The sequence below is a fragment of the Cypionkella sp. genome, from assembly GCF_028290025.1.
Lineage (GTDB): Bacteria > Pseudomonadota > Alphaproteobacteria > Rhodobacterales > Rhodobacteraceae > Cypionkella.
Map to the genome: position 1 here is coordinate 1 of NZ_JAQGKQ010000054.1, position 54,057 is coordinate 54,057.

60 protein-coding genes, 1 tRNA gene and 2 pseudogenes are annotated in these 54,057 nt (G+C 58.9%); 28 read left to right on the top strand and 35 right to left on the bottom strand.

Features of this window, described 5'->3' with window-relative positions; genetic code table 11:
* From JWS10_RS08855 to JWS10_RS08875, 5 genes and pseudogenes are all read left to right on the top strand, one after another.
* Positions 1-642: pseudogene (locus JWS10_RS08855) on the top strand (F0F1 ATP synthase subunit alpha); the annotation flags it as partial.
* 23 nt (positions 643-665) lie between these two features.
* The gene (locus JWS10_RS08860) at positions 666-1,532 is read left to right on the top strand and encodes a F0F1 ATP synthase subunit gamma (RefSeq protein WP_299478277.1); all 867 of its coding nucleotides are present in this window, start codon (positions 666-668) and stop codon (positions 1,530-1,532) included.
* A 17-nt stretch (positions 1,533-1,549) separates the two neighbouring features.
* Complete coding sequence (atpD, locus tag JWS10_RS08865; RefSeq protein WP_299478280.1) at positions 1,550-2,986, top strand: F0F1 ATP synthase subunit beta; 1,437 nt, start codon at positions 1,550-1,552, stop codon at positions 2,984-2,986.
* A gap of 9 nt (positions 2,987-2,995) precedes the next feature.
* The gene (locus JWS10_RS08870) at positions 2,996-3,388 is read left to right on the top strand and encodes a F0F1 ATP synthase subunit epsilon (RefSeq protein WP_299506498.1); all 393 of its coding nucleotides are present in this window, start codon (positions 2,996-2,998) and stop codon (positions 3,386-3,388) included.
* A 169-nt stretch (positions 3,389-3,557) separates the two neighbouring features.
* Positions 3,558-3,908, top strand: a complete 351-nt coding sequence (locus JWS10_RS08875; RefSeq protein ID WP_299506499.1) for an H-type lectin domain-containing protein — start codon at positions 3,558-3,560, stop codon at positions 3,906-3,908.
* Between the two features lie 145 nt (positions 3,909-4,053).
* Here JWS10_RS08875 and JWS10_RS08880 read toward each other — a convergent pair whose 3' ends face one another.
* Positions 4,054-5,073 (bottom strand): ribose-phosphate pyrophosphokinase, encoded by a 1,020-nt coding sequence (locus JWS10_RS08880; protein WP_299478286.1) that lies wholly within the window; start codon positions 5,071-5,073, stop codon positions 4,054-4,056.
* Between the two features lie 92 nt (positions 5,074-5,165).
* On the opposite strand from JWS10_RS08880, the gene JWS10_RS08885 reads away from it, so the two are divergent.
* Positions 5,166-5,759: a 2-hydroxychromene-2-carboxylate isomerase gene (locus tag JWS10_RS08885; RefSeq protein WP_299506501.1), complete on the top strand. Its 594-nt coding sequence runs from the start codon at positions 5,166-5,168 to the stop codon at positions 5,757-5,759.
* Complete coding sequence (locus tag JWS10_RS08890; RefSeq protein WP_299506503.1) at positions 5,760-6,581, top strand: alpha/beta fold hydrolase; 822 nt, start codon at positions 5,760-5,762, stop codon at positions 6,579-6,581.
* Here JWS10_RS08890 and JWS10_RS08895 read toward each other — a convergent pair.
* From JWS10_RS08895 to JWS10_RS08930, 8 genes are all read right to left on the bottom strand, one after another.
* The gene (locus JWS10_RS08895; RefSeq protein ID WP_299506505.1) at positions 6,578-7,606 is read right to left on the bottom strand and encodes a low specificity L-threonine aldolase; all 1,029 of its coding nucleotides are present in this window, start codon (positions 7,604-7,606) and stop codon (positions 6,578-6,580) included. The two genes, JWS10_RS08890 and JWS10_RS08895, sit on opposite strands and share 4 nt — an antisense overlap.
* The gene (locus JWS10_RS08900) at positions 7,606-8,055 is read right to left on the bottom strand and encodes a YcgN family cysteine cluster protein (protein ID WP_299478298.1); all 450 of its coding nucleotides are present in this window, start codon (positions 8,053-8,055) and stop codon (positions 7,606-7,608) included. Before JWS10_RS08900 ends, JWS10_RS08895 begins: the two co-directional genes overlap by 1 nt.
* A gap of 47 nt (positions 8,056-8,102) precedes the next feature.
* Entirely contained in the window at positions 8,103-9,026 is a 924-nt protein-coding gene (locus JWS10_RS08905) for a bifunctional riboflavin kinase/FAD synthetase (protein ID WP_299506508.1), read from the bottom strand.
* 30 nt (positions 9,027-9,056) lie between these two features.
* A complete protein-coding gene (locus JWS10_RS08910) occupies positions 9,057-9,500 on the bottom strand; it encodes a MaoC family dehydratase (protein WP_299478305.1) in 444 nt (147 codons plus the stop codon).
* Between the two features lie 106 nt (positions 9,501-9,606).
* Positions 9,607-10,497, bottom strand: a complete 891-nt coding sequence (locus JWS10_RS08915; protein ID WP_299506510.1) for a TIGR01459 family HAD-type hydrolase — start codon at positions 10,495-10,497, stop codon at positions 9,607-9,609.
* A gap of 136 nt (positions 10,498-10,633) precedes the next feature.
* Entirely contained in the window at positions 10,634-11,554 is a 921-nt protein-coding gene (locus JWS10_RS08920) for a manganese-dependent inorganic pyrophosphatase (protein ID WP_299506512.1), read from the bottom strand.
* A gap of 102 nt (positions 11,555-11,656) precedes the next feature.
* Positions 11,657-11,911 (bottom strand): hypothetical protein, encoded by a 255-nt coding sequence (locus JWS10_RS08925; RefSeq protein WP_299478314.1) that lies wholly within the window; start codon positions 11,909-11,911, stop codon positions 11,657-11,659.
* A 28-nt stretch (positions 11,912-11,939) separates the two neighbouring features.
* Positions 11,940-12,935 carry a TraB/GumN family protein gene (locus JWS10_RS08930; protein WP_299506515.1) on the bottom strand — a complete coding sequence of 332 codons (996 nt, stop codon included), beginning with the start codon at positions 12,933-12,935 and terminating at the stop codon, positions 11,940-11,942.
* A 233-nt stretch (positions 12,936-13,168) separates the two neighbouring features.
* Between JWS10_RS08930 and JWS10_RS08935 the strand changes: the two genes are divergently transcribed.
* Positions 13,169-13,456 carry a co-chaperone GroES gene (locus JWS10_RS08935; protein WP_054006994.1) on the top strand — a complete coding sequence of 96 codons (288 nt, stop codon included), beginning with the start codon at positions 13,169-13,171 and terminating at the stop codon, positions 13,454-13,456.
* 75 nt (positions 13,457-13,531) lie between these two features.
* A complete protein-coding gene (gene groL, locus JWS10_RS08940) occupies positions 13,532-15,184 on the top strand; it encodes a chaperonin GroEL (protein WP_299478321.1) in 1,653 nt (550 codons plus the stop codon).
* 359 nt (positions 15,185-15,543) lie between these two features.
* Here groL and JWS10_RS08945 read toward each other — a convergent pair whose 3' ends face one another.
* Genes JWS10_RS08945 through JWS10_RS08955 form a run of 3 tightly spaced genes read right to left on the bottom strand, consistent with a single transcriptional unit; the run spans position 15,544 to position 16,973 of the window.
* Positions 15,544-16,029, bottom strand: a complete 486-nt coding sequence (locus tag JWS10_RS08945) for a GNAT family N-acetyltransferase (protein WP_299506517.1) — start codon at positions 16,027-16,029, stop codon at positions 15,544-15,546.
* Positions 16,016-16,513, bottom strand: coding sequence for a GreA/GreB family elongation factor (locus JWS10_RS08950; protein ID WP_299506519.1), 498 nt, complete (start codon positions 16,511-16,513; stop codon positions 16,016-16,018). The genes JWS10_RS08945 and JWS10_RS08950 overlap by 14 nt, the downstream gene beginning before the upstream one ends.
* 7 nt (positions 16,514-16,520) lie before the next feature.
* Entirely contained in the window at positions 16,521-16,973 is a 453-nt protein-coding gene (locus JWS10_RS08955; protein ID WP_299506522.1) for an NUDIX domain-containing protein, read from the bottom strand.
* 500 nt (positions 16,974-17,473) lie between these two features.
* Between JWS10_RS08955 and JWS10_RS08960 the strand changes: the two genes are divergently transcribed.
* Together JWS10_RS08960 and JWS10_RS08965 are read left to right on the top strand one after the other, a co-directional pair.
* A complete protein-coding gene (locus JWS10_RS08960; protein ID WP_299473965.1) occupies positions 17,474-17,881 on the top strand; it encodes a low affinity iron permease family protein in 408 nt (135 codons plus the stop codon).
* A 97-nt stretch (positions 17,882-17,978) separates the two neighbouring features.
* On the top strand, positions 17,979-19,286 hold the full coding sequence (locus JWS10_RS08965) for a caspase family protein (protein ID WP_299506524.1): 1,308 nt from the start codon (positions 17,979-17,981) through the stop codon (positions 19,284-19,286).
* 82 nt (positions 19,287-19,368) lie between these two features.
* Here the strand turns inward: JWS10_RS08965 and JWS10_RS08970 are convergent, their stop codons facing one another.
* The 3 genes from JWS10_RS08970 to JWS10_RS08980 form a co-directional block, all read right to left on the bottom strand.
* Positions 19,369-20,439, bottom strand: a complete 1,071-nt coding sequence (locus JWS10_RS08970; RefSeq protein ID WP_299506526.1) for a 5-(carboxyamino)imidazole ribonucleotide synthase — start codon at positions 20,437-20,439, stop codon at positions 19,369-19,371.
* Positions 20,432-20,914 carry a 5-(carboxyamino)imidazole ribonucleotide mutase gene (gene purE / locus JWS10_RS08975; protein ID WP_299473796.1) on the bottom strand — a complete coding sequence of 161 codons (483 nt, stop codon included), beginning with the start codon at positions 20,912-20,914 and terminating at the stop codon, positions 20,432-20,434. The genes JWS10_RS08970 and purE overlap by 8 nt, the downstream gene beginning before the upstream one ends.
* Positions 20,915-21,023: 109 nt before the next feature.
* Positions 21,024-21,242: a DUF465 domain-containing protein gene (locus JWS10_RS08980; protein ID WP_299473793.1), complete on the bottom strand. Its 219-nt coding sequence runs from the start codon at positions 21,240-21,242 to the stop codon at positions 21,024-21,026.
* 202 nt (positions 21,243-21,444) lie between these two features.
* Here JWS10_RS08980 and JWS10_RS08985 point away from each other — a divergent pair, with 202 nt between their 5' ends.
* Positions 21,445-21,858 (top strand): Hsp20 family protein, encoded by a 414-nt coding sequence (locus tag JWS10_RS08985; RefSeq protein WP_299506528.1) that lies wholly within the window; start codon positions 21,445-21,447, stop codon positions 21,856-21,858.
* Positions 21,859-21,870: 12 nt separating this feature from the next.
* On the top strand, positions 21,871-22,098 hold the full coding sequence (locus JWS10_RS08990; protein ID WP_299473787.1) for a DUF1150 family protein: 228 nt from the start codon (positions 21,871-21,873) through the stop codon (positions 22,096-22,098).
* Positions 22,099-22,168: 70 nt separating this feature from the next.
* Here the strand turns inward: JWS10_RS08990 and trxB are convergent, their stop codons facing one another.
* A complete protein-coding gene (trxB, locus tag JWS10_RS08995; RefSeq protein ID WP_299473784.1) occupies positions 22,169-23,137 on the bottom strand; it encodes a thioredoxin-disulfide reductase in 969 nt (322 codons plus the stop codon).
* Positions 23,138-23,322: 185 nt separating this feature from the next.
* On the opposite strand from trxB, the gene JWS10_RS09000 reads away from it, so the two are divergent.
* Positions 23,323-23,823 (top strand): Lrp/AsnC family transcriptional regulator, encoded by a 501-nt coding sequence (locus JWS10_RS09000; protein ID WP_299473781.1) that lies wholly within the window; start codon positions 23,323-23,325, stop codon positions 23,821-23,823.
* 366 nt (positions 23,824-24,189) lie between these two features.
* Here the strand turns inward: JWS10_RS09000 and JWS10_RS09005 are convergent, their stop codons facing one another.
* The 4 genes from JWS10_RS09005 to lgt all read right to left on the bottom strand — a co-directional run bounded on the left by JWS10_RS09005 (position 24,190) and on the right by lgt (position 27,172).
* Positions 24,190-24,336: a hypothetical protein gene (locus JWS10_RS09005; RefSeq protein ID WP_299506530.1), complete on the bottom strand. Its 147-nt coding sequence runs from the start codon at positions 24,334-24,336 to the stop codon at positions 24,190-24,192.
* A 135-nt stretch (positions 24,337-24,471) separates the two neighbouring features.
* Positions 24,472-25,221, bottom strand: a complete 750-nt coding sequence (gene pgeF, locus JWS10_RS09010; RefSeq protein WP_299506532.1) for a peptidoglycan editing factor PgeF — start codon at positions 25,219-25,221, stop codon at positions 24,472-24,474.
* Positions 25,221-26,270, bottom strand: a complete 1,050-nt coding sequence (locus JWS10_RS09015) for an SAM-dependent methyltransferase (RefSeq protein ID WP_299506534.1) — start codon at positions 26,268-26,270, stop codon at positions 25,221-25,223. Before JWS10_RS09015 ends, pgeF begins: the two co-directional genes overlap by 1 nt.
* Entirely contained in the window at positions 26,267-27,172 is a 906-nt protein-coding gene (gene lgt / locus JWS10_RS09020; RefSeq protein WP_299506536.1) for a prolipoprotein diacylglyceryl transferase, read from the bottom strand. The genes JWS10_RS09015 and lgt overlap by 4 nt, the downstream gene beginning before the upstream one ends.
* Positions 27,173-27,304: 132 nt before the next feature.
* Here lgt and JWS10_RS09025 point away from each other — a divergent pair, with 132 nt between their 5' ends.
* The 11 genes from JWS10_RS09025 (at position 27,305) to JWS10_RS09075 (ending at position 36,240) form a co-directional block, all read left to right on the top strand.
* On the top strand, positions 27,305-27,550 hold the full coding sequence (locus JWS10_RS09025; protein ID WP_299473766.1) for an accessory factor UbiK family protein: 246 nt from the start codon (positions 27,305-27,307) through the stop codon (positions 27,548-27,550).
* A 489-nt stretch (positions 27,551-28,039) separates the two neighbouring features.
* A complete protein-coding gene (locus JWS10_RS09030; RefSeq protein WP_299506539.1) occupies positions 28,040-29,296 on the top strand; it encodes a site-specific integrase in 1,257 nt (418 codons plus the stop codon).
* Between the two features lie 248 nt (positions 29,297-29,544).
* Positions 29,545-29,745, top strand: coding sequence for a transcriptional regulator (locus JWS10_RS09035; RefSeq protein WP_299506542.1), 201 nt, complete (start codon positions 29,545-29,547; stop codon positions 29,743-29,745).
* 99 nt (positions 29,746-29,844) lie between these two features.
* On the top strand, positions 29,845-30,492 hold the full coding sequence (locus JWS10_RS09040; RefSeq protein WP_299506545.1) for a hypothetical protein: 648 nt from the start codon (positions 29,845-29,847) through the stop codon (positions 30,490-30,492).
* A gap of 100 nt (positions 30,493-30,592) precedes the next feature.
* Positions 30,593-32,107 carry a terminase TerL endonuclease subunit gene (locus JWS10_RS09045; protein ID WP_299506548.1) on the top strand — a complete coding sequence of 505 codons (1,515 nt, stop codon included), beginning with the start codon at positions 30,593-30,595 and terminating at the stop codon, positions 32,105-32,107.
* Positions 32,098-32,439, top strand: a complete 342-nt coding sequence (locus tag JWS10_RS09050; RefSeq protein WP_299506551.1) for an HNH endonuclease signature motif containing protein — start codon at positions 32,098-32,100, stop codon at positions 32,437-32,439. Before JWS10_RS09045 ends, JWS10_RS09050 begins: the two co-directional genes overlap by 10 nt.
* Entirely contained in the window at positions 32,424-33,689 is a 1,266-nt protein-coding gene (locus tag JWS10_RS09055; protein WP_299506554.1) for a phage major capsid protein, read from the top strand. The genes JWS10_RS09050 and JWS10_RS09055 overlap by 16 nt, the downstream gene beginning before the upstream one ends.
* Position 33,690: 1 nt before the next feature.
* Positions 33,691-34,305 carry an HK97 family phage prohead protease gene (locus JWS10_RS09060; RefSeq protein ID WP_299506557.1) on the top strand — a complete coding sequence of 205 codons (615 nt, stop codon included), beginning with the start codon at positions 33,691-33,693 and terminating at the stop codon, positions 34,303-34,305.
* The gene (locus JWS10_RS09065) at positions 34,305-34,844 is read left to right on the top strand and encodes a hypothetical protein (RefSeq protein ID WP_299506560.1); all 540 of its coding nucleotides are present in this window, start codon (positions 34,305-34,307) and stop codon (positions 34,842-34,844) included. Before JWS10_RS09060 ends, JWS10_RS09065 begins: the two co-directional genes overlap by 1 nt.
* Positions 34,844-35,911: a phage portal protein gene (locus JWS10_RS09070; protein ID WP_299506562.1), complete on the top strand. Its 1,068-nt coding sequence runs from the start codon at positions 34,844-34,846 to the stop codon at positions 35,909-35,911. Before JWS10_RS09065 ends, JWS10_RS09070 begins: the two co-directional genes overlap by 1 nt.
* Positions 35,908-36,240: a hypothetical protein gene (locus JWS10_RS09075; protein WP_299506564.1), complete on the top strand. Its 333-nt coding sequence runs from the start codon at positions 35,908-35,910 to the stop codon at positions 36,238-36,240. Before JWS10_RS09070 ends, JWS10_RS09075 begins: the two co-directional genes overlap by 4 nt.
* Positions 36,241-36,624: 384 nt before the next feature.
* On the opposite strand, the gene JWS10_RS09080 is transcribed toward JWS10_RS09075, so the two are convergent.
* From JWS10_RS09080 to JWS10_RS09090, 3 genes are all read right to left on the bottom strand, one after another.
* On the bottom strand, positions 36,625-37,230 hold the full coding sequence (locus JWS10_RS09080) for a DUF6680 family protein (RefSeq protein ID WP_366943526.1): 606 nt from the start codon (positions 37,228-37,230) through the stop codon (positions 36,625-36,627).
* Positions 37,231-37,393: 163 nt separating this feature from the next.
* Positions 37,394-37,469, bottom strand: a tRNA-Ala gene (locus JWS10_RS09085).
* 143 nt (positions 37,470-37,612) lie between these two features.
* Positions 37,613-37,951, bottom strand: coding sequence for a TIGR02300 family protein (locus tag JWS10_RS09090; protein WP_299473763.1), 339 nt, complete (start codon positions 37,949-37,951; stop codon positions 37,613-37,615).
* A gap of 185 nt (positions 37,952-38,136) precedes the next feature.
* Here JWS10_RS09090 and JWS10_RS09095 point away from each other — a divergent pair, with 185 nt between their 5' ends.
* Positions 38,137-38,844 (top strand): SprT family zinc-dependent metalloprotease, encoded by a 708-nt coding sequence (locus JWS10_RS09095; RefSeq protein WP_299506568.1) that lies wholly within the window; start codon positions 38,137-38,139, stop codon positions 38,842-38,844.
* A gap of 30 nt (positions 38,845-38,874) precedes the next feature.
* Complete coding sequence (locus tag JWS10_RS09100) at positions 38,875-39,540, top strand: GntR family transcriptional regulator (protein WP_299506571.1); 666 nt, start codon at positions 38,875-38,877, stop codon at positions 39,538-39,540.
* A gap of 19 nt (positions 39,541-39,559) precedes the next feature.
* On the opposite strand, the gene lpdA is transcribed toward JWS10_RS09100, so the two are convergent.
* From lpdA to sucC, 9 genes and pseudogenes are all read right to left on the bottom strand, one after another.
* Positions 39,560-40,948: a dihydrolipoyl dehydrogenase gene (gene lpdA, locus JWS10_RS09105; protein ID WP_299506573.1), complete on the bottom strand. Its 1,389-nt coding sequence runs from the start codon at positions 40,946-40,948 to the stop codon at positions 39,560-39,562.
* Positions 40,949-41,051: 103 nt separating this feature from the next.
* Positions 41,052-41,447, bottom strand: a complete 396-nt coding sequence (locus JWS10_RS09110) for an MAPEG family protein (protein WP_299480167.1) — start codon at positions 41,445-41,447, stop codon at positions 41,052-41,054.
* 46 nt (positions 41,448-41,493) lie between these two features.
* Positions 41,494-42,765, bottom strand: a pseudogene (odhB, locus tag JWS10_RS09115) (2-oxoglutarate dehydrogenase complex dihydrolipoyllysine-residue succinyltransferase); the annotation flags it as partial.
* A gap of 27 nt (positions 42,766-42,792) precedes the next feature.
* Positions 42,793-45,744 carry a 2-oxoglutarate dehydrogenase E1 component gene (locus JWS10_RS09120; RefSeq protein ID WP_299506575.1) on the bottom strand — a complete coding sequence of 984 codons (2,952 nt, stop codon included), beginning with the start codon at positions 45,742-45,744 and terminating at the stop codon, positions 42,793-42,795.
* A gap of 50 nt (positions 45,745-45,794) precedes the next feature.
* On the bottom strand, positions 45,795-46,157 hold the full coding sequence (locus JWS10_RS09125) for a hypothetical protein (RefSeq protein ID WP_299506577.1): 363 nt from the start codon (positions 46,155-46,157) through the stop codon (positions 45,795-45,797).
* A gap of 63 nt (positions 46,158-46,220) precedes the next feature.
* Positions 46,221-47,105 carry a succinate--CoA ligase subunit alpha gene (gene sucD, locus JWS10_RS09130; RefSeq protein WP_299506578.1) on the bottom strand — a complete coding sequence of 295 codons (885 nt, stop codon included), beginning with the start codon at positions 47,103-47,105 and terminating at the stop codon, positions 46,221-46,223.
* Between the two features lie 90 nt (positions 47,106-47,195).
* Positions 47,196-47,729, bottom strand: a complete 534-nt coding sequence (locus JWS10_RS09135) for a DUF922 domain-containing protein (protein WP_299506581.1) — start codon at positions 47,727-47,729, stop codon at positions 47,196-47,198.
* 55 nt (positions 47,730-47,784) lie between these two features.
* A complete protein-coding gene (locus JWS10_RS09140) occupies positions 47,785-48,261 on the bottom strand; it encodes a hypothetical protein (protein WP_299506583.1) in 477 nt (158 codons plus the stop codon).
* Complete coding sequence (sucC, locus tag JWS10_RS09145) at positions 48,258-49,451, bottom strand: ADP-forming succinate--CoA ligase subunit beta (protein ID WP_299506585.1); 1,194 nt, start codon at positions 49,449-49,451, stop codon at positions 48,258-48,260. The genes JWS10_RS09140 and sucC overlap by 4 nt, the downstream gene beginning before the upstream one ends.
* A gap of 219 nt (positions 49,452-49,670) precedes the next feature.
* Here sucC and JWS10_RS09150 point away from each other — a divergent pair, with 219 nt between their 5' ends.
* Entirely contained in the window at positions 49,671-50,666 is a 996-nt protein-coding gene (locus JWS10_RS09150) for a glycosyltransferase family 2 protein (RefSeq protein ID WP_299506587.1), read from the top strand.
* Between the two features lie 2 nt (positions 50,667-50,668).
* On the opposite strand, the gene JWS10_RS09155 is transcribed toward JWS10_RS09150, so the two are convergent.
* From JWS10_RS09155 to pepT, 3 genes are all read right to left on the bottom strand, one after another.
* Entirely contained in the window at positions 50,669-51,865 is a 1,197-nt protein-coding gene (locus JWS10_RS09155) for a hypothetical protein (protein ID WP_299506589.1), read from the bottom strand.
* Between the two features lie 114 nt (positions 51,866-51,979).
* Positions 51,980-52,651 (bottom strand): class I SAM-dependent methyltransferase, encoded by a 672-nt coding sequence (locus JWS10_RS09160; protein ID WP_299506592.1) that lies wholly within the window; start codon positions 52,649-52,651, stop codon positions 51,980-51,982.
* Between the two features lie 80 nt (positions 52,652-52,731).
* Complete coding sequence (gene pepT / locus JWS10_RS09165; RefSeq protein ID WP_299506594.1) at positions 52,732-53,985, bottom strand: peptidase T; 1,254 nt, start codon at positions 53,983-53,985, stop codon at positions 52,732-52,734.
* Between the last annotated feature and the right edge of the window lie 72 nt (positions 53,986-54,057).

The following is a 54,057-nucleotide window of genomic DNA, read 5'->3' on the forward strand; positions in this document are numbered from 1 at the left end:
GTCTTCTACCTGCACAGCCGCCTGCTCGAGCGGGCGGCGAAGATGAACGACGACTTCGGCAATTGCTCGTTGACCTCGCTACCGGTCATCGAGACCCAGGCCGGCGACGTCTCGGCCTCTAACCCGACCAACGTGATCTCGATCACCGATGGCCAGATCTTCCTTGAGACCGAATTGTTCTACCAAGGCATCCGCCCTGCTGTGAACACCGGTCTGTCGGTTTCCCGCGTGGGCTCGTCTGCCCAAACCAACGCGATGAAATCGGTGGCTGGTAAGGTCAAGCTGGAGCTTGCGCAGTATCGCGAAATGGCTGCCTTCGCGCAGTTCGGTTCCGACCTTGACGCCTCGACCCAAGCTTTGCTGAACCGTGGTGCGCGTCTGACCGAGTTGATGAAGCAAAACCAATACTCGCCGATGACCAACGCTGAGATTGTTTGCGTGATCTACGCAGGCACTTCCGGCGCTTTGGACAAGGTTGCGGTGAAAGACATTGGCCGCTTTGAAACCGGTTTGCTGAAGCACCTGCGCGGCCCGGGCAAAGCTTTGCTGGATGATATCACCGTGAACGACCGTAAAGTTTCGGGCGATCTGGAGAAATCCATCAAAGCCGAGATCGCAGCTTTCTCGAAAGACTTCGCCTAAGGGCGGGGCAGGGGAGATAACGCATGCCCAGCCTTAAGGACTTAAAGAACAAGATCGCGAGTGTGAAAAACACTCGCAAGATCACCAAGGCGATGCAGATGGTCTCTGCGGCGAAACTACGCCGCGCCCAAGATGCCGCTGAAGCTGCCCGGCCTTATGCCGAGCGGATGACAGCGGTGATGGGGGGCTTGGCTGCCTCGGTTGGACAATCGGCAAGCGCGCCCCGGCTTTTGGCCGGGACGGGCAGCGATCAAGTGCATCTGTTGGTCGTGATGACGTCAGAGCGCGGACTTTGCGGCGGTTTCAACTCCACCATCGTGCGGCTTGCCCGTGCGCGTGCGAATGAGTTGTTGGGCGCAGGCAAGACGGTGAAAATTCTCACCGTTGGCAAAAAAGGTCGCGAGCAGCTGCGCCGGGATTATGCGGCGTATATGATCGGCCATGTCGATATGGGAGACGTCAAGCGCGTCGGCTATATCAACGCGCAAACCATCGCCCGTGATGTGCTGGCCCGGTTTGAAACTGGCGAATGCGACGTGGTCACCATCTTCTACAACCGCTTCCAGTCGGTGATCGCTCAGATCCCGACGGCGTTGCAGGTGATCCCGGCCAAGTTCGAAGCCAGCGGCGTCTCGGCGCTTTATGACTACGAGCCCAGCGAAGAAGGCATCTTGGCCGATCTTCTGCCGCGGAGCATCGCGACGCAAATCTTCACGGCTTTGCTGGAAAATGGTGCGTCTGAACAAGGTGCCCGGATGAGCGCGATGGACAACGCAACGCGCAACGCAGGCGAGATGATCACCAAATACACCACGATCTACAACCGCTCGCGTCAGGCTGCGATCACCAAAGAGCTTATCGAAATCATTTCGGGCGCTGAAGCGCTTTAACGAACCGGAGAAACTTTATGGCACAAGCACCGATAGCAGCTGCAGGCAAGGTGACGCAAATCATCGGCGCCGTGGTTGACGTGCAGTTCGCGGGCGATCTTCCCGCAATTCTGAACGCGCTGATCACTGAAAACAACGGCAAGAAACTGGTCCTTGAAGTGGCCCAGCATCTTGGCGAAAACACCGTGCGCACCATCGCTATGGACGCGACCGAGGGTCTCGTCCGTGGTGCGCCTGTGACGGACACTGGCGCACCGATCCAGGTTCCGGTTGGCGATGCTACGCTGGGCCGCATCCTGAACGTCATCGGCGAGCCGGTTGACGAAAAGGGTCCGGTTAACGCGACCGAATACCGCTCCATCCACCGCGCGGCGCCAACTTTCGCCGAGCAAGCCACCGAATCCAAAGTGCTGGTCACCGGCATCAAGGTGATCGACTTGCTGGCACCTTATGCTAAGGGCGGCAAAATCGGTCTGTTCGGCGGCGCGGGCGTGGGTAAAACCGTTCTGATCATGGAATTGATCAACAACATCGCCAAAGTGCACTCGGGTTTCTCGGTGTTCGCTGGTGTGGGTGAGCGGACCCGTGAAGGCAACGACCTTTACCACGAGATGATCGAGTCCGGGGTTATCAACCTCGAAGACATGACCAAATCGAAAGTGGCACTGGTTTACGGCCAAATGAACGAACCACCGGGAGCACGTCTGCGCGTGGCTCTGTCGGGTCTGACCTTGGCAGAACAGTTCCGCGACCAATCCGGCACGGACGTTTTGTTCTTCGTTGACAACATCTTCCGCTTTACCCAAGCGGGTTCGGAAGTGTCGGCGCTGCTCGGTCGTATCCCGTCCGCCGTGGGCTACCAGCCAACGCTGGCAACCGACATGGGCGCTCTGCAAGAACGCATCACCTCGACCAAAGCCGGTTCGATCACCTCCGTTCAAGCCATCTACGTGCCTGCCGATGACTTGACCGACCCTGCTCCAGCAACCTCGTTCGCCCACTTGGACGCAACGACCGTTCTGTCGCGGGCTATCTCGGAACTCGGCATCTACCCGGCGGTTGACCCGCTTGACTCAACTTCGCGTCTGCTCGACCCGGCTGTTATCGGCGATGAGCACTACATGGTTGCGCGTTCGGTCCAAGGTGTTCTGCAACGCTACAAATCGCTGCAAGACATTATCGCCATCCTCGGCATGGACGAGCTTTCCGAAGAAGACAAACTCACCGTTTCGCGCGCCCGGAAGATCCAACGCTTCCTGTCGCAGCCGTTCGACGTGGCGAAAGTCTTCACCGGCTCTGACGGCGTGCAGGTTCCGCTGGACGTCACCATTGCTTCGTTCAAGGCAGTTGTGGCCGGCGAATATGACCATTTGCCAGAAGCGGCCTTCTACATGGTTGGCGGCATTGAAGACGTAAAGGCCAAAGCTCAGCGGCTTGCTGCGGCTGCGGCCTAAGGGGGCATTATGGCTGGAACGCTGCAATTTGATCTCGTGTCACCCGAACGCCGTTTGGCGTCCGTGGTGGCGACCGAGGTGCAAATCCCGGGTGCCGATGGCGACCTGACGGCGATGGAGGGGCATTCCCCCACCATCACCACCCTGCGCCCCGGCGTGTTGAAAGTCGTATCGGCAGAGGGCACTAAATCCTTCGTCGTCACTGGTGGCTTCGCTGAAATCAGCGCGGATAGCGTGTCGGTTCTGGCCGAACGTGCCATCCCGGTCGAGGAATTGACCCCGGTGTTGATGGATCAATTGATCGCTGATGCGTCTGAAGCCACCGCTATTGGTGTCGAGAAAGATGTGGCCGACAAGGTCATGGCCGATCTGGTCGCGATGCGCACCGCTGCTGGCTTTTGAAGCAGGCTGCCAAAGAATAGATCAGGCCCCGCTTTGTCGGGGCTTTTTCGTTTATCACGGCGGGGCTATGCGTTTATCGACGCGCCTGAAATGCGCCGCGTATGCGCCGGTTTTGACCTTTTTTTGTCGGAATTGGCTGCTATCTGTACAGAATAAGTAATGAGTCCCTATGAAACGCATCGTATCCAACACAGTCGGCATTCTGCAGGGCAGTCGCGTCCTCTTTTCAGACTTCGCGGATGGCGGGGCAATGTGGACAGGGCAGGGCGCGCGCGAAAGCCGTCATGTGGTGGTGTTCAAAGAGCCGTTCACCGAGCCGCCAACGGTAATGGCGTCAATCTCGATGTGGGACATTGACCACAAACACACCTCGCGCGCTGACATTACCGCCGAGGACATCACCGTCGCCGGCTTTCATCTGGTGTTTCGCACTTGGGGCGACACAAGGGTTGCTCGCGTCCGCGCCGACTGGATTGCGATAGGTTCGGCGGATAGTGAAGAAGATTGGCAGCTTTATTAGGCGGGCTAAAAAGGTGGCGGGCAAAGGTTGAATGAGCCTGCGAAGGGCTAATTTAAGCCGCCAAAGGTTAAATATTTCATAGCAACGCTGTTCAATTACACGAATAAAAGGTGGTCCACACGTGGACCATCTTTAACGTGCAATATCAGGGCCGCTGATACATGCCCTCATAAATCGGCACCAGAGTGTCCGTTTCAAACAGCGACGAAACGCTCGTGCCGTTCCAGATATTCAAAATCGCCTGCGCGAAGATCGGCGCGGTTGGGACGATGCGGATGTTCGGGCAGTTTTTCACCGCCTCGGTCGCCTCAATCGAATCCGTGATCACCAGCGATTTCATCACCGAGTTGGTGACCCGCTCCACCGCTGGACCCGACAAAACCCCGTGGGTGATATAAGAGTGAACCTCAGTCGCGCCGTTTTCCATCAACACCTCAGCCGCCTTGCAAAGCGTGCCTGCGGTGTCGCAAATATCGTCTACAATGATGCACTTCTTGCCCGCAACAGAGCCGATCACGATCATCTCGGCAATCTCGCCCGCCTTCTCGCGACGTTTATCAACAATCGCCAGCGGCGCGTTGATCCGCTTGGCCAATTCCCGCGCCCGCGCCACACCACCGACATCAGGCGAGACCACCATGATATCGTGCATCTGGCCTTTGAAGTTGTGCTCGATGTCCAGCGCGAACACCGGGCTTGCATAAAGGTTGTCCACCGGAATGTCGAAAAACCCCTGGATCTGCGCCGCGTGTAGATCGAGCGTCAAGACCCGATCCACCCCAGCCTCGACCAACATATTCGCCACCAGTTTGGCGGTGATCGGAGTGCGCGCCTTGGCGCGGCGATCTTGCCGCGCATAGCCGAAATACGGGATCACCGCGGTGATCCGATCTGCCGAAGACCGCCGCAGAGCGTCCGTCATAATCAGCAGTTCCATCAGATTATCGTTGGCGGGGTTTGAGGTCGGCTGGATGATATACATATCCTCGCCGCGCACGTTCTCGAACACCTCTACGAAGATCTCGGCATCGTTGAAGCGTTCAATCCTTGCATCGACCAGATTGACCGACATGCCTCGATGCATCGACATGCGCCGAGCAATGGATTTCGCAAGCGATAGGTTTGCGTTGCCGGAAATCAGTTTCGGCTCGGTCATTGCGGGCATAGGGTCACTCCGGCGACGGGATACAGATTGTTGACACCGCTTATCACCCGGCTAGGGTCTTGCAAACCGTGCAAGCCTTGGGGGCGCATAAAATGCCACAGATCGACTACTACTTCGCGCCAATCTCGCCGTTCTGCTACCTAGCGGGCGACAGACTAGAGACGATTGCCGCCAAATGCGCTGCGACCATTCGTTATATCCCGCTAAACGCTCCGGCATTGTTCCCGCGCACGGGTGGGCAGGTGTTGGCAGAGCGTCACGAATCCCGCAAAACCTACCGCCTGCAAGAGCTGCAGCGGTGGTCGGCGCGGCTGAATATGCCACTGAATTTGCAGCCGGCGTTCTTCCCGGCGAACCCTGCGCCTGCCTCCTATGCGATCATTGCGGCGGCCAAGGTTGGTGGTGATGTGGCAGGCTTGGTGCAAGCTTTCCTGCGTGCGGTCTGGGCTGAGAACCGCAACATTGCCGAGGATGAGGTGGTGAAAGACATTCTTGCCGCGCACGGTTTCGATCCGAAGATCGCGGACAAACACATGCTGATGGCGGCTGAAACCTATATGGCGAACCTCGAAGAAGCCGCCGCGCGCGGAGTGTTTGGGGTGCCGTTCTATATCGTCGGCGATCAGCGGTTCTGGGGTCAGGATCGGCTGGAAGACCTTGATCTGTATCTGTCTGGGAAGTTGTGAATGCCAGAAGATTTGCTGTTTGACACGCTGCCACCGTTCCGCGTCTGGAATCGGGGCGGCGACCGCGCGGTGCTGGCGCTGCATTGCAGTCTCGCCCATGCTGGGGCGTGGTCGGGGCTGGCGGCGAAGTTGCAGGATGTGACGGTCACCGCCACCGACGCGCCGGGGCATGGCCGTGCTGCCAACTGGGTGGCGAGGACGGATATGCACGCGCTGGCCACTGCCCAGTCGATTGCGATGATCGAAAGCCTTGGCCAAGGGACTGCGATTGATCTGATTGGCCACAGCTTTGGCGGCACCGTCGCACTGCGCATCGCGGTGGAGCGTCCCGATCTGGTGCGGAGCCTCACACTGGTGGAGCCGGTGATTTTCGCCGCAGCGAAGGCCGAGGATGCGGCCGTTTTTGCCAGTTTCCGCACCGATCATCTGGGATTCGCGGCTTTGGTAAAGACCGGTGATCTCGAAGCCGCAGCCGCCTTGTTCCACAGCCATTGGGGATCGGGGGATCGCTTCGCTGACCTGACAGAGCGCACGCGGCAGTATATGGTCGAACGTATCCATCTTATCGGGGAGCAAAATCCGACGCTGTTGGACGATGCGGCGGGCATTCTGCGCGGTGGAGGTTTAGAGGCTGTGCGGGTGCCAGTGTTGCTGATTGAGGGCGCCCAAAGCCCCGCCATCATCGACGCTTTGCACCGCGCGCTTGCCAAGCGCCTGCCGCGAGCCACGCGGTTGGTGGTGCCGGAAGCCGGGCATATGGTAGCGATCACCCACGCCGCCAAGATTGCTCCGGTGGTGCAGGCGCATCTGAACGAGGCTTAGGCGCGCAGCACGCTCAGGAACTGATCAACCTCTGCCTCGGTGGTGTTCCATGACGTCACCAACCGGGCCGCTTCAAAACCTGCGCGCGCGGGCATCTGGTAATAGGCGGCACCTGCGGCTTCCAGCCGTGCATGGGTTCCAAGCGACCATTCCGGAAACATCATATTTGCCTGCGCCGGGTGCTGATGCCGCGCGCCAGCACCTGCAACGCCCTGCGCCAATCGTGCACCGGTTGCATTGGCCTGCCGCGCCAGCCGAAGCCACAGATCGCCTTCGAGATAAGCCTCCATCTGCGCCGACAGATAGCGGTGTTTCGAGACCAAATGCCCGGCGCGTTTGCGGCGCAGTTCAAACTCCCAAGCCTTCGCGGGGTCGAATATCACCACAGCCTCGACGCCAAGACAGCCATTTTTCGTGCCGCCAAACGACACCACATCAATACCCGCAGCCCAAGTCATCTGTGCAGCACTGGCGTTGCTGGTCACCAGAGAATTGGCAAAACGCGCGCCGTCCAGATGGCAGGGCAGCCCGTAGGATTTCGCCACCGCCGTCAAAGCGGCAATCTCGGCAGGTGTGTAAACCGTGCCCGCTTCGGTAACATTGGTGATCGAAACCATGCCGCGCTGCACGCCATGCACGCCAACTTCGCCGATGCGGCCAATGGCTTGCGCCAGACTTTCGGGGTTCATCTTGCCATGATCGCCGGGCACGCCGATCAGTTTCGCGCCCGAAGTGTAGAACTCCGGCGCGCCGCATTCGTCGGTGGCGATATGGGCATCCGTATGGGCGAACACCGCCGACCACGGCTGGCTGTAGATCGCCAAGGCCAGCGAATTGGCCGCCGTTCCGGTAGAGACAAGGTAAACGGCGGCATCGGGATGCTCGAACACCTCGCGCACCCGTTCGGTCACCCGCTGCATGATGGCATCCGCACCGTAGCTGCGGGCAAAGCCATCATTGGCGCGGGTGAGGGCGGCAAGAATATCGGGATGCGCGCCGGAAGCATTGTCAGAGGTGAAATACATTACAAGTTTTCCTGAATGATAAAATCGTCCCAGTCGTCTTCATCGACGCTGGCTTCGGAGACGGTCTGGCCGCGCATCGAATTGCCAGAACTGTGGGTGGAATTCGGATCACCGGTGCGTAAAGGATGCCAAGCGGGCAGCGATCTGCCCTGTTGCAAAAGCTTGTAGGCGCAGGTGGCTGGCAGCCAATAACTGATCTTTTTCAGGGTCTTCGGCGTCAACCGTATACATTCTGGCACAAATTTGAAACGGTTGGCGTAGTTCGAGCACTGGCAGGTTTCATTGTCGAGCAGGCGGCAAGCGACGCGGGTGTACTCGACTTCGCCGGTGTCTTCATATTCGATTTTGTTCAGACAACATTTGCCGCAGCCGTCACAAAGCGCCTCCCATTCGGGGGCGGTCATTTTGGCGAGGGGAACGGTTTCCCAGTATTTAGGACGCAAAGTCATGCCGCAAACTGACCTGAAGGGCGGGAAAAGGGAAGGGGTTGCGCAGCTTAGAGACCGCTAAGAATTTCGCGCGATTTGACGACATCTTCGGCCATTTGTAAAAGCAAGCCGGGCAGGCCGTCGAACTTCATCTCGGAGCGCAGATAGTCGATGAGGCCGATAGAGACGTGCTGACCGTAGAGATCACCTTTGAAATCAAAGATATAGGTCTCAAGATTCGGGGTATTCTCGCCAAACATCGGACGCACACCAAGGCTCGTGGCACCATGATAGCTGCCGATCTGCGGACCTGTCAGCACGTTCACGAGCGCTGCATAGACGCCAAGTTTCGGCAGATGAAGGCCCTGAACCGACATATTGGCCGTCGGATAGCCCAGCTCGCGGCCGCGCTTTTCGCCATGGATCACTTCGCCGTCAATGCGGTGCCAATGGCCGAGCATGGCTGCGGCATCGCGCGGACGACCCTCGGCCAGCGCCATACGGATCGCTGTTGAGGAAATCTCACGGCCGTCGGTTTTCACAAGATCAGCGATGGTGACGCCAAATCCATATTTGATACCAAGGGCTTGCAGATCGGCGGCCTTGCCTGCGCGACCTTTTCCAAAGCAGAAATCGCTGCCCACGACGACATGCGCGACACCCAAGCCTTCGGCGAGCACTTGCCGTGCGAAGTCTTCGGGAGTCAGGCTGGCCATTTCGGCGTTAAAAGACAGTTGAAACAACTGCTTGACGCCCAGCTTGGCAAGGCGATTGCTGCGGGTTTCGGGGTTCATCAGGCGGAAGGCTGGGCTTTGTGGGGCGAAGTATTCGCGCGGATGCGGCTCAAACGTGACAATGCCAAGCGGGCCGTGTGGGCGGGCGAGGTCGATCACCGCTTGGTGGCCCAGATGCACGCCATCAAAGTTGCCCATCGCCACCGAAGCGCCGCGCGTTGAAGGGTCAAGCCCTTGCCAATGCTGGTTTATTTGCATCTTACCCCAGAGCGGGGCGGCAACGCGCCCCTAGTCGAACTTGCGGCTTGGCGCCAGAACCAGCGCCTCGCCTTTCAGAACCACGGTATTGCCCACCGCGCAATGGGTTTCAAGGGTCACACGGCGACGGGCATGATCAATCGCCGCGACTTTGACCACCGCTTGCACCGTATCGCCGGGGCGGACGGGGGCGAGAAACTTCAAAGATTGTCCAATGTAAACAGAACCATGGCCGGGAAGTTGTTCGCCAATCACCGCGGAAATCAGCCCTGCAACCAACATGCCATGCGCCACGCGACCGTGAAAAATTGTGTCTTTGGCATAGGTGTCGTCTAGGTGGACAGGGTTACGATCGGTGGAAATTTCCGCAAAAAGTTCGATATCGCGGTCGGTTATGGTTTTTTGCAAGCTGCGGGTCATACCGATTTCAAGGTCTTCGATGCAGATGGTGCCGCGCGCGTGGTTGTCGAGCATGTGCCGAATCCCTTGAATTTGCTAAAGCAGCATAGCATATGCTGCAGCGCGGCGCAAAGTCAAAGCGACCTAAAGTTGCTGAAAAATATGACGACAAGCAACTTAATTACCGAAGGTGGCCGATGCTGTAGTTTGGCGAGAGCATGGTTTCTTGCAGCCAAGCGTCGAGTAAGTCTTTGTTTGGATCGTGAGAATCGGCCCCAAAGCTTTCACAAGCGATGCCGCCTGTGACAAACAAAGCGTCGAGGCTTTCCCCGATCGCGCCTTGAACGTCGGTGTGAATGCCGTCTCCGATGCAAAGGATTCGGGCGTCTTCTGCACCCCCCAAAGCGGTTAGGCGGCGTCTGGCGAGGTCGTAGATTGGCGGGTGGGGCTTGCCGAAATAGAGGGCTGTTCCGCCTAGGTCTTCGTAGAGTTTCGCTAAGGCGCCGGCGCAGTAAAGCAGTTTGTCGCCGAAGTGGACGATGATGTCGGGGTTAGCGCAAAGCATTGGTAAATTTAGGTTTTTTGCCAAAAGAAGCGCGGAGCGGTAGTCGTCGGGGGTCTCGGTTAAGTCGTCAACCAGACCGGTCACGACAAGACCTTGAGCGTCTTTGACAGCAACGCGGCTGATCGGGGGATTGGCGGCGGCGACGGCTTGCAGATCGGGCGCGAAATCGGTGAAAAACGACTCATCTTTCGCAGCGCCGATGAAGTGAACTTTGTGGCCGACAGCGCCTGTGAGCATGGCATATTGCGCGGCATCGCCCGACGTCACCACATCATCCCAAGCGTCGCGCGGCACGTCCATCTTGTCCAACTGTCTGATAATGCTGGCTTTAGGGCGGGGTGCGTTGGTCAGCAGAATGACCCGGCCACCTTTGGCGCGGAAGGCTTGCAAGGCTGCAACCGCAGCGGGGAAGGGCGTGACACCGTTGTGCAGGCAGCCCCAAAGGTCGCAGAACACCGCATCATACTGGGCGGAAATATCGGCAAGGGAGGCTACGATCTCGGTCATCTGGCGGGCTTCCGGAGTGGGATTTTTGGGTCGGGTTAACGAAACGTGTATGACCCAGAAAGCGGCCATATACCGGCCATATAGCGGCCATATGAAAAACCCGCCGGAGCTTTGAAAGTTCCTGCGGGTTTTTGGGTCAGAACTTCAGCGCCGGGATGATCTGTTTTTTGCGGCTCATCAGGCCGGGGATCACCACGGTATCGCCTGTGACCGTCACGCCGAAAGAAGCCTCGGCCAGCGATTTCACCAGATCGTTCGGCACCAGCAAGGTGGCCTCCTCGCGCAGGATGTCGATGACGAACAGCAAGACCTGCTCGGCGCCATCTTCAGAAGCGACACCCGGCATCGCGGCCATCAACGCGGATTTGCGGGCCAGCACGGGTGCCGGCGACGTGGTTTCCAGCACCGAAACCCGCAGTTCGCGGCCTGCGAGGTTATATTCTTTGCTGTCCATCCGCAGCAGGGCCGCTTCTGAGAACGCCGAGATGTCGGATTTTGCCGCGAACAGTTCGGCAGCGAAATCGGGGATCGACACACCCAGTTCGGCGGCCAAGGATTCCGCCACGGCGCGGTCGTGCGGCGTGGTCGTCGGTGAGCGAAACTCCAGCGTGTCCGACAGGATGCAACTGAGCATCGCACCCTTGATCTCACGCGGGGCTTTCGCCATTTCCGTGCCGATCAGATCGTGCATGATCGTGGCAGTGCAGGCCAGCGGGCGGATGGTGATGTCGATCGGCGTGTTGGTTTTCAAACCGCCGACCAGCATGTGATGGTCAATGATGGCTTCGATTTTGGCCGCATTGATTGAGGGCGGCAGCTCGGCCGGGTTGTTGGTGTCGACGATCACCACCTTATCATCAGCGGACACGTCCACGATAATCTCGGGCGTAGCAAAGCCCCAGTGCCGCAGCATGAAGGCGGCTTCGGTGTTTGGCTGACCCAGCAGCACGGCCTTGGCGGGGGTGTTACGCACTTCGGACAGATACCAAGCCCAGATCAGCGGCGAGCCAGTGGAATCGGTGTCGGGGGATTTGTGGCCGAAAACGATAGTGGTCATGGGGCAAGCTTTCGTGTGAGATTTTGCCGCTGTATAAGACGCGCAAAGCCGTTTGTCACGCGGCGGGGCGGGGGATTGAACGCGGCGTTACGTGCGTCGCGGTTATTTCCACTTGGCCGGATCGGTCGCAGACTCGCAACCATAGGGCGGCAGGGTCTTGGTGCCGAAATTGGCCTTCAACTTACCGCAGCCCCAGTCTTGCACAAAGCCCGGCATCATTTGATGCAGCTCGATGCCAACCTCGTCAAACGGATCGGTCGCACCGGAGGTGTTGCTGACCCAAGCATTGTAGCGGTAGCCTAGGAAGACGACTGCAGCCAGCGCGATGACAACAAGAAATGTGATCAGACGTTTCATATCAATCCTTTATGGGGGCGAGCAATATTCAGGGAAGAAGTGATTGGCGTGTGACGGTATAGCCTTGCGCCTTCAGCAAATTCAATACGCCCTGCTTTCCAGACAGATGCAGCGCACCAAAAGCCACCAGCACCGTACCTTTGGCTGCAGCGGCAGTGATCACCGGAATCCAGGATTGGTTGCGGTCGTTCATCATCAATTTTTCCATCACCGCGAATTCACGCTCCACCCGCTCGGGGGTAAAACCGGGCATTTGCAGCGATTGCAGCTTGGAGAACTCCCAGATCAGGCGGCCTTCCTCGGCGAAATAGGCGTCGGCGAGGGTGACCGCCATGTCAGCGGATTTGTCTTCCAGTGCGAGGGCCGAAGTGATCATGTCGATCTGCTCGGCTTGGCTCATTTGCCCGAAGATCGAGAACAGCGTGTCATAGGGCTCTAACGCTTGGATTGGCAGATCGCGGGCGGTGGCTGCTTTCATCAACTGGGCGTCCAAGCCTTCGGGTGGCGCGGTGATGTCCATGCTACAGGCGGGCATTGCGAGCAGCACCGAGACATACCATGGCCGGAATTTCGCGACCATGAAGGCGGGGACGCCGCGATCATTGGCGGCTTTGCTGAGGTGCTGCCAATCGGCGGGGCTAAGCACTTCGGCCAAGGTCGGACCATCGGTGTTGACGATCAGCGATGGATCATCGGCCATGCGGGCTTTGAGCGAATCTTCTTCCTTTGGCCCCGCCTCTACCAGCAGGGTTTTGGCTTCGGCCAGCACCGGGGCGAGGGCTGCCATTGTGGCAGTATGGCGCGGATCGTCGAAGTGATAGGTGCCGATCAGGGTGATTTTCTGCCCCGGCTTGGTGGCAAGCCAATAATTGCCGATGGCGTAGGGCTGCTTTGCGGCCTCGGCGCGCAGGGCGGTTTGGGCATCTGGCGAAAGTTGGTCTATCAGATTTTGACCCTGACACTCGGCAAGCGCCGGGGTGGAAAAGATCAATAAGCCTACGAGAATAGCGGAAAATTGGCGCATGGCGTCCTGCTGAATAAGTCGTGGCGCTAGGGTTGCATTTTGACGGGCTCAGGCCAAGCCCGAAGGCAGAATGGCGGCCCGATCTTGCCCCATTCTTGCCTGCCGTCGTAAAAGTTTCGCGAACAGGGGTGTTGACTGTGAGAGGCGCAGCGCCTAATTCAAGCGTCGTTAGCACTCAGCCAATATGAGTGCTAATCTTATTCAAACCTGGAAACTCAAGGGAGTGTACCCAGATGGCATTCACACCACTGCATGACCGCGTATTGGTCCGTCGCATCGAAGGCGAAGACAAAACCAAGGGCGGCCTTATCATTCCAGATAGCGCCAAAGAAAAACCCGCTGAAGGCGAAATCGTCTCGGCTGGTCCTGGCGCTCGCAAGGACTCGGGCGAGTTGATCGCTCCTTCCGTCAAAGCTGGCGACAAGATCCTGTTCGGCAAATGGTCGGGCACCGAAGTTAAACTTGACGGCGAAGATCTGCTGATCATGAAAGAAAGCGATATCCTCGGGATCATTTCCTGAATTTGGCCGGGGTGAGCCAAGGCGCACCCTACCGGATCGCTTTACTTTTCAACATCTTAGACTGGAGTCCATATCATGGCTGCAAAAGACGTACGTTTTGAGTCCGATGCCCGCGACCGCATGTTGCGCGGCGTTAACATTCTGGCTGACGCTGTCAAAGTAACGCTTGGCCCGAAAGGCCGTAACGTTGTGATCGACAAATCTTTCGGCGCACCACGCATCACCAAAGACGGTGTGACGGTTGCCAAAGAAATCGAACTGGCGGACAAGTTCGAGAACATGGGCGCGCAAATGGTGAAGGAAGTCGCTTCCCGCACCAATGATGAGGCTGGCGACGGCACCACCACCGCGACCGTTCTGGCGCAAGCGATCATCAAAGAAGGCATGAAAGCAGTTGCTGCTGGCATGAACCCGATGGATCTGAAGCGCGGCATCGACTTGGCGACCACCAAAGTTGTGGCTGCGATCAAAGCTGCTGCGCGTCCTGTTAAAGACACCGCAGAAGTTGCACAAGTTGGCACCATCTCGGCCAACGGCGAAGCTGAAATCGGTCGTCAAATCGCTGACGCGATGCAAAAAGTCGGCAACGAAGGCGTGATCACTGTTGAAGAAAACAAGGGTCTGGAAACCGAAACCACCGTTGTCGAAGGCATGCAGTTCGACCGTGGCTATCTGTCGCCTTACTTCGTGACCAACGCCGACAAAATGGTCGTTGATCTGGAAGACGTGCTGATCCTGCTGCACGAGAAAAAACTCTCGTCGCTGCAGCCAATGGTGCCGTTGCTGGAAGCCGTGATCCAATCGCAGCGCCCGCTGCTGATCATCTCGGAAGATGTTGAAGGCGAAGCTTTGGCGACTCTCGTGGTTAACAAACTGCGCGGCGGTCTGAAAATCGCAGCTGTTAAGGCTCCGGGTTTCGGCGATCGTCGTAAAGCCATGCTGCAAGACATCGCAGTTCTGACCGGCGGTCAGGTGATTTCGGAAGATCTGGGCATGAAGCTGGAGTCTGTCACCATCGACATGCTCGGCAAAGCCAAGAAAGTCACCATCACCAAAGACAACACCACGATCATCGACGGTTCGGGCGTTAAGGCCGAGATCGAAGCCCGTGTTTCGCAGATCCGCACGCAGATCGAAGAAACCACTTCCGACTATGACCGTGAAAAACTGCAAGAACGTGTGGCGAAACTGGCTGGCGGCGTTGCTGTCATCAAAGTTGGCGGCATGACCGAAATCGAAGTCAAAGAGCGCAAAGACCGCGTTGACGACGCTTTGAACGCGACCCGTGCGGCCGTGCAAGAAGGTATCGTTGTTGGCGGTGGCGTGGCTTTGATCCAAGCTGGTAAAGTGCTCGAAGGTATGGTTGGGGCGAACCCAGACCAAACCAACGGCATCAATATCGTCCGTAAAGCACTGGAGGCTCCGCTGCGTCAGATCGCACAGAACGCCGGTGTTGATGGCGCTGTTGTGGCTGGCAAAGTCCGCGAGTCGACCGACCTGTCGTTCGGCTTTAACGCTCAGACCGAAGAATATGGCGACATGTTCGCATTCGGCGTGATCGACCCGGCGAAAGTCGTGCGGACCGCGCTGGAAGATGCAGCTTCGGTTGCATCGCTGCTGATCACCACCGAAGCCATGATTGCGGATCGTCCAGAGCCTAAAGGCAATGGCGGCGGCATGGGCGGCGGCGGCATGGGCGGCATGGGCGGCATGGACGGCATGATGTAATCCAGAACTCTGGATTGAGATTGGAGGGGGCGTAGCGCAAGTTGCGCCCTTTTCTTATGGCGGGTTGGCTGGAGGCGGGTGATCTGATTGAGCGGCTTACGCCGCATTATCTTTGAGCGCTTACGCGCGGTGGGCGGCCGTTCTGTGGCGTCGGCTTGGGTGGGGATTTGGGTTTTTTGGATATTTAAGCAGAGAGGATGACCTTAGGCGTTGTGTCACCTCGCGTGGGGGCGTGGCGTTTTGGATATTTGAGTAGAGAGAATGATCTGAAGGATTTTATGCATCTCGTTCTCGCTCATTGTCTTTTTTCTTCTATCTTCAGCCACTCTTCATAAAATTTCCATTGGATGGGCTCCGTCTCAAAACGCTTTGCACAGCCGGTGGAGGTTGTTGCCGGTCTCGGCGCTGATGCGGCTTATGCCGGTGTCGGTGAAGCCTTCGCGCATCCAGAAGGCGCGGCCTTTGGGGTTGCTGCTGAGCACGCCGAGGAAGATTTCGTGGCAGCCGCGCGAGCGTGCGAGGTGTTCAATGTGGCGGAGCAAGGTCGCGCCATGGCCTTGGCCGCGTGCCCAAGTGGCGAAGATCATCAGGCCGAGGTAGGCATCGCCGGGTCTGGGGAAGCCGAAGCTGAGTTCGGCGACGCCTGCGAGGTGGTCGCTTAGAAACAGCCCAAGCCGATGGCTTTGCGCGGGGTCGCAGTTGGGCGGCGCATCGGTGAAAAACTCATCGGCGACTTCAGCGGGGGTATGCTGCGGGCGGTCCAAGTTCCAATAATCGGCGGCATCTTCGTAGAGCGCCTCGACAATAGCGGTGTCGTCGCTGGCGTTTAACTCACGGATCAGCATGGGAAATCTGGATGATCTCAAGGCTGACCGGGCCGGAGGGTTTGCGCCAGATCACCTCATCGCCGACCTGAGCACCAATGAGGGCACGGGCGAGCGGCGATTGCGGGGCGATGCGGTGCAGGGTGGCGTCGGCTTCATCCTCGCCGGTGATCTCATAGCTGGTTTGGCTGCCATCTTCCGCCCTCACGGTGACGCTTAAGCCGAAGGCGACCTCGCGCAGCAACAGGGTGGTGGGGTCGATCAGGATGGCGGTGCGCAGGCGGGCCTCAATATAGCGGATGTCACGCTCGGCTGCGGCTTCGGGCAGTTTATCCAAGCGTTCGGCGCGGGCTTTCAGGGTGGCGAGCGTGGTTTGCAGATCCCGCAGACGGGATTGCAAGGCGGCGAGACCTCGCGGAGTGACATAGTTTGGATGCGGCGACAGTGGCAGATCGGGGAGGGGATCGAGGCCGCCGTCGCCCTCTTTAACGAAAGCCCTACTCATCGAAACCTCATCTGACGATGACTTCCAGCGGGTCATAGAGGATGCCGACACCCCATGCGGTTTCGATCAGGCTGTCGGGCTTGAAGCGGACGCGGCCGGACTCGAGATCAGCGCGCGAGAAGAAGCGGCGTTGGGTGACGACGCCCTCGGGGTCGCGCCAACTGGCGTTGATCGCACCTGCGGTGACGGTGCAGCGGAAGAAGATATCGACTTGGTGGAAGCCCGAAATCGGATCGTGGAACTCGTTGATCAAAGCCGGCGCGCCGACGGTCACCGAAAGCCCGGTTTCCTCATGCACCTCGCGGGCGAGATTGGTTGGCAGCGAGGTGCCGGGTTCGACCCCGCCCCCCGGCGCGCACCACAGATCGGACCGCGCGCCGGGATAGGCGTTGACCAACAGCAACCGATCTTCATGCAAGATCAGCGCGCGGGTGGCGAGACGGGTCGGACGTTTGGACATGGCTTCAAGCTGTTGCGCAAGTGCCGCAAGGTCAAGGGGCTATCCCGTCACCGGAAGGATTTGGCGGCGAGGTTTTTCGCGCAAAACTCATAATTTTGGGAGTGGTGCCACCGGAGTTGCGGCTTAGGACTGGCAGGTGTTTGCAGCGATCTTGCGGCGTTCGAACCGCCAAACGGCTCGGCGGGATTGCGACTTGGAATGGCTTCGACGTCGTGCGGTTGGAGTTGCCTGCGCCGGAATGCGCCGTTGGAGCGGAGGCAAAGTCCCAAGCTGCTATATTTGAGCGGTGATTCCCCGACGCGGACGATGGCAGAGGCTTGGTCTTGCACACCAGTTTGCCACGGATGGGCAATCAGATTACCCTCGCGCATGACCCAGCATTTTTGATGCGGAACCCGGTTGTAATCTTTGAGGTGATTATCTTTCTGGACAAAGCCGGCTTTGATCACGCACTGGGATACAGCGCTGCGCTGCGCATCGTTTGAATAAGGATTAACGCTATGGCGGCTCTGGGATACACCGGGCTTGCAAAAGCCGTCTCGCGCTATTGTGGGCGACCCAGCACATTCATGCTGGCTTGCGGCGTGATCTTGCTTTGGATTGTGACCGGACCTTTGTTCGGCTTTTCAGACACTTGGCAGTTGGTGATCAACACGGGTACCACGATCATCACCTTTTTGATGGTGTTCCTAATCCAGAACACGCAGAACCGCGACACGCAGGCGATGCAGTTGAAACTCGATGAATTGATCCGGGCAACCGAAGGCGCGCATAACGCTTTGCTCGATCTCGAGGAACTGGATGAGCGTGAGTTGAACGCGTTCCGGCTGCGCTATGAAGCCTTGGCGAATGCGGCACGACGGTTGCTGGAAGCGGGAGAGCGCGACACGGACTCGCCCGAAGCGTAAGGTTTCGGGGACTGCTTTGCGAAAGAGTCACAGAATACTTTGCTGAAACCGCGTTTTCAGCTAAACTAACCGCATATTTCACGGATGGGTTGTGCTGATGTTTGATCGCTTTTCGCAATTTCTGCGGCTTTGCCTGTTTGGCATGGTGGCGCTGGCCTTGCTGCCCGCGCTGGCAGAGGCTGCGGGCCGCAAATTGGCGCTGGTGGTGGGCAATCAGGCGTACACCGCGCTGCCGGGGCTGAAGACTCCGGTCGAGGATGCGCAAGCGGTGTCGAACGCGCTGCGCAATCTGGGGTTTGAGGTGACGCTGCTGACCGATGTGGGGCCAGCGGTGTTTCAAGCTGTTTTGGGCACGTTCACCGCACAAATCGATGAAGCCGATACCGTGTTGTTCTATTATTCCGGCCATGCGTTTCAGAAAGATGGCGTCAATCATCTGGTTCCGGTGAACGCTCGGCTGGCGGATGCCAAGGCGCTGGATTCGGAAACATGGCGGCTGGATGACATTGCCAAGGCGTTGAAGGGCAAGACCAGTCAGCTTTTGCTGTTCGTTGACGCTTGCCGCGATAATCCGTTGCCGGAAGCGGTGCGTGGCGCTGCGGATGGAGGCGGCTTGGCGCAGTTTGACGGCGGGGCGGATACTTTCGTGGCATTTGCGACCGCGCCGGGGCAGGTTGCTTGGGACAAGGTTGACGCGGCTTCGGTCAACAGCCCGTTTACCGCAGCTTTGCTGGTGCATATCGCCAAGGCGGGCCAAAATATCTCTGATCTGATGATCGCCGTGCGCAATGATGTTGAAACCGCGACCGGCGGCAAACAGACCCCGTGGGAGCAATCCTCGCTGCGTGAGCAATTTTATTTTGTGCCTCCAGTCGCCGAGGTGGCAGAGGCGCTGCCGGAGTTTGAGATGGTGGTCAACCAAAGCTCCACCCTTGCGCCGCCGCCCGGAATTGCAGTGATTGGCCAGACCGCTGGTGACGATAAACTGGCGCTGCTGGAAAGCGATACGCGCAGTTTGAATGCACCGCTGCCCGAGAACTTGGCGCTGGGTGTGCAGACCCAGTTGGACCGGATCGGCTGTTACGGAATGCAGGTTGACGGTGATTGGGGCAATGGCTCGCGTCGGGCGATGGCGGCCTATTACGAGGCTAAGAAGGCGGCTCCGGGTGAGATGGAGCCTACCGAGGCGGTGTATCGGGCATTGCTCGCCGAGCCTGTAAACACCTGCGAAAAAGCTGCCGTGGCGGTGAAGGCTCCGACCAAGACCACGCCTAAAAAGTCTACTACTAAGAAGACCAGCACGACGAAGAAGGTGGCTACCACGACCAAGAAGGTTGCCCCCGTTGCGCCGGTGAAGAAGAAACCGACGTGCAAGTTCATGGTGATTGCGGTGGTCTGCTCGTGATGAGGTTCGTGCCTAACAAACTCTCAATATTTTGATAAGTAATTGATCGGAAATAATAAATTAGGCTGGCCACGCGTGGCGCTTAACCCTTGCGGATCACGCGGTTGAAATGCCCCATCTTGCGGCCGGGCCTCGCCTCGGCCTTGCCATAGAGATGGATCGCACAATCATTTTCGCGCAAAAGTTCTGGCAAGCGATCCATATCGTCGCCGATCAGGTTCTCCATCACCACATCAGAATGGCGGCCGCCATCGCCTAGCGGCAGGCCAGTGACGGCGCGGATGTGCTGCTCAAACTGATCGACAGCGCAGCCATTTTGCGTCCAATGCCCCGAATTATGCACCCGAGGTGCGACCTCATTGACGATCAAACCGTTGGGGGTCACGAACAACTCCACCCCCATCACGCCGACATAATCGAGCGCATTCAGGATGCGTGCAGCGAGCAAAATCGCGTCCGAGCGCATCGAGGGCGACAGTTTGGCGGGCAAGGTGGTGGTGTGCAGGATGCCGTCTCTGTGAACGTTCTGGCCCGGATCATAGCAGGCAACCGAGCCATCAACCCCGCGCGCGGCGATCACTGAAATTTCGAGACTGAAGGTGATGAAACCTTCCAGAACGCTGGCTGCACCGTTCATGCTGGAGTGGGCCTCAGCGGCATCGCTGGCGGTTTTGATGCGGGCTTGGCCCTTGCCGTCGTAGCCGAGACGGGTGGTTTTCAGGATTGCAGGCGCGCCGATCTGTTCAATGGCGGCCTCCAAATCTGCGAGGGTCTGCACGGCAACATAGGGCGCGCAGGTCAGGCCGAGGCTGGTGAGGAAGTCTTTCTCCAAGATACGATCCTGCGAAATCGCCAAAGCGCGGCGATTGGGGCGGATCGGGCGCAGGGCTTCGAGGGCATCCAGCGCGGCGGTTGGGATGTTCTCAAACTCATAGGTGATGACATCGACCGAGGCAGCGAAGGTTTGCAGCTCCGCGATATTGTCGTAGCTGGCGGTGGTCAGCTTATGAGCGACCTCGGCGGCTGGTGGGTTCTTGGCAGGCTCAAAGATGTGGGTTTTGTAGCCGAGACGGGCAGCGGCGACGGAAAGCATCCGGCCCAACTGACCACCGCCGAGGATGCCAATGGTGGAGCCTAGGGGGAGGCTATTCATCTTTCGGCTCCTCTGGGATCGAGGCTGACAGTGCATCCCGCCACGCATCAAGCCGGGCCGCGAGAGCCGGATCATGCAGCGCGAGAATGCCAGCCGCCAGCAGGCCCGCGTTGGCCGCACCGGCGGCACCGATGGCCATAGTGGCGACTGGGTAGCCTTTTGGCATTTGCACGATGGAATACAGGCTATCGACGCCGGACAAAGCCTTGGTCTGCACCGGCACGCCGATCACCGGAATGCGGGTTTTGGAGGCCATCATACCGGGCAAATGCGCCGCACCGCCAGCACCAGCGATTATGACTTGCAGCCGACCCGCCGCTGCTTTGCCGTAAGCCCACAGACGGTCAGGAGTGCGGTGCGCCGAGACGATTTTGGTTTCATACGAGATGCCAAGCTGGTCCAGCACCAGTGCGGCTTCCTTCATCGTCGGCCAGTCGGACTGGCTTCCCATGATTATTCCGACATCAACAGACATTGGCGCCTCCGGCTGCTTCTGGTCGCTTCATAGCAATGCAGGCGGGGGAGGCAAGGAAAAGCCGGTGATCAGCGCGTGGGTGCGTTATTCACGCACCATTTTACGCGGTTTACGCGATGATATTGGGGATCAGCAGATCTTCGATCCGAACGATCTGGTCCTTCATCTGCAATTTCTGCTTTTTCAGCCGCCGCAATGTCAGCACGTCGGGACGGCCTGCGGTTTCGAGCGCATAGACCGCCTCATCCAGATCGCGATGCTCACGCTTCAAAACCTCTAGTTTCACGCGCAGCATGTCTTCAAAGTTCATTTCCGAAGGGGCATTCATGGCAGGACCGAATCCAGTCTTTTTGGCTTTGTGCTATACTACATTGATTCGGCTGGACTCTGTGTGAAATTTCGCGTGGGACTCTAAGTTTTCTTGATCACACCGCACCTTGCAGGCCCGCACGGCTGCCCCCATATTCAAACGGTCGGGTGCCGCTGTCTGGGCCTGACCTATGTGTCGCTTGCTGCAAAGGGCATCGGTAATGACGAAACTTACTTTTGGCTCACACCCTTTTCTATTGGGGTTCGAGCAGTTGGAACGGCTGGTGGAACGCACTGCCAAAACCGCCTCGGAGGGCTATCCGCCCTTCAATATAGAGGCGACCTCGGAAAATACCTACCGCATCACCCTCGCAGTGGCGGGGTTTCGCGATGAAGATCTGGCGATCACGGTTGAGGATCGTCAGTTGGTGGTGCGGGGTCGGCAGAGCGACGATCTGGGCGAGCGGGTGTTCCTGCATCGCGGTATCGCGGCGCGGGCGTTTCAACGCTCGTTTGTGCTCGCAGATGGTGTCGAAGTAGCGGGAGCCGATCTGGACCATGGGTTGTTACACATAGACCTGCATCGAATGGTGCCTGACACCATCGTGCAGACTATTCGTATTGGCCGCAAATAAGGAGAGACGATCATGGATGTGAAATTCGACGGATTGCCAGAGGCGGAAGACCGGATTGTTTATGTGCGGCCGATCGCGGTGGAAAGCCTGCCCGAAACGGTGCGGGCGCAGATCAACGGGATGAAAACCGTCTACGCGGTGCATGGTGAAGATGGCGAGCAGTTGGCGTTGGTGGCGGATCGGCTGCTGGCGTTCTCGCTGGCGCGTCAACACGATATGGCGCCGGTGAACGCGCACTGAATGCGTGTTAAGGGATTAGAAAAGCCGCGCAGAGTGCGCGGCTTTTTCGTTTAAATTTGGTCCGCTTCGTTTAAAGTATGTCTGCGTGGCCTTCATCTTCAGCTTTTTCTTGTAACCAACGCTCGGCATCGAGGGCGGCCATGCAGCCCATCCCGGCGGAGGTTACGGCTTGGCGGTAGATGTGATCGGTCAGATCGCCCGCCGCGAAGACGCCCGGAATGCTGGTGCGGGTGGAGCCTGCTTCGACCTTGACATAGCCACCTTCAAATAGTGGCAGTTGATCTTTCACCAGTTCTGACGCGGGCGAGTGGCCGATGGCTACGAAGAAGCCGTGGCAGGGGATGTCTTTGACCTCGCCGGTTTTCAGATTGCGGGTGCGGACGCCGGTCACGGAAGCGGGCGCGTCGGTGCCTAGAACCTCGGTGACTTCGGAGTTCCATAGCATTTCGATCTTGGCGTGTTTGAACAAACGGTCCTGCATGATCTTTTCGGCGCGCAACGTGTCGCGGCGGTGGATCAGGGTAACTTTGGTGGCGAAGTTGGTCAGGAACAGGGCCTCTTCGACCGCAGTATTGCCGCCGCCGATCACCACGACCTCGCGGCCGCGATAGAAGAAACCGTCGCAGGTGGCGCAGGCCGATACGCCGAAGCCTTTGAATTTTTCCTCTGACGGCAGGCCCAGCCATTTGGCTTGCGCGCCTGTCGCGAGGATCACCGCATCGGCGGTGTAGGTGGTGCCGCTATCGGATTGCGCGGTGAACGGGCGGTTTTGCAAATCAAGACTGGTGATGTAGTCGGAGATCACCTCCGCGCCCATCGCCTCGGCATGGGCTTGCATGTTGACCATCAAATCCGGGCCTTGGATGTGCTTTTCGCCGGGCCAATTTTCGACCTCGGTGGTGATGGTTAGCTGACCGCCGGGTTGCAGACCTTGCACAAGGATCGGTTCCAGCATGGCGCGGGCGGCGTAAACCGCCGCCGTATATCCTGCGGGGCCGGAGCCAATGATCAGAACTTTGGTGTGACGTGTCGTGGTCATCGCATTCCCCGGAATCGTGTGGGTTTTGATATATGCGTTGCCCGGCTGCTGCGAAAGGGCTGGCAGACGCATGGCTGAAATGTGCGGGCGCGGGGTGTCTGGCGAAAATATCTTGCGCAGTTGTGAAATATTGTTGCGCAAGTCGGGGCATAAGCCTAGATACTGGCAAAAAAAAGGAGGCCGGTATGGCTGGCACTAAACTTGATCCGATTGACCGCCGTATTCTTGCCGAACTGCAAGCGGATGGCCGGATGACCAATGTGGAGCTCGCCAGCCGGGTGGGTATTTCAGCGCCGCCGTGTTTGCGTCGGGTGCGCACGCTGGAGGAAGCGGGCTATATCAAGGGCTATCACGCCGATATTGACAGCCGCGAGATGGGATTTGAGGTTCAGGTGTTTGCGATGGTGCGGCTGCAAAGCCAAGCTGAGGCGGACCTGTCAACCTTTGAGGGCCGCTGCCGTGCGTGGCCGTTGGTGCGTGAATGTCATATGCTGAACGGCGAGATTGATTTCATCTTGAAATGCGTCGCACCGGATTTGTCGAGCTTTCAGCTGTTCCTCACCGAGCAGTTGCTGAAGGCTGAGAACGTCGCGAATGTGAAAACCTCGCTGGTGATCCGTTGCGCCAAAGACGAGCCGGGGCTGCCGTTTGATGTGCTGGAAGCGCGGTTGGCGAAGCGGCCTTAAATCTTGATGGCGGAAATGTAGAGGCGGCCCCTTGATGGTGCCAGAGAACACCGGGGCCGCCTTAACTGAGCATCCACAGATCGACATGCATCGAACTGGAGCGATGAAGGGGGGGCCGACAGGTGTTACCCCGCTAGGTCTTACCACGCCCGTCACCGCCTGTTTTCACAGAGGGACATCTGTAAGGCCAAACATGGCGGAAACGCGTTCGACTGTCAAAGTTTATTCTTAATTGACATGCGGTTACGGCGTGATCTGCATGTTCATGCATGATTGTTGATGCTGGCGGCACAATGATGAATTGGCGCGGGATGAACGCAACGAAGCCGGGCTATGTTCCGGCCTTTTGCGCGAATCGGATCGGTTTTAGCGCGCGGCCTGCGCGCGGGTTTTAGCGGGCGCGGCTTTCATTGCCTCGGGGCGACTGCGTTGGCTGCGTGCCCATGGCAGAACTTGTTTCAAATCGGTGCTCACTGCGATTGCGGATTTGAGCCAGCGGGGTGGTTTTTTCATAGGTCGCCTCCTTCGCAGGTTATTGGTGCGTTGACGAGGTTTTGCCAGTGGTTTGCGGCGCGGTTTGGGCCGGAAACGGAGCGGATTAAGGAAAGTTCGTGCGGCTTTGGTTGAATTGTGGCGGGGTGCGCGACTTTAGAGCCGGATCACCGATAGCAAGCGGCCATAATCGGCCTCGCCTGCGTGGGTGGTGCGACGGTAGGAAAAAAACCGCGATGCATCCGAGAACGTGCAGTGGCGCGTCCATTCTGCATGGCCAACGCCAGCTTCACGCAATCGCCACACGCCAAAGCCGGGCAAGTCAAAGAGCACGCGGTCGCCTTTGCCTTGGGCGAAGAAACGACGGGTTTCGGGCTCGTCATCGGTGAAGGTTTCAAAAAACTCGGGCCCGACTTCATAGGCGGATTGGCTGATGCAGGGGCCAACCACGGCGGTAATATTTGCGCGCGTGGCCCCTAAAGCCTCCATCGCGACAACGGTGGCTTCCAGCACACCGTCTTTCGCACCGCGCCAACCAGCATGGGCAGCACCAATCACATGGGCTTTGATATCGGCGAACAGCACCGGCTGACAATCGGCGGTCAGGATGGCCAAGCCCAACCCCGGCGTGGCAGTGACCATCGCATCCGCTTGCGGGCGGATCAGCCGGGGCGCAGTGATGGTGACGGCATCGGGGGAGTGGACCTGATGCACCGAAACCAGATGATCGGGAGCTAGATCTAAAGCCTCGGCGACGCGGGCGCGATTGATTGCCACTGCCTCGGCTTGATCGGTAGAACCGGTGCCACAATTCAGGCCAGCGAAAATGCCAGACGAAGCGCCGCCCTTGCGGGTGAAAAACCCGTGGCGGGTGCTAAGGGCGTCGGAGGTGATGATTTCAAGCATCAGGCGAATCCGGGGGGCTTGGGACAATCACTTGGGTAAATGGTCAGAACTTTGAACAACTTTCCCATTTCTTCGGGCGCGGTCAAGCGGTGCGTGGCTGCGTTATGTTGGATGAGGGTGTTCCCGCCGAGTTCCCGCGCGAGATGTGCGGCGCGGTGATGGATGCCAAGGGCTGTCAGCAATTGGCCTTGGGTCGTGTAGGCGTAAGATTTGGCGTGGGCTGCAAGGGCGGCAAAATCCACATGTGCGGTAAGGTCAGCCTCGCCGGGTTCTGCAAGCGGATCTGTGAAGCGGTGGGATTTGAGGGCTTGGAAGGTATCGCCGCGTGAGATCCAGTCGCCGTAATCAAGGATAAGGGCGGCACCGCCATGGGTTTCGATTCGCGTGGCGATGGTTTGCATAATGCCGCTCGCGGAGGGGCAGATTTCTACGGTGTCCCCCGGCGTCGTATCCGTAACGCGATGATCGAGCATGGAAATCGGCATCGGGGCGGATTTGCCAAAGCTCAAGTGGCTTTCTTTGACGCCGACGAGAGTTTCGGCCCAGCCCTGTCTGGCGCGGGTGAATTGCCGGATCGGTAGGGCGTCAAAGAATTCATTGGCAAGCAGGTAAAGCGGCGTGTCACCTGGCGCAAGATGATCGGCCCATTGCGCCGGGTGGTCGCCAAGCGTGAGGCGCTGACGGGCGCGTAATGTGGCCGAGGCTTCAACCAACAGCACTTCGGCTGCGGCATGGAACCCCGGTACTGCTTTGGTGGCGCGCAAAACATCCGCCATCAGGGTGCCGCGACCAGGGCCAAGCTCGGCGAGCGTGAAGCGGGAAGGTGCGCCTTGGTCAAGCCAAGTCTGCGCAAGGCAAAGCCCGAGCAGTTCGCCAAACATCTGGCTGATCTCGGGGGCGGTGGTGAAATCACCGCTTACGCCGAAGGGGTCGCGGGTCGCGTAATAACCGTGCTGAGGGTGCAGCAGACACTCGGCCATGTAGTCGGCCAGTGTGATCGGGCCAGTGGCCATGATCCGCCGGATCAGCAGGCCCGCGAGCGGAGTCACGCGGGTTTTGCTTTGGCGGGTTGGAATGTGGTCGGTTTGGCTTTGGCAATGAACCAGATGCCAGCCGCAATCATTGGCAGCGTCAGGATTTGCCCCATGGTCAGCCCATAGCCCCCAGCGTGCAGCGCCAGCCCGAGCGGGTTGCCTTCTGAGACGAATTGCGCGTCGGGTTGCCGGACAAACTCGACCACAAACCGCGCCACGCCGTAGCCCGCGTAAAACAGCCCCGCGATTTTGCCGGGGGTCTTCAGCCAGCCACGCTGCCAGATCAAGTAGCTGAGCACGATCAGCAGCAGCAGACCCTCAAGCGCGGCCTCATACAACTGGCTGGGGTGACGGGCGCAGACGGTAAAGACGCCGGGGCAGATCTGTGCAGCTTCTCCCGGGAAGGCAACGCCCCAAGGCAGGCTGGTCGGGCGGCCCCAAAGCTCGGCATTGATGAAATTGGCAATCCGGCCCAACAGCAGACCGATCGGCACCACGGCGGCCATCAGATCCGCGACTGGCAGCATCGGGATGTTCTCGCGCTTACAAAACCAGATGCCCGCAACCATCACGCCAAGAAAGCCGCCGTGGAACGACATGCCGCCTTCCCACACGCGCAGGATTTGCCCTGGGTTTTGCAAAAAATGTCCGGGTTGGTAGAAGATCACATAGCCCAAACGCCCGCCCAAAATGACGCCGAAGATCACCCAAGTCAGCAGGCGCTCCACCGCCTCGGCCGTCAGGGGTGCCGGGCCAGACCATAGTCGGGGCGTGTTGATCATCTGCACGATCAGCTTCCAGCCCGCCAACAGCCCGACGATATAGGCCAAAGCATACCAGCGCAGCGTCAGCGTCATTGGACCCAATGGGATCGAGAAGATATCCGGCGACAGGTTCGGGAAGGCGATATAGGACATTTGGCTTCCTGTAATTTGCCTTGCGTTGTCGGCAAGCGTGGCTCTGTTGTCAACGTCGCTTCGCGACAGATCGCCATCTTGTGCGTGGGCCTTCGGAGCATCATATAGAACACGAGCGAAAGGAGGCCCCAAATGACGGCCGGAAACAAATTTTTTGACGATGTATCAAAGCTGATGACCAATGCGATGGGTGTGGCGCAGGGCGCCAAGTCTGAGGCGGAAACCGCGATGAAAGGTTTTGTGGATCGCTGGCTTGCAGATCGCGACTTTGTGACCCGCGAAGAGTTCGACGCGGTGCGGCTGATGGCGCAAAAAGCGCGCGAAGAGAATGCAGCGCTGTTGGCGCGGATTGTGGCGCTTGAGGGCAAGCAAGGCTAACCTGCGGGTTTCGCTTTGTAGGTAGTGTAAGCGGCAGTGCCGTGTTGCTGTTACGGTTGCCGCGAGCGCGCAACGTTTGTTGTAGCGCGTCGGCATACGTCAAGCCGCCGTTCGTCACGGTCGGCGTGACGCGATGCCCATGGTCACCGGCACCCGGCGCGACAGGGGGACAGTGCCACGACACCTCTGCGCATTCCCGCAATCGAAAGAGCCTCGCGATTGCGAGGCTATCTTTCATTAACGCGCTGATTTGTTTGGTGGAGCCAATGAGGATCGAACTCATGACCTCTTGAATGCCATTCAGAAAGCGGGCCTAAACTAGGCCTAACATATCAAAACATCATAACAATAATTTCCCATTGTTTTTCAGCAATTTATCCATAATGTTATGAGAAGTTATAACGCTTGGGGAACAGTGTCTATCGGGTCGTGTGTTCCCCGGTCTGTTCCCCCAAGCGACCTTTTGACTATGCATATGGGCTCCATGACATGAAATTGACCGCTCCGACCGTAGAGAAACTCAAGCCGACGGATAAGAGGCAGGAAATATCTGACACGCTATGTGTCGGCCTTTACCTTGTGGTGCAGACCACTGGCAGCAAAGGCTGGCAGGTTCGATATAGAACGGCTGGCGTTCATCGGCGCATGACCCTCGGGCCGTATCCGCTAGTCAGCTTGGCAGAGGCACGGGATAGGGCAAGGGCTGCTCTGTTGGCCGCAACTAGTGGGCTAGATCCGGCAGCAACAGCAAAGGCGGCAAAAGCGACGCCGGTGGAAATCGATGGGCGCAACTTGGTGAAAAACGTTATCGCCGAATTTTTGAAACGTCATGCAATTCACAATCGCCGGGCCGATGACGTGGCCGCGATGTTTCGGCGCGAAATCATCCCGATGTGGGGCGATAAGGATATTCACGAGATCGGCAAGCGTGACCTTATCGAGGTGCTTGACGCCATAGTTGATCGAGGCAGTCCTATCACGGCAAACAGGCTGCTTGCGCACATTCGCACGGTTTGGACTTGGGCGGTTGGCCGGGGTATCATCGCGGCGTCTCCGTTCGCCGGGATCAAACCGCCGTCAAAGGAAAAGTCGCGCGATCGCGTTCTCACGGATGAAGAAATCGTGTGGCTATGGCAGGCGTGCGAACGGATGGGCCAGCCCTTCGGTGCGCTCTATCGGTTTCTCTTGCTCACTGGCCAGCGGTTGCGTGAGGGTGCCGAAATGACCGAAGGCGAGATGAGGGGCAGTCTCTGGACCATCCCTGCGGCGCGGGTGAAAAATGAAGACGAACACACTTTGCCGATTTCGGAGGCGGCTGCGGCAGTTCTATCAAGCGTGGACCGCATCAAAGGCAAGGCCGGGTATATTTTCACTACGACAGGCCTAAGTCCGGTGTCGGGTTTCACGCGGGCAAAAGGGCGGCTGGATAGCCTGATGCAGGAAATCGCAAACGCGGGCCGGGTCGAAGGGGCAGAGCCGATCGCTATCCCGCCCTTCACAATCCATGATCTGCGCCGCACCTGTGCCAGCGGGATGGCAGGCCTTCGCTTTCCGCCGCATGTGGTCGAGGCGGTGTTAAACCATCGCAGCGGCACCCGGCGCGGCGTTGCCGGTGTCTATAACCGATATGACATGGCCGACGAAAAGCAGCAGGCGCTCGAGGCTTGGGGCCGCTATGTGATCGGTTTGGTCGAGGGCGAAGCAAATAACGTAGTCAAAATACGCGCGGCGACTTCATTGCAATAAATCGTGATGCAAGGTGGAATATCGCTATTAGCGATTAATCAAAAAGGCGCAATCTTTAATATATTAAGGCAAGGCCATGATTTCCTTGTATCGCGCTTGAAAGATCACTTGAAACGTCGTCGCTATTAGCGATTATATCATTGTTTGCCAAATAGTTATGATGATGGCGCATCGAAAAAATCACTTGCCGTGATATGGGCCGACCATAAATAAGGTTCACACGTTCTAACAGGGAATGGATGTGAACCATGGCTTCCAAATTAATTACGGCAACGGTAGTGCGCGAAACGCTTGGTGGTGTTTCCGATATGACCCTTTGGCGCTGGATACATGATCCGGCGATGAACTTTCCTGCGCCTGTCCGCATTCAGTCCCGACGGTATTGGCATGAAGACGAATTGCGCTCTTGGATTGAGAGCCGGTCTGTCTCGCAGGTCGCGGCGGAGTGATCTGAAATGAGGCACAAAAGCACTCGCCCGCATCGTGACTATGCCGCGATTCCAAACGCTGCAGTGCGCGACGAACGCCTATCGATCGAGGCGCGCGGGATGCTGGCCTTGCTGATGACCTACTCCGATGAATGGGAGTTTCATCCTGAGCATCTTCAAAGAGTTGCGAGAATTGGTCGAGATCAGTTTCGGCGGATCATGGGCGAATTGAAGTGCGCTGGTTATGTCAATCGGGAAACAATGCGAACGGCTGACGGTCGAGTAACGGGCTCGCAGTGGGTGTTGTTGGATGTCTCGAACCCGCCGCCTGAAAACCAGTCAGCAGCAGAACTGCCGCCTGAAAAGGCGGCTGCGGGTAAGCCTATTGTCGGTGAACCCGTCCCTATAAGAAGACCAAAAGAAAAAGAAGAAAAAGAAGAAAAGAATATTGTATCAAACCAATCTCGGAAGGTTTTCTTTCCAGAAGATTGGGCACCCTCTGATGTTCTCGGCAGATGGGCAGCGGCGCAGGGCTTTGACCAAGATGAGATCGCCAATCAGGTAATTCACTGCATCGCTCATAACAGTGCTCACGGTCGTCTGTTTAAAGACCTCGATGCCGCGTTCAAGTCTTGGCTGATGAAGGCACTGGAGTTCAGAAGCCATGCTAAGCCGAAGACACCGCCGCCTGCAAACGGCCCGCTCAACGACCCGCAGATTGCCTCGATAGTTCGGCAACTCGCAGCCAAGAACGGGAGGCGAGCATGAACAACGTGAGCGGTTTGGTCCCAATGCCCCGCGTTTCTGGTGGAGAGGGCGTCGTGGGTCTGGGTTATCTCTTCGCGCTGTGCGGCGATGGGGGTGCAAAATGAACGCCGCCACAAAAGCCATCAGGTTCCTTGAAACCCTGACAATCCCAGAGGGGCCGAAATCGGGGCAGGCCATAAAGCTGGCACCGTTCCAAAAGCAATTCGTCAAGGGTGCCTTGGCTGATGGAATCAACGTCGCGGTTTTGTCGATCGGTAGGGGCAACGCAAAAACCGCACTTTCGGCGGGCATCGCTCTGGGTGCTGTCATCGGGGAATGGGACCGGCAGCCGAAGCGAGAAATCATCATCGCGGCGCGGACCCGTGATCAGGGGCGGATTGCCTTTGATTTTGCGGTGGGTTTCATGCGCGGTCTGCCTGATACGGTGCAGGCACAATTCACGGTAAGGCGCTCTCCCCGACTCGAGATAGAGTATCATGGCGACGGCGGCGGGCACCTGATCCGGGTTATCGCGGCTGATGGTAAGTCTGCCTTGGGCGGCGCTCCGACGCTGATTATCATGGATGAACGGGGACATTGGCAGGCTGATCAGGGTGACGCACTCGAGCAAGCCTTGCTTTCTGGCATGGGCAAGCGTGGCGGGCGGGCGCTGATCATTTCCACCTCGGCTGCGGATGATGCGCATCCGTTTTCGCTTTGGCTCGATCAGGAACAGGCTGGCGTCTATCGGCAGGAACACCGCCCGCCACCCGGCTTGCCTGCTGATGATGTGGAAAGCCTCAAGCTGGCAAACCCCGGCGCGGCGGCTGGCATCGGCGCTTCGCTGGAATGGTTGCAGGCGCAGGCTCGGCGGGCGATTGCGCGCGGCGGTTCCACCCTGACCGCCTTCCGACTCTACAACCGCAACGAACGGGTTTCCGGCGAGACGCGCGACGTTCTGCTGACGGTGGATGAATGGTTGTCCTGCGAAGTCGCAGCACTGCCGCCCCGGCAAGGGTTTGTCGTGATCGGCATCGACTTGGGCGGCTCGGCATCCATGACGGCGGCGGCGTTCTATTGGCCGGAAACCGGGCGGCTTGAATGCCTCGGCACCTTCCCTTCGCGACCTTCCTTGCTGGACCGGGGGCAGAATGACGGTGTGTCGGGCCGCTATGTCGAAATGAAGGATCGGGGCGAACTCTCTACCTTGGGCGATGCGACGGTGCCTGTTGCGGCTTGGCTGCGGGAAGTGATGGCGCATGTCGAGGGTGAGCCTGTCGCGGCTCTGACTGCCGACCGATACAAGCAAGCGGAACTTGGCGAGGCCATTGATAGCGCTGGCATCCGCGCGCCGATCATCTGGCGCGGGCAAGGCTTCAAAGATGGTGGCGAGGATTGCGAACGTTTCCGGCGCGCGGCCTATGACGGCAAGGTTAAAGCCTCTCCGTCGCTGCTGTTGCGCTCCGCCTTTGCCGATGCTGTCACCCTGCGCGATCCGGCGAACAACCTAAAACTTGCCAAGGCGCGCTCCACGGGGCGCATCGACGCGGCGGCGGCAACTGTGCTGGCCGTGGCCGAAGGTGCGCGCATGACGGGCCGCCCCGCGAAGAAATCAGGGGGCCTGACATGGCTTTGAAAGATTATGCCCGGCATTCAGCCAAGGTTACCAAAACGCAGCGTTGGAAGGCGCTGCGCGTCATGGCGCTCGAGCGTGACGGATGGGTCTGCGTGCAATGTGGCGAGCGGCGCTGGCTCGAGGTGGATCACATCCAGCCGGTTCGCGAACGTCCCGACCTGTCGTTTGACCTGGCTAATTTGCAGTGCCTTTGCGGGCGGTGCCATGCCCGGAAAACCCGTATCGAAATCGGCCTCGGCCGACCGAACCCCGCGCGAGAAGCGTGGAAAAAACTGGTCCGCGATTTGGACCGCAACCCAGAAACGGAAAAGTTAAAATGCTTGATTCAGTGAAGATCTCGCGCCGCCAAAGTGAAATCCGGCAAGCGCTTGCCGGTGTGGTCGGGAAGGTTACCCCGACCGAAGACGAAACCCGTTCGATGGAAACGATGGACGCGGAGTATCGCACCAACGAAACCCGCTATCGGGCCGCGCTGATTGCCGAAGACGGCGAACGTCGCGAGGCTGGTGTGGAACTCGAAACCCGCTCCGAACGTGAATTATCAGAACTGATCGCAGGCTTTGAACTGCGGCAGGTGGCGCTTGCGCTGGACGAGGGCCGGGCGCTTACAGGACGCACGCTTGAGGTGGTGCAAGAGTTGCGCGCAGCCGGCGGTTTCCGGGGTGTTCCGGTGCCATGGCAAGCGCTCGAGCGGCGCGCGGGCGAAACCATTGCCAGCGGCACGCCCAACCCGCTGCAAACTCGCCCGATCATTGACCGCATTTTCCCTGACTCGGTAGCGGCGCGGATGGGTGCGGCAATGATCAGTATTCCTTCGGGCGCGGTTGAATGGCCTGTGACTACCTCGGCAGTCTCTGCCGCGTGGCAGGCAACTGAAACTGGCGGTGTGGGCGGGCCGACCGCATACGCCACCACCGATAAGGCTCTCGCGCCGAATAATACACTTGGCATCGGGATGAAACTCACCCGCAAGACCCTGCTGCAAAGCGGTGCTGCGCTCGAGGAAGCCATTCGTCGCGACATGAACGGGGCAATCGGACAGGCGCTTGATCAGGCGGTGTTCCTCGGCACTGGTTCCTCAGGCCAACCTTTGGGCGTTATTCCGGGTGTTGCGACCTACGGTATCACTAGCACCGCAATCGCAGCGGTTGCCACATGGGCGGTGTTCCGGGCCGCTGTTGCGCGCTTCATGGCGTCCAATGCCGCAGGGTCGCCCGATGCGGTGAAGCTGCTAATCCGCCCGGAGGTGTGGTCCTACATGGACGGCGTGCTGATCACTAGCACTGCCGTGTCGGAGTGGGACCGGATGATTGCAAACATCCCAGCGGCGAATATCGCAATGTCACCAAACGCTCTGGCTGCCCCTACCGGCTCGCCATTGGCCTGCACCGCCTTGCTGGCCACAAACACCGGCGGGGTTGCTCCGATCTTCATAGGGGCTTGGGGAGCGGTCGACCTGATCCGGGATCCGTTCTCGGATGCACAATCGGGAGGTCTGCGGCTTACGGCGCTGGCGACCATGGACGTAACTGTTGCGCGCGGTGCGCAACTGGAAGTCCTGACCGGCGTGCGGGTGGCCTGATATGATGTATGGCGGCGCAGGCATAGACGGGCTCGAACTTCGGACGGCGCGCGATGGTTCGCGCCGCCTCTCTGGTCGCTTTCCTTATGGGAAGCGAGCGGTCCTTTCGGACGGCGGCAAGAATGGCCGTCCCCGCAAAGAGCAATTTGCTCCGAAGGCGTTTGCCTATCGGGTCAACAAAGCCGACGAGGATATTCATATCCTTGTCGGTCACGACTATGACAGACCTCTTGCATCGCGGGGGGCCGGGACACTCGATCTGAAAGACACCGAAGACGCGTTGCTGTTCGATGCGCTGATCAAGCCTGAAATGGCGGAAGTGTCCTATGTCCGGGATTTCTTTGCGGCATTCTCAGCTGGTTTGATTGGTGGGATTAGTCCGGGTTTCAGGATACCCCCGGAACAAACGGTGCCAAATGCGGAACGTGTCGATGAAGAAAATCCGCGCGAGGGCCGCGCCCTGATCCGCACTGTCTTTGCGGCGTTGCTCTACGAAATCTCGATGGTCACTGTTCCCGCCTACAAGGAAACCCAAGTCGAAGCGCGTAGCTGGACGCCCGATACGGTCTTGTCGGAATCCGGCCTGCATCGCACGCTCAATCGGTGGAGGGCATGATGGCTGCCACATTGCAACAGATCGAAGGCGTTCCGGCGGCTTGGCCTACCGTTCCGGCCGGGTTGTCAGTCGAGGCGAACGCCTTGGATCCGGCATTTGTTTGGGGGCGAATTGAGCCCTATACAACCTGCCGATTCACCTCTCGATCGGTGGCTTGGGTGGTCGAGGGGCCGGGTGAGTGGATGCCACCTCTGGCGCCTGCAACCGTTGCCGCGGTCGAGGGGTGGACAGGCATGGCGTGGGCCGCGGTGGTCCTCAATCCCTCTCCCTTGGGTGGCTATGACTTGCCCGCTGTTGGCCCCTATCGCTTTACTGGCACGGCGGGCGGGGGCGTTGTGCCTGCACCTGTCTCCGAAGCATACCGACGGCTTGCCGAATACTTCGGCGCTCCGAATGATTCACCGCCGGGCTCTGCCGATATGCAATCTGCGATCGGACCGATTTCAGAAAATATCTCACGGCAGGCGACTTGGCTTGCGCGGGCAATGATTAACAGCGGCGCGGCCGATTTGCTTCGCCCTTATCGGAGGGCTGCATAATGTGGCCGTTCAAACGAAAAACTGAAACCCGATCGAGCGGTTCGGGCTATACGGCAGACGTCATGGCGGCGCGGGCGTCCTACATCGCCGGGGCGTCAGGCTTGGGTGAAATGACTGCCACAGAGCAGGCTAGTGTGAGCCTCTGGGAAGCGGCCTTTGCGGCGGCAACGGTATCCGGCACTGATATGCTTGACCGACGCAGCATGGCCTTGCTTGCGCGATCGGTAGCGTTGCGCGGCGAAGCGGTGTTTCTGATCCGTGAAACTGGCCTAGTGGCCTGCGGCGACTGGGACGTATCGACGCGCGACGGCATTCCACGCGCCTATCGGGTGAGCCTGTCGGAAGCTGGCGGCGCACAATCGGATATCGTCTTGGCGGCAGAGGTGCTGCATCTGCGGATAGGGTCGGACTCGGTGGCACCTTGGACCGGGACGCCACCTCTGCGCCGATCTTCTTTGACAGGCGGCCTGTTGCACATACTCGAGGCGGCACTGTCGGAGGTTTACGCGACCGCGCCGCTTGGATCTCAGATCGTCCCATTCCCGGAGTCGTCGGAGATAGAAAAAGAACAGATTGGCCGTGCTTTTAGAGGAACGCGCGGCAGGGTGATCTTGCGCGACTCCGTGACGGTTTCGGCGGCTGGTGGTCCCGCGCCGGCACAAGATTGGAGCCCCAATCCGTTGAGTCCTGACATGCAAAAGACTATGGCGCTGCAAACGCTCGAGGCGGCGCGGGATGCAATCTGCATGGCCTTCGGAGTCCTGCCTTCTCTGGCAAATTCTGCGGCCACGGGTCCAGCGATACGCGAGGGCCAAAGGCATCTGGCGACGTGGGTGTTGCAGCCGATCGCCGCACTTTTGGCAGAGGAAGCAACTGCAAAGCTGGGCGGGCTGGTGGACATAGATGTGATCATGCCGCTGCAAGCCTTCGATGTCGGCGGCCGGGCGCGCGCGTTTAGCACCTTTGTTGAGGCGATCGCCAAGGCGAAGGATGCGGGCCTCACTGCCTCTGAAACCGACGCAGCGCTGAAATGGGTCACTCTGGCCGAAAATGATGGGAAGGCATGACAATGAAAGCGATACGGGAAATCGAGGCGATGCTTAACGAACTGGACCTATTTGGGCGCACGGCCGTTGATCTCACAATCATCTGCTGTCTGCATGGTAACGTTGCTATGGCAGAGGCGATTGCAGCGGCGGCTCCCGGCTTGGTAAGGCGGCCGGAAGATCCTGACTTACCATTGCCCGATGAGGCCCCTTGGCAGCGACTCAAGGCCTGTGTGAGTGAAGACGAACATCATGCTTGGGCGCAATTTATGTTCGCGGCGATGAACGCCTGCGATCAGGCCATGACAGATCGGGTGCAGGCGCTTGTGGTCCGACGCTGTGCAAACTGATGCACGGGGGCGAACGGCGGCTTTGGTTAAGCGTCTTGCTGGGAGGCCTGCGCGATGCGGCAGAGGGCAAAGATCCGTTTTGGCCGTGGTCCAGCAACTTTGCAGAAGTTTGCGATTTGGCTGATCTGCATCCGGGCCGCGTCCTGCTGACATATGAAATCAGCAAGGCTAAGGGCTGGCATTTCAAAGTTAAAGGATAGGGCGGGTTGCGCCTTGGGTTCTTCCTTATTCCCTAAAGCAGCTGGGTTGGGCGGGTGTGCCAAAACTCCGCCAAGGCACGGTCTTGGATCGAGATTGGTGTCAGGAATGCCCTGTCACGCGGGATGCTGGCAGAGACAGTAGCGCCGGGGCCGGGATGGTCCCGGCTGCACCTGTCCTACCGCCCTATGGGCCGTTATCTGGCACCGGCTGATCTTGTGCTGGAACCCTAAGTTTATCGCCCCATAAGGCCAGAGAGATGCTGTTCGACTGCTCTATCGCTTCAGCAATACGTGGCCAAGCTTTCATTGCCTGAATTAACATCTCCTCACGATTCACAAAGCCCCGCGAAACATATCCGTCGCTCTTGAGCGTATCGGGCGTAACGCCCAGAATATCTAAGGTCTGCGCCATGGCGGCAATAAGCTGGTTTTGGTGGAGGGTCGTTATTTCGTTGTGCTTTGCAACTTCTGTCGCGTCCATTTCGTCAACTTTAGAATTAACCGTCGCGAGATAAGTCTTGTGTGCGAGCAAAACTTTATCGTTGCCTCTGAACTCAAGTGGGATCATCGCGATCGCAGTTTGATAGTCTGGGTTGGCGGGAATTAGACGAGTGTTCATGAGCATTCTAAGAAGTCGCTCTTGGAGGTCGCGCCGCGTCTGTCGACCTGCAATCCACGGGGAAATCCATACCGCTGTTAGAATAGCAAACAACATTCCAAGTGCCGTAACCCCCGCGTTCAACCAATCAGCGGGCGTGATTCCAAAAAAGTCGGTCGGGGGCTGCACCATCTGGTCGACGCTTTCTGCGTTACTTCGGAGTTCGGCTTACCATGGACGGAAAATATTTGTTTTGCCAAGGGGATCGAAAAATGCGTTGTTCCCCCCGTGTTCCCCAGAATGAAAACAGCCCCGCGACTGCGAGGCTAACTTTCGTGTAAGTCTTTGATTTGTTTGGTGGAGCCAATGAGGATCGAACTCATGACCTCTTGAATGCCATTCAAGCGCTCTCCCATCTGAGCTATGGCCCCATCCTTGTCACGACGTTGGGCGCGCCGTGTGTCTTCGTCGCCGCTGTTTAGGGGAGGGCGCGAGGGCGTGCAAGTGGAAAAATGCAGCCCTCGCACGCGCCTCAAACGGATTGGCCTCGCCTTGAACGGCGTGGCTCAGTGTCTTAAACGTCTTCTTCGTCACCGGCGACATCGGTCAGATCATCGAGTGACACGGTGTCGTCTGCATCATCTTCCAGCAGTTCGTCGTCGAGTTCTGCATCGTCGGCGACGCCTGCAACCAGCAGATCATCATCAGCTTCCAGATCATCGACCAGAACCGCATCATCATCTTTTTCAGGCTGAACGCGCGCGATTACAGCGGCGGCCATTTTGCGGCGTGCCGATTCGATGTCTACAACCTCACCCGTGTAGGGGCTGACGATTGGAGTGCGGTTCAGGTCGTAAAAGCGCTTGCCGGTGGTTGGGCACACGCGCTTGGTTCCCCATTCTGCCAATGGCATGGTTTTCCCCTTGTTCAGGCTGGCCCTTTCGGGCTGTCAATTCGGAATGCAGTCGCTTGCCACAGCCTTGGGCGACTGTCAAAGGCTTTTGCAGAGGTTGCAGCTTTTGCAGTGCTTAAGGCCCGTAGCAGCGGTTGCGGCTGGCTTGCAGATAGGTATGCTGCGAGCCCATGTCCAGAGGTGCCATGCTGCTGTTGCCCGGTCCACCACCCATAGAGATCACATTGCGCCGAAACGCTCGGGCGCGGCGGTTTTCCTTGCGCGTATCGCAAGTGAATGGTGCGGTGACGTTGTCTTTGCCTAACCGCGCCCGCGAATCTGACGCTGTAGCGTTTGCCCGCGCGCAAGAGGGCTGGATCAGGGCGGCAGTGGCGCGGATGCCGCCGCTGGTTGGGGTCGGCATTGGCTCGGTTCTTCCGATGGAGGGTCGGCTGTTGCGGTTGGAAATCGGCGCGGGCCGTTCGGTGCGCATTGAAGGCGATTCGTTGATTGTGCCGGGCGATGCAGCGCGGGCGGCGGCGCGGGTTTCTGCATTTCTGAAGGTTCAGGCGCGCAATCGGCTGGTGGCTGCGTCAGATCACTATGCCGGGTTAATCGGCCGCAAGCTTGCCCGGGTGACGCTGCGCGATACGCGGTCGCGCTGGGGGTCTTGCACCTCGGACGGTGCGCTGATGTATTCGTGGCGGCTGATCATGGCACCGCCGCGCGTGCTGAATTATGTGGCGGCGCATGAGGTCGCGCATATGCTGGAGATGAACCATTCAGATCGGTTCTGGGCGGTGGTGCAGCGGCTGTTTCCGGGCTGGCAGGCCGAGCGGGCTTGGTTAAAGCGTGAGGGTGGCGCGTTGCAGGCGATCCGGTTTGATGCCGGTTTTGACGCCGATGGGGATTGACCGTTGGCGCATTGGGGTGCTTGTTTAGGTATGTCGATTGAACCCCGCCCAATATCGCCGCGACTGGCTGATCCCAATGCCGCGGCGCATGAGCGGGTGTATCGCACGCTGCGCCAGCAGGTTTTGCATGGCGAATTGGCGCCCGGGCAGGCGATGACTTTGCGTGGGATTGCGGCGCAATTTGGGGTGTCCATGACGCCCGCGCGTGATGCGGTGCGGCGGTTGGTGGCGGAGGGTGCATTTACCATGTCATCCTCGGGGCGAATTTCGACGCCGGAACTGACGCCGGAGCGCATTGAAGAACTCGCCGCGATCCGCGCGATGTTGGAGCCGGAGATGGCGGCGCGGGCGCTGCCTCGGGCGCATTTCGCGCTGATTGATCGGCTTGCTGCAATCAACGCGCTGAACCAAGAGGCGGTGATGAACCAAGATGCGGTGGGCTATGTGCGCACCAATCTGGAGTTTCACCGCACGTTGTATCTGCGCGCCCAAACCCCTGCGATGTTGGCTTTGTGTGAGACGGTGTGGCTACAGCTTGGGCCGACGATGCGGGCTTTATACCAGAAGTTGCGTCGCAGGGACATGCCGCAGCACCACCGGATGATTTTGGCGGCGCTGCGGGCGGGGGATGAGCCGGGATTGCGGCTGGCTGTTCGCACCGATGTGACGCAGGGATTGCGGCATTTGGCGAGCTAGGGTGTTGGACGAAATTGGGTCAGGCGTGGATGGCACCGTCACCGCAGGCTAGGGCTGCTTCGCGCACAGCCTCGCTATATGTAGGGTGAGCGTGGCAAGTTAGGGCTAGGTCTTGTGCCGATGCGCCAAACTCCATTGCTACACAAACCTCGTGGATCAGGTCGCCTGCGCCGGGGCCGATGATGTGGCAGCCGAGGATACGGTCGGTGGTGGCGTCGGCGAGCATTTTCACGAAACCTTCGGCTTGGAACACCGCTTTTGCCCGCGCGTTGCCCATGAAGGGGAATTTGCCGACTTTGTAGGCGCGGCCTTGTTCTTTGAGCTGTTCTTCGGTTGCCCCTACGGATGAAACCTCTGGCATGGTGTATATCACGCCTGGGATGACGGAATAGTTAACGTGGCCGGCTTTGCCCGCCATGATCTCGGCCAAGGCCATGCCTTCGTCTTCGGCTTTATGCGCCAGCATTGGGCCTGTGATCGCATCGCCGATAGCATACAAGCCGTTGATATTGGTTGCAAAATGCGCGTCGGTTTTGACTTGGCCGCGTGGTAGCATCTCGACCCCCAGCGCCTCTAGCCCCAAGCCTTTGACGTAGGGTTTGCGGCCTGTGGCGACCAGAACGACCTCAGCTTCTAGGCTGGCTTCGGTGTCATTTTTGCGCAATTTGTAGGTGACTTTGGCGGTTCCGTCTTTGGTTTCAACACCTTGCACGGCGGCACCCAAGATGAACTTAAAGCCTTGTTTCGTCAGGATTTTCTGGAAGCTTTTCGCGACTTCGGCGTCCATGCCGGGGGTGATCGCGTCAAGATATTCGACCACGGTGACTTCAGTGCCAAGCCGTGCGTAGACCGAGCCCATTTCCAGACCGATCACGCCAGCGCCGATTACCACCATGGTTTTTGGGATCGAAGGCAGCGTCAAAGCGCCGGTGGAGCTGACCACAATCGTCTCATCCACGGTGACGCCGGGGAGGGTCGATGGCTCGGAACCCGTTGCAATCACGATGTTTTTCGCCTCGTGCACCTCATCGCCGATCTGCACCTTTCCCGGGGCGGGGATGGTGGCCCAGCCTTTCAGCCAAGTGATTTTGTTCTTCTTGAACAGAAACTCGATGCCCTTGGTGTTGCCGTTTACCACGTCTTGTTTGTAGGCTTGCATCTTGACCCAATCGACGCTCGGAGCACCGCCCATCAGGCCCATTTTCTCAAAGTTTTCATGGACTTCGTGCAAGCTGTGCGTCGCGTGCAGCAGGGCTTTTGACGGGATGCAGCCGATGTTCAGGCAGGTGCCGCCAAGGGTTTCGCGGCCCTCAACCACGGCTACATTCAGGCCCAGTTGAGCGGCGCGAATGGCGCAAACGTAGCCGCCGGGGCCGGAACCGATGATGATTGCGTCAAAGCTAGCCATGAATTTCGTCCTTTGGATGGGGCATTTTAACAAGAGGTTAATTATATGGAAACGGGCCATTAAACGGCCATTTAACGGCCATACGATTTAGCTGATCGAAAACTTAGATCAGCGCCGCGATAATCATCGTGATGGTGGCGATAAAGCCCACCGCCCAGATTGCCGAGCGCCATGGTGCCCAGCCAAACGCGTAGGCCGGGACGTAGAGCACGCGGGCGGCGAGGTAGGCATAGGCGGCGTATTGCGTCACGGTCGTCGATTGGTTGCCGAGGGTGACGACCAGCACGGCGATGGTGAACAGGGCCAGCGCCTCAAAATGGTTTTGCAGGGCGCGTTGCAGACGACCCGTGGTGATCGAGAGCGGCCGCGGCGGTGGGGTGTCGCGCGGGCTGGAGGTGTAGGTGCGGCCAAGCTCCATATTGGCGGGCATGGCGAACAGGCCGAACTGCACGACTTGCAGCAGGCCAGCGAGGGCGAGGGTGGTGAGTTCTGGGGTCATTGGGTCATCTCGCTATTGAGGGGCGGGTTTTATCCCGCCCATTAAATCACAAATCCATCAACAACCGACGCGGATCTTCCAGCGCCTCTTTCACTCGCACCAAGAACGTCACCGCTCCCTTGCCGTCCACCACCCGATGATCGTAGCTCAGAGCCAGATACATCATCGGGCGGATGACGATTTGGCCTGCGACGACGACCGGGCGGTCTTGGATTTTGTGCATGCCAAGGATGCCTGATTGCGGCGGGTTCAGGATCGGCGAGGACATCAGCGAGCCGTAGACGCCGCCGTTCGAGATGGTGAACGAGCCGCCCTGCATCTCGGCCATGGAGAGTTTGCCATCGCGGGCGCGCAGGCCCAGTTCCGAGATTTTCTTCTCAATTGCCGCAAAGCCCATCTGGTCGGCATCGCGCACGACGGGCACCACAAGGCCGTTCGGGGAGCCGACGGCAACGCCCATGTGGACGTAGTTTTTGTAGACGACGTCTTGGCCGTCAATCTCGGCGTTGACCTCGGGGATTTCCTTCAAAGCATGGGTGCAGGCTTTGACGAAAAACGACATGAAGCCGAGTTTAACGCCGTGTTTCTTCTCGAATATGTCTTTGTATTCGTTGCGCAATCCCATGATCGACGACATATCCACTTCGTTGTAAGTGGTCAGCATCGCGGCGGTGTTTTGCGCATCTTTCAGGCGGCGCGCGATGGTGGCGCGCAGGCGGGTCATCTTGACGCGTTCCTCGCGGGCGGCATCGTCAGCCGGGATCGGAGCGCGCGGAATTGCAGCAGGCGCGGGGGCGGCGGTGATCGGAGCGGTGGCGGCAGTGCGCGCCACGTCTTCCTTCATCACCCGGCCATCGCGGCCAGTGCCTTGGACTTGATCGGGGGTGAGGCCAGCTTCCTCCATCGCCTTCTTGGCGGAAGGCGCGTTTTCGACGTCACGCGGGGTGATGACTTCGGGGCCATCGCCGGGCGAGCCGACCAATGCAGCGGCGATCGATTTCGGCTCCTCCGCCTTGGCGGGGATCGTCGGGACTGCAGCGGCCGGGGTTGCGGCGGGCGTGGCTGTGCCAGTCGCACCCTCGGTCACAATCGCCAGCCGCGCGTTGGCAGCGACGGTTGTGCCTTCGGGGGCAAGGATTTCCGCCAGCACGCCTGCCACCGGCGAGGGCACTTCGACCGAGACTTTATCGGTCTCAAGTTCGCACAGCATCTCATCCAGCTTGACCGTATCGCCCGGCTTTTTGAACCAAGTCGAAACCGTGGCTTCCGAGACGCTTTCGCCCAAAGAGGGCACCATTACATCCGTCATTTCATTCTCCTGTGCGCGTCGGCGCTGGGTATTGGGTCAGCCGAGCGCTTCGTTGACCAGGGTTTGCTGTTCGTATTTATGCTTAGATGCCAAGCCAGTCGCAGGCGAAGCCGAAGCTGCGCGGCCTGCATAGCGGGGCCGGGTGTTGGTGGCGCCGATGCTGATCAGCAACGATTCCAGTTCCGGCTCAATATGTGACCAAGCGCCCATGTTTTTCGGCTCCTCTTGGCACCAGACCCATTCGGCAGCTTTGAAGCGCGAGAGTTCAGCCGTCAGCGACTGCTTCGGCACCGGATAAAGCTGCTCAACCCGCAGCAGATAGGTGTCGGTGATGCCGCGCGCGTCGCGTTCGGCCAGCAGGTCGTAGTAGACCTTGCCCGAGCAGAGCACGACACGTTTGATCTGGTCATCCGCGTTCAGTTTGGTTTCCGAATGGCCCTTCTGCGCATCATCCCACAAAACGCGGTGGAAATAGCTGCCATCGGTGAAATCGGACGCATCAGACACCGCCATCGGGTGACGCAGCAGCGATTTCGGCGTCATCAGGATCAGCGGTTTGCGGAAATCGCGGTGCAGCTGGCGGCGCAGGATGTGGAAGTAGTTCGAGGGCGTGGTGCAGTTTGCCACGATCCAGTTGTCATGCGCCGACATCTGCAAGAAGCGTTCCAACCGCGCCGAGGAGTGTTCCGGGCCTTGGCCTTCATAACCGTGCGGCAAAAGACACACGAGGCCGGACATCCGCAGCCATTTGCTCTCACCCGAGTTGATGAACTGGTCGAACATGATCTGCGCGCCGTTGGCGAAATCGCCAAATTGGGCTTCCCACATCGTCAGAGCGTTGGGTTCGGACAGCGAATAGCCGTATTCAAAGCCCAAAACCGCATATTCCGACAGCATCGAGTCGATGACTTCATAGCGCGCTTGGCCGGGGCGGATGTGGTTCAGCGGGTAGTGCCGTTCCTCGGTGGTCTGGTCGATGAAGGCCGAATGGCGCTGGCTAAAGGTGCCACGGGTGCAATCCTGACCCGATAGGCGCACCGGGAAGCCTTCGACTTGCAAGGAGCCAAACGCAAGCGCTTCGGCGGTGGACCAATCGAAGCCCGCGCCAGTTTCGAACATTTTCTTTTTGGACTCAAGCTGGCGCGCGACGGTTTTGTGAATGTCAAAACCTTCGGGAATGCGGGTCAAAGCGGCACCGATTTCGGCCATCGTCTCGGGTTTGATCCAAGTATCGCCGCGTTGATAATTGTCGAGGTCTTTGGTTTTCATCGCCTTCCAGCGACCGTCCAGCCAATCGGCTTTGTTGGGCTTGTAGTCTTTGCCGACTTCAAATTCTTCATTCAGGCGGGCTTGGAATGCCGCCTTCATATCCTCAATCTCGCCTTCCGGGATCAGGCCATCGGCAACCAAACGGTCGGTGTAAAGCTGCAAAGTGGTCTTTTGCTTGCGGATCGTGGTGTACATCGCCGGGTTGGTGAACATCGGCTCGTCGCCTTCGTTGTGACCAAAGCGGCGGTAGCAGAAGATATCCAACACCACGTCTTTATGGAAGGTCTGGCGGAACTCGGTGGCAACTTTCGCTGCATGAACAACGGCTTCCGGGTCATCACCATTCACATGGAAGATCGGCGCTTCGACCATCAAGGCGATATCGGTGGGGTAGGGGCTGGAGCGGCTGTAGGCCGGGGCGGTGGTAAAGCCGATCTGGTTGTTCACGATGATATGCATGGTGCCGCCGGTGCGGTGGCCTTTCAGCCCCGACAGACCAAAACATTCGGCAATAACGCCTTGGCCCGCAAAGGCCGCATCACCGTGCAGCAGAACCGGCAGCACTTGGCTGCGCTCGCTATCGCCAAACTGATCTTGCTTGGCGCGCACTTTGCCCAAGACCACTGGGTTCACCGCCTCCAAATGCGAGGGGTTTGCGGTCAGCGAAAGGTGAACCGTGTTGCCGTCAAAGGTGCGGTCGCTGGACGCGCCAAGGTGATATTTCACGTCGCCCGAGCCATCGACGTCTTCCGGCTTATAGCTGCCGCCTTGGAATTCGTTGAAAATCGCGCGGTAGGGTTTTTGCAGCACGTTCGAGAGCACGTTCAGGCGGCCCCGGTGCGGCATCCCGAAAATCACCTCGCGCACGCCCATCGCGCCGCCACGTTTGATGATCGCTTCCATCGCCGGGATCAGTGCTTCGGCCCCGTCAAGACCGAACCGTTTGGTGCCCATGTATTTAACATGGAGGAACTTTTCGTAGCCCTCAGCCTCAACCAGTTTGTTCAAGATGGCCTTGCGACCCTCACGGGTGAACTGGATTTCCTTGCCGTAACCTTCGATGCGCTCTTTGAGCCACGCCGATTGAGCGGGGTCGGAGATGTGCATGAATTGCAGCGCGAAGGTGCCGCAATAGGTGCGCTTCACGATGTCGATGATCTGGCGCATCGAGGCAACGTCTAGCCCCAGCACGTTGTCGATGAAGATCGGGCGATCCATATCGGATTCTTCAAAGCCGTAGGAAATCGGCTCCAACTCGGGGTGATTGCCGCGATCGGTCATACCCAGCGGGTCAAGATCGGCGGCAAGGTGGCCGCGAATACGGTAGGCGCGGATGATCATGATGGCGCGGATGCTATCTAGCACGGCGCGCTGCACCTGCGCATCGGTCAGGCTGACGCCTTTTTCGGCGGCCTTCTCGGCGATTTTCTTGCCAGCGCCTTTGGGTTCAGGAGCCACCGGCCATTCGCCCGTCATCGCCCCGGTCATATCATCCGAAGGCGTCGGCGGCCAGTCGGCGCGGCCCCACGACGGCCCGGTGGCCTGCCGTTTGGCATCCATCTCTGGCTCTGCCAGCGAGCGGAAGAAATCCGCCCATTGCGCATCGACCGACGCCGGGTTGGCGGCGTAGTTCGCTGCGAGTTGGTCGATATAATCCGCATTCGCGCCTTGCAGGAAGCTAGAGGCGTGGAATTGCGAGTTGGGGGATTGTTCGGTCATTTGGATGCCTCACCTTGAAGGAAGCTTGAAAAAAAATGCAGTGTATGGGTTCACTTGCAGCGCACCATCAGCTTGCGGACACCTGGCATAGTGTCAGGATGCTCCAACGCCTTGTCCTCGGCGGAAACGAGGTTTTTGCCATAGAACGCACAGATGCGCGCAGGGGCCGCATCAAGCTGGGCGCGGTTTATGTTCTGAGCATAGTAGAAAACGTCATAGAGCATTTGGCCACCGCCGTCCGATATGCCTTGTATTGCTAGCAGCGCCGACCTGTCGATGCCAGACGCGGCCTCAACGCTGCTGGACACAGTATCAACCTTTGTCTGCGTGGTGGAGGGGGCCGGAACACATGCCGCCAAGATCGCGGTTGCGAATGCCAGCACACCAGCATGCTTCAGGAAGATTTTTCTCATGGTTACTTTTCTACCTTTCTCAATTGACGCCTCTTTCATAGCTACAAGAGAGGTTTCAAAACATTACTTTCCAATCGCCGCCAGCACGGCCTCGCCCAAGGTCGCTGGGCTGTCGGCTACGATGATGCCGGCCATTTTCATCGCCTCGATCTTCGATTGGGCGTCGCCTTTGCCGCCTGCGACGATGGCTCCTGCGTGGCCCATGCGGCGGCCTTCGGGTGCGGTGCGGCCTGCGATGAAGCCAGCGGTGGGTTTCCAGCGGCCGCGTTTCTTCTCATCGGCAAGGAACTGGGCTGCGTCTTCTTCCGCAGCGCCGCCAATTTCACCGATCATGATGATCGAATGGGTGTCGGGGTCGGCGAGGAACATCTCAAGGATATCAATGTGTTCCGAGCCCTTGATCGGATCGCCGCCGATGCCGACAGCCGAGGATTGGCCTAAGCCTACGTCGGTGGTCTGCTTGACGGCCTCATAAGTCAGCGTGCCGGAGCGTGACACCACCCCGACCGAGCCCTTCGAGAAAATGCTGCCCGGCATGATGCCGATTTTGCATTCTCCGGGGGTCATCACACCGGGGCAGTTCGGCCCGATCAGGCGGGATTTCGAGTTGATCAGCGCGCGCTTCACCTTCATCATATCCAGCACCGGGATGCCTTCGGTGATGCAAACGATCAATTCCATCTCGGCATCAATCGCCTCAAGAATGCTGTCCGCGGCGAAGGGCGGCGGCACGTAGATCACGCTGGCATTGGCACCCGTGACCGCGCGGGCCTCGTGAACAGAGTCGAACACCGGCAGGTTGAGGTGGCTGGAACCGCCCTTGCCGGGGGTGACGCCGCCGACCATTTTGGTGCCGTAAGCGATGGCTTGTTCAGAGTGGAACGTGCCTTGGCTGCCAGTGAAGCCTTGGCAGATGACGCGGGTGTTCGAGTTTACAAGTACGGCCATTAGCGCGTTCCTTCGATGGTCAATCTTTTGCGGGCGAGGCCGGAGGCGTTGGCCTTGATGAGTTCGGTGGCGGAGGCGGGGCGCAGCGATCTAGGGTTCGACAAGATAGACCCCCTGCTGGTAGCCGTGTTCGGTTTCGTCGTCGTAGTCGATGCCAGCTTGGGTAAAGCTGGCATGGATGCGTTTGGTGTTGGCGGGGCAGCCAGCATCTGCGACGGCTTCGGCAAAGTTCAGACCGATGCGGACATGGCCGAGTTCATGGTCGAGCAGGGCGGTCGCCATGCGGTCAAATTCTTCAGCCTGAACCTCGGTCAGATCGGCGTCGTCGGCGAGTTCGGGCATGGTGATTTCAGCGGTAACACTGGTTTCGCAAGCACCGTTCCAGTTGGCATACCAATTTGTAAACGCCCAATAGCCCTTAGGCCCACCGGATTCCATCTGCGCCTGCACCTCTGCCAGCGATGATCCGGTGACTTGGTAGGTGGAGACGTCGATCTCGGCCTCATCATAGATATCAGCGTGGGCGGGGCTAACGAGGGCCAACGCTGCCAGCACCGCAAAGCCAGCCCGCGCGCGGATAAGGCGCGGGTTAGGTTGGGGGTGTTGGGTGGCGGTGGAGGTCATGGTGGTCCTTGGAGTGAGGCGGTTGGGTAGTGATCGGCCGGATTCCGCCCGTCGTTTATTCTTTCGGTGTCGCCTCAAACCTCACGCCACTGTCGCTATCAGAGCCGCAGGTCGGGTCGTTGCCAGCCGAGGTGATGGTGGCGCTTACTCCGGTGTCGAAATCAAGCCGAGTGCAGCCCATGTCATCCTTTGAGTAGACAAACGGCGCGCCTTCTACGCCGCCAAGTGCTGCGGCAAGGATTTCCGACGCGGTGGCGCTGTCAACACTGCCGCTTTCGACATGGCAGAAAGATCCCTCGGCCATGTAGACAATCGTGTCATTGCCGACACCGGGATAGAAATAGACCAAACCTTCTTCGCCTTCGTCATTGCGTGTCCAGCTTAGACTGGTCAGCATGGCTTCGGTCAGATCAACTTGGTTGCCGCCCGACATGCACGCCATGTAGCCTTCAACCAATTGGCTGTGCGGATCGGCGTCTTGCGCCGCGGCCGAGCCTGCCAACAGCGCAAAAATGGCGGCGCTTCGGATCATCCCTTCACAGCCTTAACAATCTTCTGCGCGGCGTCGCTCAGGTTATCCGCAGCGATCACGTTCAGCCCCGAATTGCGGATGATGTCTTTACCCAACTCCACGTTGGTGCCTTCAAGGCGGACCACCAGCGGCACCTTGAGGCCGACTTCTTTTACCGCGGCTATCACGCCTTCGGCGATGATGTCGCAGCGCATGATGCCGCCGAAGATGTTGACGAGGATGCCTTTGACTTGCGGGTCAGAGGTGATGATTTTGAATGCCTCGGTGACTTTTTCTTTGGTGGCACCGCCGCCGACGTCGAGGAAGTTGGCAGGCTCGGCACCATACAGCTTGATGATGTCCATCGTCGCCATCGCGAGGCCAGCGCCGTTGACCATGCAGCCGATTTCGCCATCCAGCGCGATGTAGTTCAGATCGAATTTCGAGGCGGCGAGTTCTTTCGGATCTTCCTCGGTCTCATCGCGCAGGGCGGCTATATCGGGGTGGCGATACATCGCGTTGCCGTCAAAGCTCATCTTCGCGTCGAGCAGTTTCAGGTTGCCATCGGTCATCACCACCAGCGGGTTAATCTCTAGCATGTCCATGTCTTTTTCGACGAACAGACGGTAGAGGTTCTTCACGATTCCAACGCATTGCTTGACTTGAGCGCCTTCCAGACCCAGCACGAAAGCGACGCGGCGGCCGTGGAAATCGGAATAGCCAGTGGCAGGATCAACGTCGAACGAGATGATCTTGTCGGGGGTGTTGTGGGCAACGTCTTCGATTGACATGCCGCCTTCGGTCGAGACCACAAACGAAATCCGGCTGGAGTTACGGTCAATCAGCATGGCGAGGTAAAGCTCGCGGGCAATATCGCTGCCGTCTTCGATATAGATTCGGTTGACCTGTTTGCCCGCAGGACCGGTCTGCTCTGTCACCAACGTGCGGCCAAGCATTTGGCGCGCAAATTCAGCAGCCTCCCCCACCGAGCGGGCCAGACGGACGCCACCTTTTTCACCAGCCTCAGCTTCCTTGAAGTGGCCCTTACCGCGACCACCCGCATGGATTTGCGCCTTGACCACCCAGAGCGGGCCGTCGAGTTCGCCCGCCGCAGATTTGGCATCTTCTGCCTTGGTTACGGCGCGGCCATCGGATACCGGAATGCCGTAGCTGCGCAGCAGGGCCTTGGCCTGGTATTCATGGATGTTCATGGATCTGTCCCATCAGCTTGGATTTGCAGGTGGTGTGGCATAAATATGGGCATTAAGAAAACCGGAAAGAACAGGCACTGGCAGAAAACCGACATTTGTGATCACACGCAAAAAAATTGTGATCACACGTATGGAAATGTTAAGAATATCAAGGCTTGCCGTTGGCGCTAACGCTCGGCATGTTGTGGTTAAGATATAGTACGGGATGGCAACAGTTCGATGAAACCCAGTTGGGCCGTGGTGACGACGGCGGATGAACCTGCCGCTCTGGTGGCAACTTTTGCCGCGCATCATCTGGCTCAGGGTGCAGCAGCGGTGCATGTGTTCCTTGATCAGCCCGACCCAGAGGCGGAGGCGATGCTGGCGCATCTGCCCGCATGTGAGGTGACTGTTTGCGATGCATCCTATTGGGCGGCGAGCAAAAAGCGCAAGCGCCCCGAGGTGCATACGGCGCGGCAGATTTATAACGCGCAGCAGGTTTATGCCAAGACCGAGGCCGAATGGGTGCTGCATTGCGACGCCGATGAGTTTCTTCTTGACGGGCTGGCGGCGCGCAAGGCGTTGGCTGAAGCGCCCGATGCGGCGATGTATATGCGGCTGTTGGTGGCCGAGCGGGCATATCCCGATGGCGTGGTCGGAGCCGATATATTCGCGGGTGTATTTCGCTATGCTTTGCGGGATTACAGCCAAACCGGGCCGCAGGTGTATGGCGAAATGGCCGATTTTTTCCATTTTGGGCTGACCGGGCATAAGGCCGGCAAGGCTTTTGTGCGGACGGGCGCGGCGCTGAAAATGGGGCTACATGCGCCGAAGGATAAGCCGCCGCATAAGGTGATCCAGACCACGCGGCTTTTGCATTTCGACGGGCTGACCAAGCTGCATTTCACCCTGAAACTGCTGCGTCGGGCGCATGAGCCTTTGCACAAAACCAATGATCGGCATGGAGTGGCGCGTAGCACGCAGTTTTCGTCGCTGCGCGAGGCGATAAGCGATGTGCCCCTGAGGGAGACACTGGTGTCAGTGCTGAAAAGTCTAGATCGAGAGCAGATCGCGCAGTTGCGCGACTTGGGCAGCTTGGATGAGGCGGGGTTTGACCCCCGCACGATTTTGGCTGCCGCCGGGTTATGCCCGGATTTGTCGGTAGAGGCGTTTGATGTTGCTTTGCGCCAGCGCTACGGTGGGTTTTTGCAGCAATATGCGCCGGATTTGGCTTGAGTTTAGTTCAGGTAGAACGACAGCAGCATCGCCTCGCCGCCCATCATCTGCTCAAAAGCGTTCCAGTTCTGGTCGCTGACGAGCTGGCCTTGCTCGAGATACGGCGTTGCGGCCCAGCCTTGGACCCAGCCTGCAAGATCGGCGGGGCGTGGATCGCTGAACACTTTGGCAATGTTCACCCCGGCCGCGCCGTCTTGCCGCCAATAGGGTGCGAGTTTGCTGCCGTTGAGCAAAGCTTCGGCATCGTCCAACACCGCAAGCCACGCCGTACCGGTTCCGGGCGGCAAAGCCACCCCTAACGCGGATTGCTGTTTGTCGTTTGGCAACCATTCGGCGGCATTGTCGGATTCCATGGCGACCTCGGCCCAGAAACGGCGATTGTCGGCAATCATCGCCAAGAAGTGGCCGTGGGCGGTGGTCATGCGGGCGGCGTCGGGGGTTTGTTGCAGGGAGGCGATGGCGATGGCGATCACGTCAACCTCGTCCATCCCTTGCGTGCCGGTTCCGGTGAGAAAGCTAGGGGTGACGCCGCCGAGGCTTTGCAATTTTGCCCTGGCTTGCAGGATGCGGTCGATTGGTTCGGTCGGGTCATAGGCCAGAACGACGTTGCTGATACCTTGCAGAAGGTGGGTGTAAGCTTGCAGCCAAGCGGCATCGGCTGCGTCGAACTTTACAACCGGGGCGGGGGTGGCGGGATCACGGCCGTCCCATTGCCAACCCATCAGCATCGGGCCGAGCACCGCCATCGCGTCTTCGCCGGTATCGCGGGTTTTGTTGGCGTTGATGTCAAACCACAGATCGGCGAAGTTGATTTCGACAGTGAAATCAGAATGTTCTTTGATCTCGGCCAGCGGAGCGCGGGCGGCTTCAAGTTTTTCATCCATGGTGCGGAACAAATCGGAAATCATCGAAGGCTGGAAAGCGACGGGGTTCGGGTTATCCTCTAGCGGTAAGCGCAGGAATGGCAGCATACCGGTCTGATCTGTTATTCCGGCGCTATAGCGCAGTTGCAGGGCTGCCTCGACGGTGCTCAGAAAGCGCACCCCACCAAGCGCAAAACGGTCGGCATCGGTGAGGCTGGGCAGGGCCGCGAGGCGCGCCTCGGTGGCGGTGAGACCTTTGCTGCCGATCTCGACGCTGAGGGTTTCGGCGTGGACGGGTGCTGCACAACACAGCAGCAGGGGCAGCAGAATACGCATGGAAGTCTCCAAATTGATTTCGCGCAAAAGCTGCGCTGGGCTGCACAATGATCTGGCGCAAAATGCGCTTAGCGGGGGTAATGCGCAACTGCGGGATTCCAGACCTACGGCAGGTTAAGCGGGGCTGGCGATAAACAGCACTTGGCCACGTGGCAGGCGGGTTTGGTGTTGATCGACATCGAAGCCCGAGGCGCGGGTGAGGTAAAGCACGTCGTCCGCCAGCATATGATAGGGCGCGCGCGTATCATGCGTCACCACGCCGTCGGGCTGCTTCACCGGGAGCAGGCTTTGTGCTGCATCGGGGGCGAGGAAGACGGTGAACAACAGCTTTTGCAGGCGGGGGAAGCGGGCGCGGGTCTGGATCAGCGCGCGGCGCAGATGGTTGGCGGGCAGGTGAGTGAACACGGCGAAGGCAAGCGCGTGGGTTATAGTGTCGGGCACGCCGGGGAAGGTGAAATTGGCGTCCTCGATCAAATGGTCGGGGTTTAGGCGGGATTTATCAGTGATTTCGGTGTCATAGCCGCGTTTGAGCAGCGCGCCAGAAAGGTCGGTTGCCCAGTAATGGCCAGGATTTAGGTAAAGAGCGGCCTTGCAACCGAGACGCAGCGAGCCTGCGCCGATGTCGAGGAAATGGTGGTCGGGTTGCAGGCCCGCGTCGAGCATTAGCGCCATTTGAATGCGGCCAGTCTCGTCCCAGCGGCCGCCGACGATATCGCGGTGACGGCCTTTGGCGAGGGCGTCGGTGTAGAAATCGGGCGCGTGATAGGGGGAGATGTGCTGGGTCATCTGGTCTTTCTGGGCAGGCGCCGGGGTTTCACACCCCGGACCCCCTTGGGATATTTGAGCACAGAGGATGACAATTAGAATTAAGTTTTGGCGGTTGCGGCTTGCTGGACGAGGGCGAGGCAGAATTGGGTGGCTTGGCCCATATCCTGCACGGAAATCCATTCGAGGGGGCCGTGGATGTTTTGCATTCCGGTGAACAGGTTGGGGCAGGGGATGCCCATCTCGGTCAGCCGAGAGCCGTCGGTGCCGCCGCGGATTGGGACGGAAACTGGTTCGATGCCGATGCTGCGGGCAGCGGTGCGGGCGAGATCGACTGGGGTCATGTCCTTTTCCAGCCAATAGCGCATGTTGCGGTATTGCGGCTTGATCGTGCAGGTGATTTCGGCGCGTGGTTCGGTTGCGGCGACGGTGGCGCAGACTTGCTGGAGGAGTTGGCCTTTGGTGGCGAGGCCGTCGAGTTCGAAGTCGCGCAGGATGAATTTCAGCGTCATCTCGGACGAGCCGCCGGTCATTTCGGTGGCGTGGATGAAGCCCTCACGGTCTTCGGTGGTTTCGGGCGTCAGGGTGGCCTGCGGCAGGGTTTGGATGATTTTCGCGGCGAGGTGGATGGCGTTGACGAGTTTATCTTTGGCGTTGCCGGGGTGGATCGACACACCTTGGATGGTGACGGTAGCGCCGTCTGCCGAGAAGCTTTCGTATTCGATCTCACCCACGGCACCACCATCGAAGGTATAGGCGAAGGAGGCGTCAAGATCGGCGGGCAGGCGGGCGTGGACGCCGCGGCCGATTTCCTCATCCGGGGTGAAGGCGATGCGCAGGGTGGGGTGGGGGATTTCGGGATTGGCGAGCAGGTGGCGTGCGGCGGTCATAAGGATTGCGACGCCCGCTTTATCGTCGCCGCCCAGCAGGGTGAGGCCGGAAGCGGTGATGATGTCATGGCCACGTTTGGTGGCGAGATAGGGAGACTGTTCGGGGGTGAGGGTGAGCGCGGGGTTGTCGGGGAAGCTGATCGGGCCGCCGTTGTAGCCTCTGATTACGCGGGGTTTTACGCCCGTCGCGTTGAATTGGGGGGTGGTGTCGATATGGGCGAGTAGGGCGATGGTGGGGAGTTTTTCGGCATCAGGAGCGGTGGCGGGGATGGTGGCGATGACGGTGCCGTAGTCGGTGAGTGTGACGTCGGTGGCACCGATCTCGCGGAGTTCGGACTCTAGCAGGCGCAGGATATTCCACTGGAAATCGGTGGAGGGCGAGGTGGGCGAATTGTCGTCGGACTGGCTGTCGATGGCCGCGTAGCGGGTCAGGCGGGTTTCGAGTTCGGCGTGGAAATCGGTCATTTTGGCCTCCGAAGATTTGAGGCGATTTTGGCGGGAGGGAGCGGCGAAAGTCAAGCGGGCTTGGGGTGGTCC

What these genes read in the sequence shown, in the direction of transcription:
- JWS10_RS08970 (WP_299506526.1), bottom strand. Translation starts at nt 20,439, where the DNA reads ATGAATAGCCTCCCCCTAGGCTCCACCATTGGCATCCTCGGCGGTGGT.
- JWS10_RS08860 (WP_299478277.1), top strand. Translation starts at nt 666, where the DNA reads ATGCCCAGCCTTAAGGACTTAAAGAACAAGATCGCGAGTGTGAAAAAC.
- JWS10_RS08900 (WP_299478298.1), bottom strand. Translation starts at nt 8,055, where the DNA reads ATGACTTTGCGTCCTAAATACTGGGAAACCGTTCCCCTCGCCAAAATG.
- JWS10_RS09150 (WP_299506587.1), top strand. Translation starts at nt 49,671, where the DNA reads ATGAAACCCAGTTGGGCCGTGGTGACGACGGCGGATGAACCTGCCGCT.
- JWS10_RS08985 (WP_299506528.1), top strand. Translation starts at nt 21,445, where the DNA reads ATGACGAAACTTACTTTTGGCTCACACCCTTTTCTATTGGGGTTCGAG.
- JWS10_RS09100 (WP_299506571.1), top strand. Translation starts at nt 38,875, where the DNA reads ATGTCGATTGAACCCCGCCCAATATCGCCGCGACTGGCTGATCCCAAT.
- JWS10_RS08895 (WP_299506505.1), bottom strand. Translation starts at nt 7,606, where the DNA reads ATGTATTTCACCTCTGACAATGCTTCCGGCGCGCATCCCGATATTCTT.
- purE (WP_299473796.1), bottom strand. Translation starts at nt 20,914, where the DNA reads ATGTCTGTTGATGTCGGAATAATCATGGGAAGCCAGTCCGACTGGCCG.
- JWS10_RS09090 (WP_299473763.1), bottom strand. Translation starts at nt 37,951, where the DNA reads ATGCCATTGGCAGAATGGGGAACCAAGCGCGTGTGCCCAACCACCGGC.
- JWS10_RS08885 (WP_299506501.1), top strand. Translation starts at nt 5,166, where the DNA reads ATGCCACAGATCGACTACTACTTCGCGCCAATCTCGCCGTTCTGCTAC.
- JWS10_RS09125 (WP_299506577.1), bottom strand. Translation starts at nt 46,157, where the DNA reads ATGAGAAAAATCTTCCTGAAGCATGCTGGTGTGCTGGCATTCGCAACC.
- JWS10_RS08950 (WP_299506519.1), bottom strand. Translation starts at nt 16,513, where the DNA reads ATGAGTAGGGCTTTCGTTAAAGAGGGCGACGGCGGCCTCGATCCCCTC.
- JWS10_RS09060 (WP_299506557.1), top strand. Translation starts at nt 33,691, where the DNA reads ATGATGTATGGCGGCGCAGGCATAGACGGGCTCGAACTTCGGACGGCG.
- trxB (WP_299473784.1), bottom strand. Translation starts at nt 23,137, where the DNA reads ATGACCACGACACGTCACACCAAAGTTCTGATCATTGGCTCCGGCCCC.
- pgeF (WP_299506532.1), bottom strand. Translation starts at nt 25,221, where the DNA reads ATGCTTGAAATCATCACCTCCGACGCCCTTAGCACCCGCCACGGGTTT.
- JWS10_RS09005 (WP_299506530.1), bottom strand. Translation starts at nt 24,336, where the DNA reads ATGAAAAAACCACCCCGCTGGCTCAAATCCGCAATCGCAGTGAGCACC.
- JWS10_RS08905 (WP_299506508.1), bottom strand. Translation starts at nt 9,026, where the DNA reads ATGCAAATAAACCAGCATTGGCAAGGGCTTGACCCTTCAACGCGCGGC.
- JWS10_RS08980 (WP_299473793.1), bottom strand. Translation starts at nt 21,242, where the DNA reads ATGAATGCCCCTTCGGAAATGAACTTTGAAGACATGCTGCGCGTGAAA.
- JWS10_RS08870 (WP_299506498.1), top strand. Translation starts at nt 2,996, where the DNA reads ATGGCTGGAACGCTGCAATTTGATCTCGTGTCACCCGAACGCCGTTTG.
- JWS10_RS09140 (WP_299506583.1), bottom strand. Translation starts at nt 48,261, where the DNA reads ATGATCCGAAGCGCCGCCATTTTTGCGCTGTTGGCAGGCTCGGCCGCG.
- JWS10_RS08960 (WP_299473965.1), top strand. Translation starts at nt 17,474, where the DNA reads ATGGCGGCTCTGGGATACACCGGGCTTGCAAAAGCCGTCTCGCGCTAT.
- JWS10_RS08990 (WP_299473787.1), top strand. Translation starts at nt 21,871, where the DNA reads ATGGATGTGAAATTCGACGGATTGCCAGAGGCGGAAGACCGGATTGTT.
- JWS10_RS09155 (WP_299506589.1), bottom strand. Translation starts at nt 51,865, where the DNA reads ATGCGTATTCTGCTGCCCCTGCTGCTGTGTTGTGCAGCACCCGTCCAC.
- JWS10_RS09065 (WP_299506560.1), top strand. Translation starts at nt 34,305, where the DNA reads ATGGCTGCCACATTGCAACAGATCGAAGGCGTTCCGGCGGCTTGGCCT.
- JWS10_RS09025 (WP_299473766.1), top strand. Translation starts at nt 27,305, where the DNA reads ATGACGGCCGGAAACAAATTTTTTGACGATGTATCAAAGCTGATGACC.
- JWS10_RS09135 (WP_299506581.1), bottom strand. Translation starts at nt 47,729, where the DNA reads ATGACCTCCACCGCCACCCAACACCCCCAACCTAACCCGCGCCTTATC.
- JWS10_RS08880 (WP_299478286.1), bottom strand. Translation starts at nt 5,073, where the DNA reads ATGCCCGCAATGACCGAGCCGAAACTGATTTCCGGCAACGCAAACCTA.
- JWS10_RS09045 (WP_299506548.1), top strand. Translation starts at nt 30,593, where the DNA reads ATGAACGCCGCCACAAAAGCCATCAGGTTCCTTGAAACCCTGACAATC.
- JWS10_RS09050 (WP_299506551.1), top strand. Translation starts at nt 32,098, where the DNA reads ATGGCTTTGAAAGATTATGCCCGGCATTCAGCCAAGGTTACCAAAACG.
- JWS10_RS09160 (WP_299506592.1), bottom strand. Translation starts at nt 52,651, where the DNA reads ATGACCCAGCACATCTCCCCCTATCACGCGCCCGATTTCTACACCGAC.
- lgt (WP_299506536.1), bottom strand. Translation starts at nt 27,172, where the DNA reads ATGTCCTATATCGCCTTCCCGAACCTGTCGCCGGATATCTTCTCGATC.
- JWS10_RS09070 (WP_299506562.1), top strand. Translation starts at nt 34,844, where the DNA reads ATGTGGCCGTTCAAACGAAAAACTGAAACCCGATCGAGCGGTTCGGGC.
- JWS10_RS09035 (WP_299506542.1), top strand. Translation starts at nt 29,545, where the DNA reads ATGGCTTCCAAATTAATTACGGCAACGGTAGTGCGCGAAACGCTTGGT.
- JWS10_RS08965 (WP_299506524.1), top strand. Translation starts at nt 17,979, where the DNA reads ATGTTTGATCGCTTTTCGCAATTTCTGCGGCTTTGCCTGTTTGGCATG.
- JWS10_RS09030 (WP_299506539.1), top strand. Translation starts at nt 28,040, where the DNA reads ATGAAATTGACCGCTCCGACCGTAGAGAAACTCAAGCCGACGGATAAG.
- JWS10_RS08910 (WP_299478305.1), bottom strand. Translation starts at nt 9,500, where the DNA reads ATGCTCGACAACCACGCGCGCGGCACCATCTGCATCGAAGACCTTGAA.
- JWS10_RS08915 (WP_299506510.1), bottom strand. Translation starts at nt 10,497, where the DNA reads ATGACCGAGATCGTAGCCTCCCTTGCCGATATTTCCGCCCAGTATGAT.
- JWS10_RS09040 (WP_299506545.1), top strand. Translation starts at nt 29,845, where the DNA reads ATGCTGGCCTTGCTGATGACCTACTCCGATGAATGGGAGTTTCATCCT.
- lpdA (WP_299506573.1), bottom strand. Translation starts at nt 40,948, where the DNA reads ATGGCTAGCTTTGACGCAATCATCATCGGTTCCGGCCCCGGCGGCTAC.
- JWS10_RS09055 (WP_299506554.1), top strand. Translation starts at nt 32,424, where the DNA reads ATGCTTGATTCAGTGAAGATCTCGCGCCGCCAAAGTGAAATCCGGCAA.
- groL (WP_299478321.1), top strand. Translation starts at nt 13,532, where the DNA reads ATGGCTGCAAAAGACGTACGTTTTGAGTCCGATGCCCGCGACCGCATG.
- JWS10_RS08930 (WP_299506515.1), bottom strand. Translation starts at nt 12,935, where the DNA reads ATGCGCCAATTTTCCGCTATTCTCGTAGGCTTATTGATCTTTTCCACC.
- JWS10_RS09075 (WP_299506564.1), top strand. Translation starts at nt 35,908, where the DNA reads ATGACAATGAAAGCGATACGGGAAATCGAGGCGATGCTTAACGAACTG.
- sucD (WP_299506578.1), bottom strand. Translation starts at nt 47,105, where the DNA reads ATGGCCGTACTTGTAAACTCGAACACCCGCGTCATCTGCCAAGGCTTC.
- JWS10_RS09000 (WP_299473781.1), top strand. Translation starts at nt 23,323, where the DNA reads ATGGCTGGCACTAAACTTGATCCGATTGACCGCCGTATTCTTGCCGAA.
- JWS10_RS08920 (WP_299506512.1), bottom strand. Translation starts at nt 11,554, where the DNA reads ATGACCACTATCGTTTTCGGCCACAAATCCCCCGACACCGATTCCACT.
- JWS10_RS08925 (WP_299478314.1), bottom strand. Translation starts at nt 11,911, where the DNA reads ATGAAACGTCTGATCACATTTCTTGTTGTCATCGCGCTGGCTGCAGTC.
- JWS10_RS08945 (WP_299506517.1), bottom strand. Translation starts at nt 16,029, where the DNA reads ATGCTGATCCGTGAGTTAAACGCCAGCGACGACACCGCTATTGTCGAG.
- JWS10_RS09110 (WP_299480167.1), bottom strand. Translation starts at nt 41,447, where the DNA reads ATGACCCCAGAACTCACCACCCTCGCCCTCGCTGGCCTGCTGCAAGTC.
- atpD (WP_299478280.1), top strand. Translation starts at nt 1,550, where the DNA reads ATGGCACAAGCACCGATAGCAGCTGCAGGCAAGGTGACGCAAATCATC.
- JWS10_RS09080 (WP_366943526.1), bottom strand. Translation starts at nt 37,230, where the DNA reads ATGGTGCAGCCCCCGACCGACTTTTTTGGAATCACGCCCGCTGATTGG.
- sucC (WP_299506585.1), bottom strand. Translation starts at nt 49,451, where the DNA reads ATGAACATCCATGAATACCAGGCCAAGGCCCTGCTGCGCAGCTACGGC.
- pepT (WP_299506594.1), bottom strand. Translation starts at nt 53,985, where the DNA reads ATGACCGATTTCCACGCCGAACTCGAAACCCGCCTGACCCGCTACGCG.
- JWS10_RS09120 (WP_299506575.1), bottom strand. Translation starts at nt 45,744, where the DNA reads ATGACCGAACAATCCCCCAACTCGCAATTCCACGCCTCTAGCTTCCTG.
- JWS10_RS09095 (WP_299506568.1), top strand. Translation starts at nt 38,137, where the DNA reads ATGCTGCTGTTGCCCGGTCCACCACCCATAGAGATCACATTGCGCCGA.
- JWS10_RS08875 (WP_299506499.1), top strand. Translation starts at nt 3,558, where the DNA reads ATGAAACGCATCGTATCCAACACAGTCGGCATTCTGCAGGGCAGTCGC.
- JWS10_RS08935 (WP_054006994.1), top strand. Translation starts at nt 13,169, where the DNA reads ATGGCATTCACACCACTGCATGACCGCGTATTGGTCCGTCGCATCGAA.
- JWS10_RS08955 (WP_299506522.1), bottom strand. Translation starts at nt 16,973, where the DNA reads ATGTCCAAACGTCCGACCCGTCTCGCCACCCGCGCGCTGATCTTGCAT.
- JWS10_RS08890 (WP_299506503.1), top strand. Translation starts at nt 5,760, where the DNA reads ATGCCAGAAGATTTGCTGTTTGACACGCTGCCACCGTTCCGCGTCTGG.